The following is a 57,671-nucleotide window of genomic DNA, read 5'->3' on the forward strand; positions in this document are numbered from 1 at the left end:
CAGCGGATAGAGGAATTCGTGAATGGCGATTGGCTGATTGGTCGTGTAGCGCTTGTCGAAGTCATCGCGCTCGAGCATGCGTGCCACGGTGTATTGCGAAGTCAGACGTATGAAGTCAGCAGGCCCCATCTGATCCATCCAGGTGGAGTTGAACGCCACTTCGGTTTTGGCCGGATCAAGAATCTTGAAGACCTGAGTCTTGTAGGTCTCGGCATTCTCGAGAACCTGTTCACGAGTGAGCGGTGGACGTGTCGCGCTCTTGCCACTCGGATCACCGATCATCCCGGTGAAGTCACCGATAAGGAAGATCACCTGATGGCCCAGATCCTGGAACTGGCGCAGCTTATTAATAAGCACGGTGTGACCCAGGTGCAAATCCGGCGCGGTCGGATCGAAGCCTGCCTTAATACGTAGCGGCTGGCCACGTTTGAGCTTTTCGATCAGCTCGGACTCGACCAACAGTTCTTCTGCACCACGTTTGATCAGCGCTAGCTGCTCTTCAACCGACTTCATAACAGACCTGCAAGACTCGAATTCAAAGGGGACCAACCATACAAGATCGGGCGTCAAATACAAGTTTTGCCCGGCGCACGGACGCCAATCCACGGACAGAGCGTCCGCAGGCTTGCTTCAGAGATGATTTGGTTATATTTTATACAGTTATTTCGTCTTCATCATGTCATTCATCTTTTCCAATTCATTTTTTCAAAGTCAAAATTACTTATGACCAAAGAATCGTCTAAAGCGCCACCGCTTTACCCGAAGACCCACCTGCTCGCAGCAAGCGGTATCGCCGCCCTTCTGAGCCTGGCGCTTCTGGTATTTCCTTCCAGTGATGTTGAAGCCAAAAAGACGACCCTGAGTCTTGAACTGGAAAGCCCTGTAGAACAACTGACACAAGATCAAGACGCCGCCGACGTCGTCCAAGCCACAAATGAGCCGGCAGCCTCCCCTTTCGCGCAGATCGAAAACAGCGCCGAAAACACTCAGGAAGCCGCCCAGGCCGCCCCCGCGCCAGTCGTCGAAGAAAAGAAGGCGCCAGGCCACAGGGAAGTGATCGTTGCCAAAGGCGACACTCTCTCGACCTTGTTTGAGAAAGTCGGCCTTCCGGCCACTTCGGTGCATGAAGTGCTGGCCAGCGACAAGCAGGCCAAGCAGTTCAGCCAGCTCAAACATGGCCAGAAGCTCGAGTTCGAACTCGGCCCGAACGGCCAACTGACCAATTTACACAGCAAAGTCAGCGACACGGAAAGCATCAGCCTGACCAAGAACGGCAAGGGTTATACATTCAACCGCATTACCGCCAAGCCCACTGTTCGCACCGCCTACGTACATGGCGTGATCAACAGTTCGCTGTCGCAATCCGCAGCCCGTGCCGGTTTGTCCCATAGCCTGACCATGGATATGGCCAGCGTGTTTGGCTATGACGTCGACTTCGCCCAGGATATTCGCCAGGGTGACGAGTTCGATGTGATCTATGAACAGAAAGTCGTCAACGGTAAAGCCGTCGGTAACGGCCCGATTCTTTCCGCACGCTTCACCAACCGTGGCAAGACTTACACCGCTGTGCGCTACACCAACAAACAAGGCAACAGCAGCTACTACACGGCTGACGGCAACAGCATGCGCAAGGCGTTCATCCGTACTCCGGTAGACTTCGCCCGCATCAGCTCGAAATTCTCCATGGGCCGCAAGCACCCGATCCTGAACAAGATCCGCGCCCACAAGGGTGTCGATTACGCAGCACCGCGCGGCACACCGATCAAGGCTGCCGGCGACGGCCAGGTATTGTTGGCCGGTCGCCGGGGCGGTTACGGCAATACCGTGATTATCCAGCACGGCAGTACTTACCGTACGCTGTACGGCCACATGCAGGGCTTCGCCAAAGGCATCAAGACTGGCGGCAGCGTCAAGCAAGGTCAGGTGATCGGCTACATCGGCACCACCGGCCTCTCCACCGGCCCGCACCTGCACTACGAGTTCCAGGTCAATGGCGTGCACGTCGATCCACTGGGTCAGAAGGTAGCGATGGCCGATCCGATCTCCAAAGCTGAACGCTCACGCTTCCTTGCGCAAAGCCAACCGCTGATGGCGCGTATGGACCAAGAGAAAGCCACCCTGCTGGCTTCGAGCAAACGCTAAGCCATGGCGCTCTATATAGGTGTGATGTCCGGGACCAGCCTTGATGGCCTGGACATTGCGCTGATCGAGCAAGCCCCGGCGATCAAGCTGATCGCCACGCATTACATCCCCATGCCCGAATCCCTGCGCGCCGAGCTGCTTGGCTTGTGCGCCAGCGGTCCGGACGAGATTGCCCGCTCCGCCATTGCCCAGCAAAACTGGGTGAAGCTGGCCGCACAGGGCATTCACACCCTCCTCGACCAACAAAACCTCAAGCCCGACGACATTCGCGCGATTGGCAGCCACGGCCAGACCATTCGCCACGAACCGGCACGCGGGTTCACGGTGCAGATCGGCAACCCTGCGCTGCTCACCGAGCTGACCAGCATCACCGTGGTCAGCGATTTCCGCAGCCGCGACGTAGCCGCTGGCGGACAAGGCGCCCCATTGGTTCCGGCCTTTCACGAAGCCTTGTTTGAACAGCAGCCCGGTAACCGCGCGGTGCTGAACGTCGGCGGGTTCAGTAACCTCAGCCTGATCGAACCCGGCAAGCCTGTCGCGGGTTTTGACTGCGGCCCGGGGAATGTCCTGCTGGATGCCTGGATTCACCGGCAACGCGGCGACAACTTCGATCGCGATGGCCAATGGGCCGCCAGCGGCAAGGTTGAACCGGCTCTGTTGAATGAGCTGCTCAGTGATCCGTTCTTTGTAACTCAAGGCCCGAAGAGCACTGGCCGCGAAGTGTTCAATCTGCCATGGCTGATGCAGCATCTGTCACAGCTGCCATCCTTCGCAGCCGAAAACGTACAGGCCACACTGCTTGAGTTGACCGCCCTGACCATCGTCGAGTCATTGCAAAGCGCTCAATCGGATACCCGGGAGCTGCTGGTCTGCGGCGGCGGCGCACACAACGCCACGTTGATGAAACGGTTGGCCTGCCTGTTGCCGAACGCGAAAGTCAGCAGCACTGCCGCTTATGGTGTAGACCCGGACTGGGTTGAAGCCATGGCCTTTGCCTGGCTGGCTCATTGCTGCCTGGAAGGTATCGCGACCAACCGCCCAAGCGTCACCGGCGCCCGTGGCCTGCGAATTCTCGGCGCCATCTACCCCGCCTGAACCTTAACTCCAGACAGCAAAACGCCGCAGAGTCCTGAGACCCTGCGGCGCTTGTTGATGCGGTGAGTTGCGATCAGATCGAGAACGAAGAGCCGCAGCCACACGTGGTGGTGGCGTTCGGGTTTTTGATCACGAAACGCGAACCTTCCAGACCTTCCTGGTAATCCACCTCGGCACCTGCCAGGTACTGGAAGCTCATCGGATCGACCACCAGGCTGACGCCTTCGCGCTCGACAATGGTGTCGTCATCGGCCACTTCTTCATCGAAGGTGAAGCCGTACTGAAACCCTGAACAACCGCCGCCCGTAACGAATACGCGCAGCTTCAAGCGATCATTCCCCTCTTCATCGACCAGGCTCTTCACCTTGTGCGCAGCACCGTGGGTGAATTGCAAAGCCGTGGGGGTGAAGGATTCGACGCTCATGCTGACTATCTCCCGGCGTTACGCCGCCATAATGCGTGATGACGCGCATTATCCGCTTCTCCCAGAAAATCGGTCAACTATTGTTACGGTATATCAATCAACCCAATTGTCAGACCAGAATGCAAAAAGGCCCGTTCAACGGGCCTTTTTGCATTGCGGATAAAGCCTTACGGCAGCATGCCCGCATGGGAAAGGCCCAGGCGCTCATCCAGACCGAAGAGGATATTCAGGTTCTGCACAGCCTGACCCGACGCGCCTTTGACCAGGTTGTCGATGACCGACAACACCACCACCAGATCACCATCCTGCGGACGATGCACGGCGATACGACAAACGTTGGCACCACGCACGCTGCGGGTTTCCGGATGGCTGCCGGCTGGCATTACGTCGACGAACGGTTCGTTGGCATAACGCTTTTCGAACAGAGCCTGCAGATCCACCGAGCGGTCCACGACAGTCGCGTAGAGCGTCGAATGAATACCGCGAATCATCGGCGTCAGGTGCGGAACGAAGGTCAGACCAACATCCTTGCCCGCGGCACGACGCAGCCCCTGACGGATTTCCGGCAAGTGACGGTGACCTTTTACGGCGTAGGCCTTCATGCTTTCCGACGTCTCGGAGTACAGCGAACCTACCGAAGCGCCACGACCCGCACCGCTGACACCGGATTTGCAGTCAGCGATCAAACGTGTGGTATCGGCCAGACCGGCTTCGAGCAATGGCAGGAAACCCAATTGCGTCGCGGTCGGGTAGCAACCCGGTACAGCAATCAGGCGTGCCTGCTTGATCTGCTCGCGATTGACTTCCGGCAAGCCGTAGACCGCTTCCTCCAGCAGTTCCGGCGCACCATGCGGCTGGCCGTACCACTTGGCCCATTCATCGGCGTCTTGCAAACGGAAGTCTGCCGACAGGTCGATGACCTTGGTTCCGGCAGCCAGCAATTCACCCGCCAGGGCATGGGCGACACCGTGCGGCGTGGCGAAGAACACCACGTCGCAAGCCCCGAGGGTCTTGATGTCCGGAACGCTGAACGCCAGGCCGTCGTAATGGCCACGCAGGTTCGGGTACATGTCGGCCACGGCCAGGCCGGCCTCGGATCGGGAAGTGATCACCACCACTTCTGCCTGCGGATGCTGTGCCAACAGACGCAGCAGTTCGACACCGGTGTAACCCGTGCCGCCGACGATACCGACCTTGACCATAAACCTGCCCTCAACGAACCCACTGGAAAGCCGTCGATAATAGGGGCCGCGCGGCCCTGCGACAACCGTCAAGGTGACGTGCGGGCGCTCTACCCCCTACTATCTTCACTACCGTGAACCTGGGAATAACCAAAAATGCTTTATCTGTGGCTCAAAGCGCTTCACATCATCAGCATGGTCTGCTGGTTTGCCGGCCTGTTTTACCTGCCGCGCCTGTTCGTCTATCACGCGCAAAGCGAAGACACCGTCAGCAAGGAACGCTTCAGCATCATGGAGCGCAAGCTGTACCGAGGCATCATGGGGCCAGCGATGATCGCCACCCTGGTGTTCGGCATTTGGCTAATCAGCCTCAACCCGAGCGCCTATTTCGGCCAGGGCGCGTGGATGCACGCCAAGCTGACCCTGGTGGTGATCCTGATCGGCTACCACCACATGTGCGGCGCACAGGTAAAACGTTTTGCCCGTGGCGAAAACACCCGCAGCCATGTCTTTTATCGCTGGTTCAATGAAGTGCCGGTTCTGATATTGCTGGCTATCGTAATTCTGGTCGTCGTCCGGCCGTTTTAAATCCAACAGACACGCTCACCCGGGGTACTTCCAATGTCGCTGCCCGCTCTGCTCGAACAACGCTTGCGACTGCCGGTGGTGGCGGCACCGATGTTCCTGATCTCCAACCCTGAGCTGGTGCTCGCCTGCTGCCGTAATGGCGTGGTGGGCAGCTTCCCTGCGCTGAATCAGCGTGAGAGCAGTGGGTTCAAGGCCTGGCTGGAAGAAATCGAAGCAGGGTTGGCGACACTGGAAAACCCCGCGCCTTACGCGGTGAACCTGATCGTCCACCACAGCAATCCGCGATTGCAGGCGGACCTGGCGATCTGCATCGAACACAAAGTACCGATCGTGATCACCAGCCTCGGCGCCGTGAAGGAAGTGGTCGATGTCGTGCACAGCTACGGTGGCCTGGTGTTTCACGACGTGACGACCCGTCGCCACGCAGAAAAAGCCGCCGAAGCCGGTGTCGACGGTTTGATTGCCGTTGCCGCGGGGGCCGGTGGTCACGCCGGGACCTGGAGCCCGTTTTCGCTGATCGCCGAGATTCGCCAGTTTTTCGACAAGACCCTGCTGCTGGCTGGCTGCCTGAACCATGGCCACGAGATTCTTGCCGCGCAATTGCTCGGTGCGGATCTGGCCTACTTCGGTACGCGATTTATCGGCACCACCGAAAGTCATGCGCCTGACGCCTACAAGGAGATGCTCCTGACTGCCAGAGCCGCGGACATCGTCCATACTCCAGCGGTGTCTGGGGTTCCGGCAAGCTTCATGCGTCAGAGCCTGGAGGCCGCCGGTTTCGACATGGCGGCGCTGCAAAGCAAGGGCGAGGTGGACTTCGGCTCCAAGCTCAAGCCGTTGAACGATGAAGCCAAAGCCTGGAAAACCGTGTGGTCTGCGGGCCAGGGTGTCGGGGAGATCGAGGATCTGCCGAGTGTCGATCAACTGGTCGAACGTCTCGGCACCGAATACCGCAAGGCGCTGGAACTGGCGGCAGCACTGCCCAAGCTCTGGCCGCGCTGACAGGAAAGTTTGGCCAGCCCAACCCGGCCGGCCTTAAACTCCCTCTTGTTACACTTTCCATTACAACTCTCGCGACAAGGATGCCTCGGCCATGAGCGAAAACCGTTTCAAGATCGTCTTCGATGGTGCTTTGCTGCCCGGTGTTGATGCCACCACCGCCAAGCTCAATCTCGCCGAGCTGTTCAAAAGCGATGTCGCAGCCATCGAACGCCTGTTCAGTGGCCGGACGGTTGCGCTCAAACGCGAACTGTCACACGCCGACGCGCAAACTTATCTTCAGGCGCTGACGAAAACCGGCATCGATGCCCGAATCGAAGCCGAACCCTCGATCGAGCTGAACCTGTCCGACGTTCACGTCAGCCCACCGCCATCGGCAGAGCCCGATTCCCCCTACGCTCCGCCACGCGCCACGGTCGGCGAAGCGCTGCCGGAGTTCGCCACACTCAAGGCATTCAGTTTCAGTGGCCGCATCGGCCGACTGCGCTTTCTGGCCTGGACAATGGCTCTGACGCTGGTGACGTTGGGCATTGGCTCGGTGCTGGCCATTTTCGGCTTCGGCCTCATCAGCACCAACTCGACTGCCGGCCTGATTGTCGCGGGTCTGCTGGCCGTTATTCTGATCGTGATACTCGCGTTCATCAGCATTCAGTTCAGTGTGCAGCGCCTGCACGATATCGGCTGGTCTGGATGGCTCTGGCTGTTGAACCTTGTGCCGTTCGTGGGGGGCGCTTTCCCGTTCGTGATAATGATCGTGCCGGGTAACAACACTGCCAATCGATATGGCGCACCGCCGCCGCCCAACAGCAATGCAGTCAGGGTACTGGCTTCATTGTGGCTGGTGTTTATTGCGATCATGTTCGTTGGCGGGCTGACCGGAGGTCTCACGGCAATTCAGGATGAGTACGAAAGCGCCACTGATAGCGCCTATCAAAGCAGCTCCGTGACCACCGATGAAGTCGAAGCTGCGCCCGTCGAAGTCGACTCGGCAGCAGATTCAACCGACGATGCAGCCGAAGCGGCCCAGCCCCCTGTAGACTCTGCAAAAGAATGAACAGCGCTCCCCGCCCGTGACACCTGCGTCGCTGGCGCGGAGCTGTTGCGATGGAGAACTGCATGACCCGTTACGCTCTGATCACTGGCGCTTCCAGCGGCATCGGCCTGGCGATGGCCGAAGCGCTGGCCCGGCGCGGCCGCAGCCTGTTACTGGTGGCCCGACAGCGTGATCAGCTGGAAAGTATTGCGATTGAACTGACTCAACGTTTCGGCGTGGAAGTGTTGTTTCGTGCCTGTGACCTGGGAGAACCGTTGCGCCTGTCCGGATTTCTGCTGGAGCTGGAGGAAGGTGAGCGGCAAATCGATCTGCTGGTCAACTGCGCCGGCATCGGTACCTGTGGCCCATTCCTGGCCCAGGACTGGATGACTGAGCAGGATCTGATCGAAGTGAACATCCTGGCCCTCACTCGCCTGTGTCATGCCATCGGTAACAGCATGGCCTTGCAGGGCGGCGGGCAGATTCTGAACGTCGCCTCGGTTGCGGCGTTCCATCCCGGCCCCTGGATGAGCACTTATTACGCCAGCAAGGCTTATGTGCTGAATTTTTCCGAAGGCTTGCGCGTCGAACTGAAAAAATGCGCGGTCAAGGTGTCGGTGCTCTGCCCCGGCCCGACCCGCACGGCGTTTTTTCGCACCGCGCAACTGAACACCGACAAGCTGGGCGAGAGCAAATTGCTGATGAGCCCAGAGGAAGTCGCGCTCTACACCGTGCGCGCCCTGGAGAAAAATCGCGCCATTATCATCCCCGGTCGCCTGAATCGCTGGTTCGCCTTCCTGCCACGACTCGGCTCGCGCTGGCTGACCCGGACAATCGCGGGCATGGTCAATAAGGCGTACTGCCCGCGCTGACCAGCCTTCAAGGTAAAAAACTGGGCTCAGGCAGGGCCCATGCGTACACTCAAGCCAGCCAAACAACGGAGAAAACAGCTGTGGATACTCTGTTCACCAAGATCATCAACCGGGAAATCCCGGCGAAGATCATTTACGAGGACGACCAGGTACTGGCCTTCCACGACATCGCCCCACAGGCCCCCGTGCATTTCCTGGTGGTCCCGAAGAAACCGGTGCGCACCCTTAACGATCTCACCGAGGACGATAAGGCTCTGGCCGGGCATATTCTGTTCACCGCGCAGCGTCTGGCTCTGGAACTGGGCTGTGAAGAAGGTTTCCGGGTGGTCATGAACTGCAATGAATTGGGCGGGCAGACCGTTTATCACATTCATATGCACGTGCTGGGTCAGCGCCAGATGCACTGGCCTCCGGGCTGATTGCAAGCAGTACCGGTTTATGTGGCGAGGGCGCTTGCTCCTCGCCACAGATGACCCAGCGCAAACCCTCCCCGGCCGATTGGGTTAAACTGGCCGCCGAGATTCTTCCCGGAGGTCAGCATGACTACCCAACGTCACTACTCGCCAATTGACCGTCTTCTGCTGCAAGCCGATGCCGCAATGCGTACTTTGCTGCCCTTCAGCGGTCAGCCCTACCGTCCGTCGCCTGCCATCGTGCAGCCGGATGCGCAAATGAACGACGAGGACACCCGGCACGTCGCCGGTTTGATGCGCATCAACCATACCGGCGAAGTCTGTGCCCAGGCGCTGTATCAAGGTCAAGCCCTGACCGCCAAGTTGCCGCAAGTGCGCGCTGCCATGGAACATGCCGCCGAAGAAGAAATCGATCATCTGGTCTGGTGCGAACAGCGCATCCACCAGTTGGGCAGCCACACCAGCATTCTCAATCCGCTGTTCTACGGAATGTCGTTCGGGATTGGCGCGGTGGCCGGGTTGATCAGCGACAAAGTCAGCCTGGGTTTCGTTGCCGCCACCGAGCATCAGGTTTGCAAACACCTGAACGAACACCTTGAACAACTGCCCGCCGAGGACGAAAAATCCCGGGCGATCCTTGAGCAGATGCGCATTGATGAAGAACATCACGCCGAAAGTGCGCTGGATGCTGGAGGGTTCCGTTTTCCTGCGCCGGTGAAGTTCGGGATGAGTCTGCTGGCCAAGGTGATGACCAAGAGCACTTATCGGATCTGACGGTTGCGTTGTTTGATCGGGACTCTTCGCGGACAACAGCAATGAAAAAGGCGACTACCTTGCGGTAGTCGCCTTTTTTTGTACTCGGAACTCTCAGCTCGGCATGTTGCGCGCGTAGAAGATTTCAAGCATTTCGTGTTTTACACGCTCAGTCACCTGGGCACGCTGCTCAGAGGACAGGTTGCTGGTGGCGTCGCCGAACAGGTAGTTATCCAGTTCGAAGTTCTTCAACAGCATTTTGGTGTGGAACAGGTTTTCCTGGTACACGTTCACGTCGGTCATCTGGTACGCGTCGCGGGTGTCTTCGGAGAGATAGTTCTGGATCGAGTTGATCTCGTGGTCGATGAAGTGTTTCTTGCCTTCAACGTCACGGGTGAAGCCGCGCACGCGGTAATCCACAGTCACGATATCCGAATCGAACTGGTGAATCAGAAAATTGAGCGCCTTGAGCGGTGAAATGACGCCACAGGTCGACACGTCGATGTCCACACGGAACGTCGCGATACCGTCCACCGGATGGATTTCCGGGTAGGTGTGCACCGTGATGTGGCTCTTGTCGAGGTGGGCCAGGATGATTTCGGGCAACGGGCCCGGAGACTCTTCAATCTGACTGTCGGTGGGGGTTACCGGCTCTTCAGAGATCAGAATCGTGACGCTGGCGCCCTGGGGTTCATAGTCCTGACTGGCGATGTTCAGGATATTGGCACCAATGATATCGACAACTTCTGTGAGGATCTGCGTCAGGCGCTTGGCGTTGTACTCTTTATTGATGTACTCGACGTAAGCCTGCTGGTCTTGCGGGGTTTCCGCGTAGCAGATGTCATAGATGTTGAAGCTCAAGGTCTTTGTCAGGTTATTGAACCCGTGGAGCTTGAGTTTGCTTTTCACCGTTAAAAACTCTCTATGTATTGCGGGCTGGCCGCGTGATCAAGCATGCCCGTCAGATGCGAACGACGCACCTGCGTAGGACGGTTAACACCTCTTCGCGATGGCGATTTTGGTTGTCTGTTCAGGCAAGCGACCTGTCGGGTGACCGATCACTGCCCTGAAAAAAGTGGCGCATTATGCAGACGTCAGCTATGGATCACCAGAGTCTGCACCGCTTTTATGATAGTTGAATGTCGATTCAACCGAGCTCGATAATCTCGTAGTCGTGGGTAATCGCCACGCCAGCCGCGCCGAGCATGATCGAGGCCGAGCAGTACTTCTCGGCCGACAGCTCGATGGCGCGCTTGACCTGGGCTTCTTTCAGCCCGCGGCCCTTGACCACGAAGTGCATGTGGATCTTGGTAAACACCTTCGGATCTTCGGTCGCACGCTCGGCTTCGAGGAAGGCTTCGCAGCTTTCGACGGCCTGACGCGACTTCTTGAGGATGCTGACCACATCGAAATTGCTGCAACCGCCAACACCCAGCAGGAGCATTTCCATCGGCCGGACACCCAGGTTGCGACCGCCGGCATCGGGCGGACCGTCCATGACCACGACATGACCGCTGCCGGATTCACCGAGGAACATGGCTTCGCCTGCCCATTGGATGCGTGCCTTCATCGCCAAGACTCCACTGTATAAAAAAGGGTCGCCAGCTTAGCACAGGGCCCTTGATTGGCAGCGCTTCGCCTTCCTAGGACATAACCGTATGCGTCGTAGGTAAATTCTCGAATCTTGATGGAATGTGTCTGTTAAGCTGACGCCAATTCACTGGCGCTTAGCCAGCTTTGTAGCGAACAAAAAACCCAGGCTTCACCAGCCCCCCTACAAAAAACAAACACACCGTGCAGTCTTTTCGGGATACAACCATGGTTGCTATTACCCCCATATCCAAAATCAAGAACCTCGACAAACTGTTGATGCACTGCCAGCGCCGTCGCTATGCCGCCAAGAGCAACATCATTTGTGCCGGCGACCGCTCGGACACGTTGTTCTTCATCATCAAGGGTTCGGTGACCATCCTGATCGAGGATGACGACGGCCGTGAAATGATCATTGCCTACCTCAACTCCGGCGACTTCTTCGGTGAACTGGGTCTGTTCGAGCAAGCCGGGCTGGAACAGGAGCGCAGTGCCTGGGTTCGCGCCAAGGTCGAATGCGAAGTCGCGGAAATCAGCTACGCGAAATTCCGCGAGTTGTCTCAACAGGATCCAGACATTCTTTACGTGCTCAGCGGACAAATCGCACAACGCCTGCGCAATACCACGCGCAAGGTCGGCGACCTTGCATTCTTCGACGTGACCGGCCGCGTGGCGCGCTGCCTGCTGGAGCTGTGCAAGCAGCCAGACGCCATGACCCACCCGGATGGCATGCAGATCAAGGTGACCCGCCAGGAGATCGGCCGGATTGTCGGTTGTTCCCGTGAGATGGTCGGCCGCGTGCTCAAGGATCTGGAAGAACGCAACCTGGTCGACGTCAAAGGCAAGACCATGGTGGTCTTCGGTACGCGCTAGGCTCTGAAAACCGAAGCCTGGAACACTTAAGCCCCGAGCACTTCTGCCAGTATTTGGCGATACAACGCATCGAGCCGTTCCAGTGCATCAGGAGCGGCAAATTTTTCATGCAGGGCAATGTGGCTTTCTGCGCGAACCCGCTGTTCCAGACCGCAGGCATCGTTGAAACGATTGACCGCCGCGACCATTGACTCTCGCTCGTTATCGATCAGCATCGCCCCGTGCACCAGCCCGACCGGACGCTGACCGCCCTTGCTCTGCCGCCAGCGCTGAGCGGTACCGACCATCTTGCGACCATCGAGGTTGACGTTGAAACGGCCATCGCAGAACGCGCCTTCAATTTCGCCCAGGGACGACACACCGCCCAACTCGTCAAGCAGCTGGCAAATCGGGTCACAGAGTCGGCGATAGGCGGTTTCGATCCGGTTCTGGTCGCCCTCGCTACGCGGTGGCGCGTAGACCAGCGCGATGTTGAGGGTCGATGCCGATTGCGGCACCGGCTCGCCGCCGGTTTCGCGCAGCAGTACCGGCCAACCGGCAGCGGCTGATATCTCGCACGCTGCCTCGAAACCCGGCAAGCGATTCAAGCGGCGCGGCATGACCAATGCCTGGTCTGTGGGTTGCCAGAACAGCAAGCCGAACTCCGAATCACCGGTGCACACATGGGCCAACAGGTCCTGTTCGGCGAGCAGGCCGGCTTCGATGGTCAGAGAGGTTGGCTGGGACATGGACGACTCCGTAAGACATGAAGTCTTTGGGGGGCTTGATGACCTACTCGCGGGCAAACCCGCTCCCACAGGGGATCGGGTTGCCTGCGAAAATGTGTTCAGTCGAGCGTAGAGCCGCTCACTGGAACACCGCGCTCAGGAAAGAACAGGCGCTGCAGTTCAGTACCCGGGCTTTCGGCGCGCATGAACGCTTCGCCGACCAGGAACGCATACACGTCGCTGATTTCCATCAGCTCGACATCGGCGCGGTTAAGAATGCCACTCTCGGTGACCACCAGACGATTACGCGGAATACGCGGCAACAAGTCGAGGGTGGTTTCCAGGCTGACCTCGAAGGTGTGCAGGTTGCGGTTGTTCACGCCCACCAGCGGCGTGTCGAGGGTTTTCAAGGCCCGCTCCAGCTCGTCGCCATCGTGGACTTCCACCAGCACATCGAGGCCGACACTTTTGGCCACGGCCGCCAGCTCGGCCATTTTCACGTCATCCAGTGCGGAGACGATCAACAGCACGCAATCAGCGCCCAGGGCGCGGGACTCGATGATCTGGTACGGATCGATCATGAAGTCTTTGCGGATCACCGGCAGCTTGCACGCCGCCCGGGCTTGTTGCAGATACGCATCCGCACCCTGGAAGTAGTCGATGTCGGTGAGCACCGACAGGCAAGTAGCCCCGCCCTTCTCGTAACTCCTGGCAATGTCCGCAGGCACGAAGTTCTCGCGAATCACGCCCTTGCTTGGCGAAGCTTTCTTGATTTCAGCAATCACCGCCGGCTGTTTCTTCTTGGCCTGATCGATCAATGCCTTGGCGAAACCACGGGGTGCATCGGCCGCCTTGGCCAGGTTTTCCAGCTCTGCCAGGCTCACACGAGCGCTACGCTCGGCGACTTCCTGGACTTTGCGGGCCAGAATTTTTTCCAGAACCGTCGGTACACTCATCCCTCATTCTCCACTTTGAATACCGCGGTAAATGCACCCAACTCCTCAAGTTTTTCCCGAGCGAGGCCTGTGTGCAGCGCATCGTGCGCCAGGGCAACGCCTTCTTTCAAACTGCTGGCATGGTCGGCGGCGTACAGCGCGGCGCCGGCATTGAGCACGATCATCTCGGCGGCTTTCTGACCATTCTCGGTCTTGCGCTTGCCCAAGGCATCGCGAATCAGTTCCAGGGAAGCCGCCGGGCTTTCCACCGACAGACCGTGCAGGCTCTGGCTCTTCATGCCGAGGTCTTCGGGCTCGACCCAATACTCGGTGATCTGGTCATTCTTCAACTCCGCGACAAAGGTCGGGGCCGCCAGGCTGAACTCGTCCAGGCCATCCTTGGAGTGCACCACCAGCACGTGTTTGCTGCCCAGGCGCTGCAAGACTTCGGCCAATGGCCGGCACAACGCCTGACTGAACACACCCACCACCTGGTGTTTCACACCGGCCGGATTCGTAAGCGGGCCGAGCATGTTGAACAAGGTGCGCAAGCCCAGCTCGCGGCGCGGACCGGCGGCGTGCTTCATGGCGCTGTGATGAGTCTGGGCAAACATGAAACCGATACCGACGTTGTCGATGCAGCGTGCAACCTGAACCGGGGTCAGGTTCAGGTAGATACCGGCTGCTTCCAGCAAATCGGCGCTGCCGCTTTTGCCCGACACTGCACGGTTACCGTGCTTGGCCACGGTGCAACCAGCCGCTGCGACCACGAATGAGGAAGCAGTCGAGACGTTGAAGATATTGGCCCCGTCGCCGCCGGTGCCGACCACATCGACCACGCCGTCGAGGGTGTTGAGTTCGACCTTGTCCGCCAACTCGCGCATCGCCGTCACGGCGCCGACGATCTCGTCGATGCTTTCGCTCTTCATGCGCATAGCCATCATGAACGCGCCGATCTGCGCATCCGTGCATTGCCCAGTCATGATTTCGCGCATGACATCACGCATTTCATCGGTACTGAGGTCGAGGTGGCCGACGATACGGCTCAGGGCTGTCTTGATATCCATGGAAAGTCCTTAGCGCGTGCCGCCAGTTTGTTTGAGGAAGTTGGCGAACAGCTCGTGCCCCTGTTCGGTGAGGATAGACTCGGGGTGGAATTGCACACCCTCGATGTTCAGCGTCTTGTGACGCAGGCCCATGATCTCATCCACCGAGCCGTCTTCGAGCTGGGTCCAGGCAGTCAGCTCCAGGCAATCGGGCAGGGTTTCGCGCTTGACGATCAGCGAATGGTAGCGGGTGACCGTCAACGGGCGATTCAGACCTTCGAATACGCCCTTGTCCTCGTGAAATACCGGGCTGGTCTTTCCGTGCATGACCTGACGGGCACGGACCACATCGCCGCCAAACGCCTGGCCGATGGATTGGTGACCCAGGCAAACGCCGAGAATCGGCAGCTTGCCGGCGAAGTATTTGATCGCTTCGATGGAAATACCGGCTTCGGTCGGGGTGCAAGGACCGGGAGACACGACGATGCGCTCAGGCTTGAGGGCTTCGATTTCGGCAATGGTGAGTTCATCGTTGCGCACGACTTTGACCTCGGAGCCTAGCTCGCCGAGGTATTGCACAACGTTGTAAGTAAAAGAGTCGTAGTTATCGATCATCAGCAACATGGCGTTAAGAACCTCTTGAATTCACTGACTTTTAATACGGCCTTCGAATGATTTACCCGCAGTGCGCTGCGCTTTGACGGGTGCTGGAGTGGCGCCAGCAAAGCGGCATTTCGTACAGGTAAAGAAGGCAAAGCGGTACAGGTCCGGCCAGGCCGGCAGAAAAGATTCAGGCGCGCCAACGCCAACGGGCGTGTGCCTTGATGACTTGATCCAGGAGTTTGCTGACGATCAACACGGGAAAGGTCTCATTCATACGTCTGGGCACAGTAACGTAGCTGGGCAGAGCGTGCAATATGGCCGGAGCGACAGCTCGCGAAACAATCGAAGGGTTAGCGACAGATGGCAAAAAGCTGGAAGTTTTTTGGCGGTGTCGAGAGCGGCCGAAGCACAAGATCAAAAGATTAAAAGGGGAATGACAGGCATAAAAAAACGCGGCGCCCTCGCAGGCACCGCGTTTTCTATGTGGATCAGTTTTCCGGGGTTTGTTCGGCCAGGGCCACGGCGCGGAACATTGCGCGACGCTTGTTCAGGGTTTCTTCCCATTCCAGCGCCGGTACCGAGTCGGCGACGATGCCGCCACCGGCCTGCACATGCAGTTCACCGTTCTTGATCACGGCGGTGCGAATCGCAATCGCGGTGTCCATGTTGCCGTTCCAGGCGAAGTAACCGACCGCGCCGCCATAGACGCCCCGCTTGACCGGTTCCAGCTCGTCGATGATTTCCATCGCGCGAATCTTCGGTGCGCCGGACAAGGTGCCGGCCGGCAGGATCGCCCGCAGTGCGTCCATCGCTGTCAGCCCGGCCTTCAATTGGCCGGTGACGTTAGACACGATGTGCATCACGTTGGAATAACGCTCGATGACCATCTTCTCGGTGAGCTTCACCGAGCCGATTTCCGAGACGCGCCCAGTATCGTTGCGGCCCAGATCGATCAGCATCAAGTGCTCGGCGATTTCCTTGTCATCCGACAGCAGGTCTTTTTCCAGCGCCAGGTCCGCCTCTTCGTTGGCCCCGCGTGGGCGAGTGCCGGCAATCGGGCGCACGGTGATCAGGTTGTCTTCGACCCGCACCAGCACTTCCGGCGAACTGCCGACGACGTGGAAGTCGCCGAAGTTGAAGAAGTACATATACGGCGTCGGGTTGAAGCAACGCAGCGCCCGGTAAAGATCGATAGGCGCAGCCTTGAAGTCGATCGACATGCGCTGGGACGGCACGACCTGCATGCAGTCACCGGCCAGGATGTATTCCTTGATGGTGTCGACGGCTTTCTCGTAATCGTCCTGGGTGAAACTCGAACGGAACACCGGATCGGCCGATTGCTGCTTGCTGAAGTCCAGGCCACGGCGCGGTGTGATCGGCTGACGGAGTTGTTCCAGCAGCGCTTGCAGACGCGCCTGACCTTGTTCGAAGGCATCTTCCTGCGACGGATCGGCCAGGACAATCGCGTGCATCTTGCCGGCGAGGTTGTCGAACACCACCACCGCATCGGACACCATCAGCAGAATGTCCGGCACGCCCAGCGGATCCGGGTTCGGGCATTTGCCCAGACGCTTCTCCACATAACGCACGCAGTCGTAACCGAAGTAACCGACCAGACCGCCGTTGAAGCGCGGCAGACCGGCAATGGTCGGCACGTTGTAGCGTGCCTTGAAGGCTTCGACGAAGGCCAGTGGGTCTTCAACGTCGTGGCTTTCGATCTCGACACCGTCGTGGGTCACGCTGACGTGGTGATCGTGAACCCGCAATACGGTGCGGCACGGCAGGCCGATGATCGAGTAGCGGCCCCACTTCTCGCCGCCCTGCACCGACTCCAGCAGATAGGAGTTCGGCTCGTCGGCCAGTTTCAGGTAGATCGACAGCGGCGTGTCGAAGTCGGCCAGGGTTTCGCAGGCAAGCGGGATGCGGTTGTAGCCGGCAGCGGCCAAACGCAGGAATTCTTCGCGGATCATGAGGTGCCTCGTGGCTTGAGGGTCTAACGGTCAGGTATGCAAACGCGCCGGTACGCCGGCCAGGAACAAGTCAGGCGCGCCAACGCCAGCGGGCCAGGGCCTTGATGACTTTCATCCAGAGTTTGCGAGTGACCACCACGATGGCGTTTCCAGCAGGGGGTTGAACAGCGTCGGGCAACGTTATCTCAGCGGCCGGATCCAGGCAACCGGGAATTAGTTTGCGCAGATCATCGATCACCAGCGCCGGCGACTCTTCGGCAATCGGCCGACCGTGGTTATAACCGTAACTGAGGGCCACGCATTTGACCCCCGCCGCTTTCGCCGCCAGCACATCGCTACGCGAGTCGCCGACGAACAATGATTGCGACGCCGGAATGTTGGCCATTTTCATCACAAAAAACAGCGCAGCCGGATCAGGTTTCTGTTGTGGCAGGGTGTCGCCACCGATGATCCATTTGAAGTAACGGCCGATCTTCATCTGATCCAGCAACGGCGCGACGAAGCGCTCCGGCTTGTTGGTGATCAGCGCCATCGCCACGCCCTGCTTGTGCAGCCATTTCAGGGTGTCGCGCACACCGGGATAGACCACGGTCAGCTCATGCCCCTCACCGTAGGCTTCCATGAAAATCTGCAGTGCACCCTCGGCTTCGCCATCATCGACCGACGAATGATCGATGCCGCCGGCCAGTGCACGGCGCACCAGCACCGGCGCGCCGTTGCCGACCCACTCACGCACCGGTTCGATGCCGACCGGGTCACGCCCGAGCTTGAGCAGCATGTTATCCACAGCCGCTGCGAGGTCAGGGACCGAATCGACCAGCGTGCCATCCAGATCGAACATCACCAGCCGCGGCAGACGCCCCGGGAACAGCTGCTCAAAACCGCTCATGGGCGAGCCAGCGCCAGTTCGGAGCGCATTTTTTCAATCACTTCCTGGTAGTTCGGCGCATTGAAGATCGCCGAGCCGGCCACGAAAGTGTCGGCGCCCGCAGCGGCGATTTCGCGGATGTTGTTCACGTTCACCCCGCCGTCGATTTCCAGGCGAATGTCACGCCCGGAAGCATCGATCAGCGCCCGTGCCTCACGCAGCTTGTCGAGGGTGGCTGGAATGAACTTCTGCCCGCCGAAGCCCGGGTTGACGCTCATCAGCAGGATCATGTCGACCTTGTCCATCACGTACTTGAGCACGTCCAGCGGGGTCGCCGGGTTGAACACCAGGCCCGCCTTGCAGCCGCCTTCGCGGATCAGTTGCAGGGAACGGTCGACGTGCAGCGTGGCTTCCGGGTGGAAGGTGATGTAGGTCGCACCGGCCTCGATGAAGTCACCGACGATGCGGTCCACCGGGCTGACCATCAGGTGCGCGTCGATCGGCGCGGTCACGCCGTACTTGCGCAGCGCGGAGCAGACCATCGGGCCGATGGTCAGGTTCGGCACGTAGTGGTTGTCCATGACATCGAAGTGCACGAAGTCGGCGCCGGCGGCCAGGACGTTGTCCACTTCCTCGCCCAGGCGGGCGAAGTCGGCGGAGAGAATCGACGGAGCAATAACGAAGGGCTGCATGACGCACCTTTTCTGAGCAGAATCACGATGGCGCGCATTGTATACCTCATGCTTTGACGCGCGCACCGTGCTGCGATGATTGGGGCAAGTCCTAGTAGGCCGCTCGGTAGATCTTCTCGATATCGGTGGCGCTCAACTTGCGCGGATTGTTGCGCATCAGGCGTTCGGTGCCAGCGGCTTCCACGGCCATGGCCGGGATCGCCTCCTCGGGCACCCCGAAACTGCGCAGACCTCGCGGGATCTCCACGGCGGCGCACAGCTCGGTCATCGCCTCCACGGCTTTATCCGCCGCCTCACTGGCGCTCAGATGAGCGGTCTTCACCCCCATGGCCTCGGCAATATCCTGCATGCGTTCCACGCAGGCCATCTTGTTCCAGGTCATGACATACGGCAGCAGCAAGGCATTGCTGACACCATGGGCAATGTTGAAACGCCCACCCAGCGGATACGCCAACGCATGCACCGCACCGACCCCGGCATTGCCGAACGCCATGCCGGCCATCAGGCTGGCGGTGGCCATGTCTTCGCGGGCTTGCAGGTGGGCGGGATTGGCGTAAGCCTTGGGCAGCGCCTTGGTAATCAGCTTGATCGCGCCAATGGCCAAGGCATCGGTGATGGGCGAGGCGTTGAGCGACAGGTAGGACTCGATGGCGTGCACCAGCGCATCGACGCCACTGGCGGCAGTGACACTGCGCGGGCAGGTCAGGGTCATTTGCGGGCTGACCAGTGCCACGTCCGGCAACAGGTAATCGCTGATGATGCCCATCTTCAGCTGCGCGACCTTGTCGGAGAGGATGGCCACGTTGGTCACTTCCGAACCGGTGCCAGCGGTGGTCGGGATGGCGATCAGCGGCGGGCCTTTGCGCGGCACCTGATCGATGCCGAACAAATCCTCCAGCGCGCCGTGATAACCGGCATAGGCGGCAACACTCTTGGCGATATCGATGGCACTGCCGCCGCCGAGGCCGATCAACCCGTCATGCCCACCCTCACGATAAACCCGCATGCAATCTTCGACGATGGCGATTTCCGGGTCCGGCAACACCCGGTCGAAAATCTCATAACTGCGCTCGCCCAGCTGCGCCAGCGCCAGCTCCACCGTGCCGGACTTGACCAGCGCGGCATCGGTGACGATCAGCGGGTTGTCGATGTCCAGACGTGTGAGCTCGGCCGCCAGTTGCTCGATGGCACCTGCGCCGGTGATCAGTTTGTGAGCGATTTTGAAAGAGGAAAGACTCATGTGCGCAGCCTCTTATAGATAGGGGAGCTGGGCACAATAGTAGCTGGGGATTGGGGTTTGTCTGCTATTAAGTTGGTGAATGATCGAGGTGCTTCTGTCGATCGTTCCCACGCTCGCGCGGGAACGATCACAGTTGGCGTCAGGCTTGGGCGGTACGCAGTTTTTCGCTGCGCCCACGCAGCCATTCCAGGGTCAGCAACAGGATCACCGAGAATGCGATCAGCAGCGTCGCGGCAGCGGCGATTGTCGGGCTGAGGTTTTCGCGGATGCCGCTGAACATCTGCCGAGGCAAGGTCGCTTGTTCGGGACCGGCGAGGAACAGCGTCACCACCACTTCATCGAACGAGGTAGCGAAGGCAAACAGCGCACCGGAAATCACCCCCGGCGCAATCAACGGCAAGGTCACCCGGCGGAACGTCGTCAGCGGCGAAGCTCCCAGGCTGGCCGCGGCCCGCACCAGGTTCTGGTTGAACCCCTGCAAGGTCGCCGATACCGTGATGATCACGAACGGCACGCCCAGCACGGCGTGCACCACGATCAACGAGGTATAGCTGTTACCGAACCCCAGTGGCGCGAAGGTCAGGTAACTGGCCACACCAATGATCACCACCGGCACCACCATCGGCGAAATCACCAGCGCCATCACCAGCGCCTTGCCCGGGAAGTCGCCACGGGTCAGGCCGATCGCCGCCAGCGTACCGAAGATCATCGCCAGCACGGTCGCTGCCGGAGCCACGATCATGCTGTTCTTCAACGAACGCATCCATTCCGCCGAGGCAAAGAAGTCCTGATACCAGTGCAGCGAGAAGCCTTGCAGCGGGTAGACCAGAAAACTCCCTGAGTTGAACGACAGCGGAATGATCACCAGCACCGGCAAGATCAGGAACAACAAAATCAAGCCGCAGAGAATCCGCAAGCTGTAGAACCACACCCGTTCGATGGGCGACATATAAGGACTCAGCATTTCACTCTCCCCTTAGCTCAGGCGCAGTCGACTGGCGCCCACCAGCCAGCTGTAAATCAGATAAAGCACCACGGTCGCCAGCAGCAACAGTCCACCGAGCGCGGTCGCCATGCCCCAGTTGATGCTGGTGTTGGTGTAGAAGGCGACGAAGTAACTGACCATCTGATCGTTCGGGCTGCCCAGCAACGCCGGGGTGATGTAGTAGCCGATGGCTAGGATGAACACCAACAGGCAACCGGCGCCAACACCGGCATAGGTCTGCGGGAAGTACACCCGCCAGAAACTGGCGAACGGGTGGCAGCCCAGGGAAATCGCCGCACGCATGTAAGTCGGCGAGATACCTTTCATCACGCTGTAGATCGGCAGAATCATGAACGGCAGCAGGATGTGCACCATCGAGATGTAGACCCCGGTGCGGTTGAACACCAGCTCCAGCGGCTTATCGATGACGCCCATGGCCATCAGGCCGCTGTTGATCAAGCCGCCCGATTGCAGCAACACGATCCACGCCGCGACCCGAACCAGAATCGAGGTCCAGAACGGCAACAGCACCAGAATCATCAGCAGGTTGCTTTGGCGCGAGGGCAGGTTCGCCAGCAGGTAGGCCAGCGGATAAGCAAGCACCAGGCAGATCATGGTGATGATCAGGCCCATCCAGAACGTACGGGCAAAGATGTCGAGGTAGATCGCCTGATCGGGAGTGGCCCGGGCCAGTTCGCCGAGGTCGTCGATACGGTGATCGACGGCGGCCAGCAGGTAATAAGGCGTCACGCCACTGGTGTTGCGGCGCACCACCTGCCAATAGGCCGGATCGCCCCAGCGTTCGTCGAGTCCTTCCAGCGCTTCTTTATAAGAAGCAGGCTCCGTGGCGAACGGCAAGGCGCGCGCGGTTTTGGTCAGCAGGCTGCGGTAGCCGGCCAACTCCATGTTCAAGCGCTTGGACAAATCACCCAAGGTCTGATTCTTGCGGGCTTCGGCGAGGTCTTCGCTGGCGGCCTTGTACACAGGCTCTGCCGGCAGGCCTCGGCCATCCCAACTGGCGATGGCTGCCACAGTGCGCGGCATCACGCCGACCACTTCCGGGTTACCGACGCTTTTGTAGAGCAGCGCCACGATCGGCACCAGGAACACCAGCAACAGAAACAGCACCAACGGCGCGATCAAGGCTTGTGCTTTCCAGCGGTTGATTCGCTCGGCGTGCTTTAGCCGCTGCTTCAAGGTGGGGTCGGTGCCCGCGTTCACGGGAACGGCGATAGCCATGGCGTACTCCGGAAATCTTTGATCGTTACAGAGGGTGGCACTCCATAACTGGGAGGCCACCTCTGTTCTTGTTAGCTACACATCAGCCCCTGTAGGAGAGGCAAGCCCACAGTGTTGTGGTTACTTGGCAGCCCAGGAATTGAAGCGCTGCTCCAGTTGCTCGCCGTTGTCAGCCCAGAAGCTGACGTCGATCTGCACCTGGTTGGCGATGTTTTCCGGGGTGGTCGGCATGTCTTTCAGGACATCCTTGGACAGCAATGGCACTGCCTGGGTGTTGGCCGGGCCGTAGGCGATGTTTTCCGAGTAGGTCTTCTGCTGTTGCGGCTGTACCGAGAAGGCGATGAATTTCTTCGCAGCTTCGGCACGGGTCTTGTCCAGACCTTTTGGAATGGCCCATGCGTCGAAGTCGTAGATGCCGCCGTTCCACACCACTTTCAGGTTGCTTTCTTTTTGTACCGCGGCGATCCGGCCGTTGTAGGCCGAGCTCATGACCACGTCACCGGAGGCGAGGTATTGCGGCGGTTGTGCGCCGGCTTCCCACCACTGGATGCTTGGCTTGAGTTCATCGAGTTTCTTGAACGCGCGGTCCTGGCCATCTTTGCCGGCCAGCACTTTGTAGACGTCTTTCGGCGCAACGCCGTCAGCCATCAGTGCGAATTCCAGGGTGTACTTGGCGCCTTTGCGCAGGCCGCGCTTGCCCGGGAATTTCTTGGTGTCCCAGAAATCAGCCCAACTGGTCGGAGCGGTTTTCAGCTTGTCAGCGTTGTAGGCCAGCACGGTCGACCACACGAAGAAGCCCACGCCGCAAGGCTGGATAGCGCCTTTGACGTAGTCTTCAGACTTGCCGAACAGCTTCGGATCAAGCTGCTCGAACATGTCTTCGTCGCAACCACGGGACAGTTCCGGCGATTCAACTTCCACCAGGTCCCAGGACACGCTCTTGGTGTCAACCATGGCTTTGACCTTGGCCATTTCGCCGTTGTATTCGCCAGCGACGATTTTGCCGTGGCCCGCCGCTTCCCATGGTGCGTAGAAGGCTTTGACCTGCGCCGCCTTGTTCGCCCCGCCAAAGGACACCACGGTCAGGTCCGGGCCAGCCGCCATCGCGTGCGCCGCGCCGATCATGCCGACGACCAGGGCGGTGAATTTCAGGGATCTCAACATTTATTGTTCTCTCCACGTGCAGGGTTGGTGTTGGTGAAGCAGGGGGCGATCAATGCGCCTCTAGAAGTGGGTCGAGCGCGCGAACGTGTTCGACCTGCCAGCCAAGCGGTACCACGTCGCCGACAGCCAGCGCAGGATCGAGCTCGGCAATCGGTTGTTTCACGAAGAAGTCGGTCTTGCCGCAGACTTCCAGGCGAACCCGGACGTGGTCGCCCAGATAGATGAATTCCGCCACCCTTCCCGAGAAGCGGTTGACACAGGACTCGCTCGAGCCATTGAGGCTCACGCGCTCCGGACGAATCGACAGCGTGACGGGTTCGCCGGTCTTGCCGACGTTGACCGCCAGTGCTTCAACCTTTTCACCGCGACCAAGCTCGACCACGCAGCGATCACCGGTGTGGCTGTGCAAGCGGCCGTTGAGGCGGTTGTTCTCGCCGATGAAGTTGGCGACGAAAGTATTTTTCGGCTCTTCGTAGAGCGTGCGCGGTGGCGCGATCTGCTGGATCTCGCCCTGATGGAACACGGCGACACGGTCGGACATGGTCAGGGCTTCGCCCTGGTCGTGGGTCACATAGACCACGGTCACGCCGAGGCGCTGGTGCAGGTGTTTGATTTCCATCTGCATGTGTTCGCGCAGTTGTTTGTCCAGTGCGCCGAGGGGTTCGTCCATCAGCACCAGTTGCGGTTCGAACACCAGGGCACGGGCCAGGGCCACACGCTGCTGCTGACCGCCGGACAGTTGCGCCGGATAGCGCTGGGCGAAAGTATCGAGCTGAACCATGCTCAGCACACGCTTGACCCGGTCACTGACGTCGCTCTTGTTCAAGCCGCGCACGGTCAGCGGGAACGCCAGGTTCTCGGACACGGTCATGTGCGGAAACAACGCGTAGTTCTGGAACACCATGCCGATGTCGCGCTTGTGCGGTGGCACGTTGTTGATGGAACGCCCGGCCAGTTGAATCTCCCCGGCGGTCGGCGTTTCGAAGCCGGCGAGCATCATCAGACTGGTGGTTTTGCCGGAACCGGACGGCCCGAGCAAGGTAAGGAATTCGCCTTTGCGAATTTCCAGGTTGAGGTCTTTGACGATCAGGTTCTCGCCGTCGTAGCTCTTTTGCACTCCACGAAAGCTGACCAGAATATCGCTGGCCCCTGCACTTGAATCAACCTGGCTCATACCCACACCTTTGTTATTGATGACTGCTGTGGACTAAGCCTAGTGGACGCTGGGAGCCGCGCAAATCGGGGCGCAGGAGAGAATCGCCTCAGCCGGATGGAAGGTTGGGGGTAGGGATTGCCCTACAAGGATGGCGGGGATGGATATGTCGATTCTTGATGGCGACAGACGGTGAGCTGCAAGCCACAGGAACCGGTAAAAGCGGCTTTGCATGCATGTCGTAAATGGACATGCCTCTTCTTTCTGTAGGAGCGAGGCTTGCCCGCGAAGGCGATCTCACTGGCGCCAAAAGCTTCGCGGGCAAGCCTCGCTCCTACAAAATCCACAGTGAACCCTGGATCACAGGAGTTTGTGTTCCATCGCGTACTTCACCAGTTCAGCCAGGGAGGTGATGTTGAGTTTCTGCATCAGCCGCGCCTTGTGGGTACTGATGGTTTTGCTGCTCAAGGCCAGTTGCTGGGCGATGTCGTTGACGTTGGCGCCCTGGGCCAGGCGTTCGAATACCGAGAATTCACGCTCCGACAGCAGCGAATGCAGCGGCCGCGTGTCGGTCAGGCCGACTTCGAAAACCATGCGGTCGGCCAGGTCCGGATCGATGTAGCGCCCGCCCGCCGCGACCTTGCGAATCGCCGTCAGCAACAATGCCGGATCGCTGTCCTTGGTCGCGTAACCCGCAGCGCCGACCTTCAACGCCCGAGCGGCCATCTGCGCTTCGTCGTGCATCGACAGCACCAGAATCGCCGGCGGATTGCTCATGGCGCGAATCCGCGGGATCGCCTCCAGGCCGTTGACCCCGGGCATGGAGATGTCCAGCAACACCACTTCGCAGGGAACATGGCGCAAGGTATCGAGCAACTGCTCGCCATTGCTCGCCTCCCCGACCACCAGCAAGTCCTTGGCCAGGCCGATCAATTGCTTGATGCCTTCGCGAACGATGGTGTGGTCTTCGGCTACCAATACACGGATCACGTTCTTCTCCATTCTTCTTATGTCAGAACCAAGATCTATCGCGGGCTTGCCTGCAAAGGCGCCAGCTCAAACAACACAAAACCATCAGGCTTCATCCAGCGGCACTCGCACCGTCAGGGTCGTGCCCTCCCCCGGCTCACTCTCAAGCGACAATTGCCCGCCCATGATCAACACCCGCTCACGCATGCCGACCACACCGAAGGATGTCGGCCTGCCAGGCGCGGCGACAAATCCTACGCCATCATCGCTGACAGTCAGACAAAGCTCATCGCCCTCAAGGGCCAGCGTCAGTTCAACAGTATGCGCCTGGGCGTGGCGCATGACATTGGTCAGCGCTTCCTGAAGGATGCGGAACAGGCCGATGGCCTTGGCATCGCTGAGCACCGGCAAGTTATCCGGCACTTGTACCAGACACGGAATATGCGTGCGCGCCTCGAACCGTCGGGCCTGCCACTCGATGGCCGAGGCGATCCCGGCATCGAGAATCGGTGGCCGCAGCGCCGTGGCCACATCACGCACCAGTTGAAACAGCTGCGCGATCAAACGCTTCATGCTGTTCAAGCGCTCGTGCAGGCCAGGGTCGAGCTGCGCATAAGCCAGTTCGCACATGGACGTTTCCAGCTTCAACACGGTCAACATCTGCCCCAGCTCGTCGTGAACTTCCCGGGCAATCCGTGCCTTCTCCTCTTCCCGCACACTCTCCAGATGCGCAGACAACTCGCGCAACTGCTCACGGGAGCTGGCCAGCTCCAGCTCGATGCGCTTGCTCTCGGTGATGTCCCAGACGATCCCGTCCCAGACATAGGCGCCGTCTTCCAGTCGGCGGGTAATGGCCTTGATCTCAGCCCAGCGTTGTTCGCCCTGACGGGTCAGAATCCGTCCCTGCCACGACCAGTCGCTGTCGGTGTCCAGTGCATGGTCCTGGGTCTGGTGATAACTGGCCTTGTCATCCGGATGCACCAGGCTGCGCAGGCCTTTGTCACGATGGGCCAGGGTGGCGGGCGAGTAGCCCACCAGGCTCTCGCTGCCTTCACTGATGTAGGCAAAGTCGATCTGCCCGGTCACTGGCGCGCGCTCCAGACGAAAGACCAGCCCGGGGACGTTGGCGGCGATCCCCTGCAGCCGTGCTTCACTTTCCTGCAAGGCGGCCAGGGCGCGACGACGCTCGGTGACATCATTGAGGTAAACCACCAGGTATTCGCCCTCGCGAAAACGCAAGAAGCTCAACGAGACATCCGCCGGCAGAATACTGCCATCGGCCCGCACACAATTGGTTTCGAAACTTAGCGGCCCTTCCTCACTGGCCCGGGCGCGTTTCCACAGGCTCAGCCAGCGGTCCATGTGCAAACCGGGCTCGAAATCGATCAAGGGTCGATCAATGATCCCGCCCGCCGGATAGCCGAGCATGCTTTCGGCGGCACGGTTGGCGTAGCGCACATGGCTGTCCCAGTTGACCCAAAGGATGCCGACGGTGCTTTGATCGATGGAGAACTGCGTGAGGCGCAAGGCCTCTTCGCTAGCCTCGCGCAGGGCAATGTCTTCGCGCGCCGCCAGCAAACGTTGCTCCAGACTGTGTTGCTGACGACGCTGCCAGAACACAATGGCCATGCTGCTCAGCAATAACACCAGCAACAGCAGGCAGAGATTTTTCCAGAAAACCGGTGAATCGGACAGCCGCGGGTACTTGGGTTGCAGCCATTGATCGTGCAGTCGCTCGAGGTCTTTGGCCGGAATCGCGCGCAGCGCGTTTTCGACGATGCCGGCCAACTCCGGCCAGTCCCGACGCGTGGCCACTCGCAACAGTTGCGGGAAACCGATGTCGCCCACCACGGCCAGCCCGGCAAACTCGGGTTCGGCTGACAGACGCCCGAATTGCGCTTCATCGACCACCGCGTAACCGGCCTGCTGACTCAACAACAGTTGCAGCGCCTGGCGCTCCAGAGGCACGCCCTGCAGGTTCAAATGCGGATAGGTACTACGCAAGAAATCGGCGGTGACGCTGGGCATGCGCACGGCGACGCGGGTCTGACTGTCGAGTTTTTCCAGCTCCACCACCCCCGTACTCTTCTGGTCGCTGACCACCAGTTGCGGCACCCGCATGTACGGATCGGAAAATTGCCAGAGTCGTAAACTGGCGGGAGTCTGGGTCAGCCCCGGCGCGATATCGATATCGCCTTCGCGCGCGGCGGCTTCCAGTTGCGCAAGATCAGGATAATTACGCCAGCTCAGCTCGACCTTGAGCGACTTGGCCAGCCACTTCATCAACTCGATGTTGACCCCGGACAGGCGCTGCAAGCGGCGATCGTATTGAGCATAGGGCACTTGCAATACAACCCCGACCCGCAACTCTTCATGCTGCGCCAGCCATTGCTGTTGCGCCGAAGACAATGACACGACATGCGCCGGCGGCGCGGGAGCCGCCCAGCCCATCAAGGGAAACCACAAACAGCCGATAACCCACAGGCAGCGAAAATGCATCATCGAAGTCTCACACACTGACAAATACTGACCAACCCATTAGGCTGCCGGAATAACTTCTGGCCTGGAATATCCGATGCCCCCTGTCTACCGCCTGGCACTGCCAGCATTGTGCCTGTCGCTGATCCTGCCGTGCGCCTTTTCCGTCGAGGCGGCCGACCCGGCACCTGCCACTGCGGAAAAGCCCGCCGAAGAAAAACCGGTCGAACGCCAGCCGCTGCTTGAGCGTAGCCAGGAAGAATCGACGGCACTTGAGCGACAAATTCCTGCGCAGGAACAGCAACAACTGCAAGCCGGTACCGACAGCTTTCTCGCCTTGTGGAAACCAGCCAATACCGCCGAGCCCAAAGGCGCGGTGATTATCATCCCGGGTGCCGGTGAAACCGTTGACTGGCCGCAAGCAATCAGCCCATTGCGCCGCCAATTGCCGGACGCCGAGTGGAGCAGCCTGAGTATCACCTTGCCGGATCTGCAAAGCGAAGCCATTGCGCCACGTATCGTCGAAGTGGCACCAGTGCCCAAAGCGCCTGATGCCGGCAACAAAGACTCGACCACCGCGGCGCCCATCGAACAGGCCGCCGGCGGCGAAGCGGAGGTGGCCGACAAGGCTATCGCCGAAACCACCGAAGAACACGCCAAAGCCGACGCCGAGCGAATTTTCGCCCGCATCGACGCGGCCATCGCTTATGCCGAACAGCAAAGCGCTCGCAAAGTCGTCGTGCTGGGGCATGGCACCGGCGCTTACTGGGCCGCGCGCTATCTGAGCGAGAAGCAGCCATCGCAAGTCGAGAAGTTCGTGATGGTCGCCGCCCAGACGCCTGTTACGGCGAAGCCTGAGCTTGCCGAGTTGACGCCGACGATCAAGCTGCCGACTGCCGACATCTTCTATATGGACAAACCACTGGATCGCAACGCGGCACTGGAACGCTTGCAGGCCAATAAACGTTTGAAGACATCGGCGTTCAGCCAGGTCTCGCTCAAGGCACTGCCGGGCAATGCCAAGGCTGAGCAAGAGCAGTTGGTTCGCCGGGTGCGGGGATGGTTGAATCCGCAGCCTGCGGCGGACTGATGGATCGCGTCGCCCCATTCGCGGGCGACACAACTCTGCCCTGCTATCGAAAGTCCCGCCGTTCACGAATCAACGTGTAGGCGTTGTGCAATTCACGAGTCTTGTCCGTCGCCTCACGAACCTGCAACGCCGTCGCACCGCTGCCGGCAATCTTGTCCGGATGATGGCGACTGAGCAGGCGTCGATAGGCGCGTTTGATCTGTGCTGGCTCGCTGGTCGCCGACACGCCCAATAACCGCAAGGCGTCCTGATACGTAATCGCGCTGCTGACCAATGGTCGCTTCGGCTCGTAGTCACTCGCCAGTGCCTGTACCTGTTGCGGCGTCCAGCCCAACCATTTGCCCCACTGGGCAATCAGTTCGCGCTCGCTGCTACCGGCGCGGCCATCGGCCCAGACCATCCGCCAACAGGCACGCAACACGCCTTCCGCCGCATGGGGCTGAGCACTCAAGCGTCGCAGATAACCACGCAACCGATCGTGCCCCGACTTGCCGCGGTTGAACGCCGCTATCGCCCGACGTTGCGCCGACTCGGTCATCTCCAGCGCACGCATTTCCTGTCGCGCCTGCTGAATGTGGCCATCCACTACCCGCCCATCACTCTTGGCCAATCGGCCCAGCAACACGAACAGCAGTTCATCGTTGCGCAGCACCGAGCGGCCACCGAACTTTTCCCATAAATGTGCCCAGCTCTGCAGGTGCAAGCGCCGATCCAGCGCCTGTCCCAATAAAGCACCGAGCATGGCCCCCGGAATGCTGGCTATGGCAAAGCCCGCTCCGGCTCCAATCAGAGTCCCTGGCCACAACATGTCAGCGTCTCGCTTCTATCAAGGTTTCTACTTCAGCCAGGCGCTCGTGAGTGCCGACATCTACCCAATGTCCATTCAGGCGCTCGCCCGTCACTTGTCCATCGGCCATGGCTTTGCGCAACAATGGCGCAAGCTTGAAGGCCCCGGCCGAGCAACCGTCAAACAGCTGCGGGTGCAGCACGGCGATGCCGCTGTAGGTCAGGGTTGGGGTATCCGGCTGACCGTCCTGCACATGGCCATCGACCAGAGTGAAGTCCCCGCTCGGGTGATGCGCCGGGTTGTCCGCCAGGATCAAATGGGCGAGCCCGACGATGGGCTGGTGCAACACGCTGAAGTCGTAGTCGGTCCAGATGTCGCCGTTGACCACCACAAAAGCCTCATCACCCAACAAAGGCAACGCGCGGAAAATACCGCCACCGGTTTCCAGCGGTTCACCTTCCGGCGAATATTGAATGCTCACGCCATATTTCGAGCCATCCCCCAGATAATCTTCGATCTGCTGACCGAGCCAGGCATGGTTGATCACAATCTCGGTAAACCCCGCAGCCGCCAGCGCGTGCAGGTGATACTCGATCAAGGGTGCTCCGCCGGCACGAACCAGTGGTTTTGGCGTGGTCAGGGTCAGCGGACGCATGCGCTCGCCTTTACCCGCCGCCAGAATCATTGCCTTCATGCCTTCACTCCAGCACGCAGACTGGCCAGCAACACATCCAGCTCAGCCAGTTCAGGACGACGGGCAATGACCGCGTCTATATAAGCAAAGAAACGCGGCACATCGCCGAGATAGCGTGGCTTGCCGTCGCGATGGCAAATGCGGGCGAAGATGCCGATGACTTTCAAGTGACGCTGCACGCCCATCAGGTCGCTGGCGCGCAGAAAGTCTTCAAAGTCCGGCTGAACCGGGATGTCGAGCGCACCGGCTTGCTGCCAGTAATCTTCCAGCCAGCCGCGCACGCGTTCTTCAGGCCAGCTGAGGAAGGCGTCCTTGAACAGGCAAGTCACGTCATAGGTCACCGGCCCGTAGACCGCGTCCTGGAAATCCAGCACACCGGGATTCGGCTCGCTGATCATCAGGTTGCGCGGCATGTAGTCGCGATGCACCAGGACTTTAGGCTGAGCCAGAGCGCTGTCGATCAGCAGGTCGCTGACCTGCTGCCAGAGCACTTGCTGCGCCGCATCGAACTCGATACCCAGTTCGCGCTTCACGTACCACTCGGGGAACAGTTCGAGCTCGCGACGCAGCAACGCGACGTCATAACTCGGCAGCGGCGCCACCATCGGCAATTGCTGGAAAGCCAACAACGCTTGCAGGGCATCCTTGAACAAATCGTCGGCATTTTCGCTTTCGATCACGTCCAGATAAGTCTTGTTGCCCAAATCATTGAGCAAAAGGAAACCGCGCTCGAGGTCCTCGGCATAAATTTTCGGCACGTTTATGCCGGATTTCGCCAGCAGAAAAGCGATATCCACAAAGGGTTTGCAGTTTTCCTGGGGCGGTGGCGCGTCCATCACGACGAAACTTCTGCCCGCGCCTTCCCAGCGGAAATAGCGCCGAAAACTCGCGTCGCTACTGGCCGCGGTCAACGTGGCCGGGGGCACGGCGCCCCAACCTTGTTCTGCAAAGAGGATAGCCAACTGTTCATCGAGCCAAACTTTCAGGTGTTGCAAGCGTACATCTTGGTCAGGCATTGCAAGGGTCTCCGACGGCGCTAGCCGTCAAGCGGGTCATGCTTTATTATCCAGCATCTTTTTCAGACCATCGAGAGGCGTGCGGCCCACACCGCGGGCAGATGGCACGCAGGAAGCCCGGACTAATAAGATGGCATTGAAATCCCCCGCGTTTCGTAAAAAATTTCCGTTGTTGGTTACCGGCAGTCTGCTGGCCCTGCAACCCCTGGCCACGTCGTTCGTGGTCGCCGCGGAACAGTATGACTGCTCAGTCTCTGCTTCGGGTGCCTGGGACTGTGCGCCAAAGGCGCCGGCCGCTGCATTGCCGCCGCGCCCCGTGCATGAAGGCAGCGCAGTTTCCGCCACTGGAGAAACCCCGGCAGGCACCGCCTCCAGTGAAGACACCGGCGCCAAACCTGTGCTGGTTACCGAGTCCAAGGGCCGCGGCCTGAAGTCGCGTAGTGAAGACTACAGCCACCTCGACTGGGTTCCGCGCGAGAAGCTCACCGCAGCGCAATTGGCCGAAACCGGTCCTTACTGCTCTGGTTCCTATATCGAACCGATTCGTCCTGGCATGAATGACAAGACGAATAAAAGCGACGCTCCAACCTTTATCGGCGCCAAGGCCTCCCGCTATAAGCAGGAAGAGCAAGTCGCGACCCTGGCCGGTGACGTGGTCATGCGTCAGGGCAGCATGCAGGTCGAAGCCGACGAAGCGAACCTGTACCAGGCCGAAAGCCGTGGCGAACTGGCCGGCAACGTGCGCATTCGCGACAATGGCGCACTGATCGTGGGCGACCACGCCGACGTGCAGCTCGATACCGGTGAAGCCAAGGTCGACAACGCCGAATACGTGATGCACAAGTCGCGCATCCGCGGTAACGCGCTGTACGCCAAACGTGCCGAGAACGCGATCATCCGTCTCAAGGACGGTACGTACACCACGTGCGAACCGAACAGCAATGCCTGGCAGCTCAAGGGCAACAACATCACCTTGAACCCGGCCACCGGTTTCGGTACCGCGACCAACGTAACGCTGCGGGTCAAGGACATTCCGGTTCTGTACACGCCGTACATCTATTTCCCGATCGATGACCGTCGCCAGTCCGGCTTCCTGCCGCCGACCATCGGCACAGGCAGCGATACCGGCTTCATGCTGGTCACCCCGTACTACTTCAACCTGGCGCCAAACTACGACGCCACGTTGTACCCGCGCTACATGAGCAAGCGCGGCCTGTTGATGGAAGGCGAATTCCGTTACCTGACCAAGTCCAGCGAAGGTCAGTTCGGCGCCGCGTACCTCAACGACGAAGATACTGAGCGCAGCAAGCAGACCGACTACGAAAAAACCCGCTACATGTACAACTGGCAGCACAAGGGTGGCCTCGACTCGCGCGTCTTTACGCAGGTTGACTACACCAAGATCAGCGATCCGTATTACTTCCAGGATCTGCAGACTGACCAGATTGGCGTGAAAAGCGCTGACTACGTGAACCAGCAGGGCTCTGTCACCTATCGTGGCGACAGCTACACCGCTCGCTTGAACGCCCAGGCCTATCAGCTGGCGACCGTTTCGAACATCACGCCGTATGACCGTTTGCCGCAGATCACCTTCAATGGTCAGCTGCCTTATCATCCGGAAGGGCTGAATTTCGATTACGAGACAGAGGCCGTGCGGTTTGAGCGTGATTTGAAGAGCGGTGACTTCGTAAACCAAGACGGCACGGTTGCATCACGTCTTGATAACAACGTGACCGGCCTGGCACGTGCCAACGGCGACCGCTTGAATCTCAAACCGGCTGTCAGCCTGCCGTTGAACTGGACCTATGGCTTCCTGAAGCCTTCGCTCAAGTACCAATACACCCAGTACCAACTGGATCTGGACGGTACTGGCAAAAGCCAAATCGCGGCCCAGGATCAAGCCGCAGCTGCAGCCGGGACTGAAAACATCAACGGTCATTTCGGCAGCAACCAGAACCGTGGCGTGCCGATTGTCAGTATCGACAGCGGCCTGTATTTCGATCGCGACACCCAATGGTTTGGCAAGAATTATCGCCAGACCCTCGAGCCGCGCCTGTTCTACCTCTATGTACCTGAGGAAGACCAGAAGGATATTCCAGTATTCGACACCGGCGAATACACCTTCAACTATGCCTCGCTGTTCCGCGACAACCGCTTCTCCGGCTCCGACCGCGTCGGCGACGAGAACAAACTGTCGCTGGGCGTGACCAACCGCTGGATCGAAGACAATGGTTTCGAACGTCAACGCATCAGCGTCGGCCAGGCCTTGTACTTCAAGGACCGCGAAGTCCAGTTGCCAGGTATCGATGCAAAAACCCGCGCCGATGCTCAAGCCAACGTTTCGCCATATGCACTGGAATACGAATACCGCTGGAACCGCGACTGGCGTACAACGGCCGACTACAACTGGGACCCGGACAGCCGCAGCCCTCGCTCGGGCAGCGCGATGTTCCACTACCAGCCTGAAGACAACCCGAACAAGGTCATCAACGCCGGTTATCGCTATCGCAATGACCAGATCCGTTATGACCAGAACACCGGTAAATGGACGGTGGGCGGCGGTGACTACGGCACCCCGGGCACACCTGGCTACGTGAAGGACTACTACAAGATCAAACAGCACGACTTCTCGGTGATCTGGCCGATCGTGCCGCAATGGAACGCCATCAGCCGCTGGCAGTATGACTACAACCGCAACCGTACCCTGGAAGCCTTTGGTGGTTTCGAGTACGACAACTGCTGCTGGAAACTACGCCTGATCAACCGTTACTGGGTTTCCTATGACGAATTCAGTCAGGAAGCTCCACAAAACGAAAAAGGCGACCACGGCGTCTTCCTCCAAATTGTTCTGAAGGGACTCGGCGGCCTCACCGGCGCCAAAGTAGAGAGTTTCCTCGACAAAGGCATCCAAGGTTATCGTGAACGTGAAGACCAAGCTTTCTGATTGTCTGCGCCCGCTGATGCTGGGCGCGCTGTTCCTGGGTACCGCGGCCAACGCCGCGGTACAGTCCATCGATAAAGTGGTGGCCATCGTCGACAATGACGTGGTCATGCAGAGCCAACTGGACCGGCGCGTTCACGAAGTTCAGCAAACCATCGCCAAACGCGGTGCTGCCGTACCGCCTACCGGCGTACTGGATCAGCAAGTGCTTGAGCGCCTGATCGTCGAAAACCTGCAATTGCAGATCGGCGAGCGCTCCGGCATCCGCATTACCGATGAAGAACTGAACCAGGCTGTCGGCACCATTGCCCAGCGCAACAACATGTCGATCGAACAATTCCGCGCCGCTTTGGCTCGCGACGGCCTGTCTTATGACGATGCCCGTGACCAGATCCGCCGCGAAATGATCATCAGCCGTGTGCGTCAGCGCCGTGTGGCGGAGCGCATCCAGGTGTCCGAGCAGGAAGTGAAGAATTTCCTGGCATCCGATCTGGGCAAAATGCAGCTGTCCGAAGAGTTCCGCCTGGCCAACATCCTGATTCCTACGCCGGAAAGCGCCAACTCCGAGGCGATTCAGAATGCCGCCAAGCAAGCCGACGCGGTTTACCAGCAACTCAAGCAAGGCGCTGACTTCGGTCAGTTGGCAATCGCCAAATCCGCCAGCGAAACTGCACTGGAAGGCGGCGACATGGGATGGCGTAAAGCCGCTCAATTGCCACCTCCATTCGACCGCCTGCTGAGCACCATGGCCGTTGGCGACGTAACCCAGCCAATGCGCACCCCGGGCGGCTTCATTATCCTGAAGATCCTCGACAAGCGTGGTGGCGAAGCGCAGGTGCGTGACGAAGTTCATGTACGCCACATCCTGGTCAAACCAAGCCCGATTCGCGACGAAGAAAAAACCAAGGCCCTGGCTCAATCGCTCTACTCCCGTATCGAAGCGGGCGAAGATTTTGGCGAGCTGGCGAAAAGCTTCTCGGAAGACCCGGGTTCCGCCCTCAACGGCGGCGACCTGAACTGGATCGATCCGAACGCACTGGTGCCTGAATTCCGCGAAGTGATGGCCAAGACCCCGCAAGGTCAGCTGTCCAAGCCGTTCAAGACCCAATATGGCTGGCACGTCCTGGAAGTCCTTGGCCGCCGCGCCACCGACAGCACGACCCAGGCCCGCGAGCAGCAAGCGATGACCGTACTGCGTAACCGCAAATACGACGAAGAGCTGCAAACCTGGCTGCGTCAGATCCGTGACGAAGCGTACGTAGAAATCAAACTCCCTGGTGCAGACCAGGCAGCGCAGTGAAACCCAAGCGTTTCGCGCTGACCCCCGGCGAACCGGCCGGCATAGGTCCCGACCTGTGCCTGCTGCTCGCCTCGCAAGCCCAGCCACACCCCCTGATTGCCATTACCAGCCGCGACCTGCTCCTTGAGCGGGCCGCGCAGCTGGGCGTGGTTGTCGATCTGCTGGCGGTCACGCCGGACAGTTGGCCAGATGTTCCTGCACCGGCCAACAGCCTGTATGTGTGGGATACGCCACTCAACGCCAGGGTCACCGCCGGGCAACTGGACAAGGCCAATGCGGCTTTCGTCCTGGAAACCCTGACCCGCGCTGGCCAGGGCTGTCTGGATGGGCATTTCGCCGGCATGATCACCGCGCCGGTGCACAAAGGCGTGATCAACGAATCCGGGATCGCCTTTTCCGGGCACACGGAGTTTCTCGCTGACCTGACCCACACCGCGCAAGTAGTGATGATGCTCGCCACCCGCGGTTTGCGCGTGGCGCTGGTCACCACTCACCTGCCTCTTCGCGAGATTGCCGACGCGATCACGCCGGAGCGGCTGGAGCGGGTCACGCGGATCCTGCACACCGATCTGAAAGAAAAATTCGGCATCGCCCAGCCACGCATCCTGGTTTGCGGGCTCAACCCGCACGCCGGTGAAGGCGGTCATCTGGGCCATGAAGAAATCGACATCATCGAACCTACATTAGAGCGCCTGCGCGGCGAGGGCATGGACCTTCGCGGCCCCCTGCCCGCCGACACTCTGTTTACCCCCAAATATCTGGAGCACTGCGACGCGGTGCTGGCGATGTACCACGACCAGGGCTTGCCTGTGCTGAAATACAAAGGCTTCGGCGCGGCAGTCAACGTGACCCTCGGCTTGCCGATCATCCGCACATCGGTCGACCACGGCACCGCCCTGGACCTGGCCGGCAGCGGCAACATCGACACCGGCAGCCTACAAGTCGCCCTGGAAACCGCCTACCAGATGGCCGAGACCCGTTTATGACCGAGCATTACCAACACCGGGCGCGCAAGCGCTTCGGCCAGAACTTCCTGCACGATGCCGGCGTTATCGATCGCATCCTGCGCTCCATTCACGCCAAACCTGAAGACCGCCTGCTGGAAATCGGTCCGGGCCAGGGTGCATTGACCGCCGGCCTGCTCAACAGCGGCGCTCAACTGGACGTCGTAGAGCTGGACAAGGACCTGATCCCGATTCTCAATCAGCAGTTCGCCGGCAAGAGCAACTTCAACCTGCATCAGGGTGACGCGCTGAAGTTCGACTTCAACAGCCTGAACGCTGCGCCAAACAGCCTGCGAGTGGTCGGTAACCTGCCGTACAACATCTCGACGCCGCTGATCTTTCATCTGCTGAACAACGCCAACCTGATTCGCGACATGCACTTCATGCTGCAAAAGGAAGTGGTCGAACGTCTGGCGGCGGGTCCGGGTGGCGGTGACTGGGGTCGCCTGTCGATCATGGTTCAGTACCATTGCCGGGTCGAGCATCTGTTCAACGTCGGCCCGGGCGCGTTCAATCCTCCGCCGAAAGTCGACTCCGCGATCGTGCGCCTGGTGCCCCACGCGGTACTGCCGCACCCGGCCAAGGATCATCGCCTGTTGGAGCGCGTTGTGCGTGAAGCCTTCAACCAGCGCCGCAAGACCCTGCGCAACACACTGAAACTTTTGCTGAGCAATGCCGAAATCGAAGCCGCCGGCGTCGATGGCAGCTTGCGCCCCGAGCAGCTCGACCTGGCCGCCTTCGTACGCCTGGCCGACAAGCTCAGCGAACAAGCCCTACAAAAGCCTGCCACTGACTGACAGGCGATGAGCGCTATCGGGTAGGACGCCACTCTGGTTTACTACCCGATACTTGGCCTAGACTGAGTTCTATCAGCTACGCCCCGCGTTCCGCTTCGTTTCTAAGGCCTTTTGCATGTCCGATCCTCGTTACCAGGTCGACGTCAGCGTCGTCACCCGCTATCTGGCAGAACAATCGCAACCCGAGCAAGACCGCTTTGCCTTCGCCTACACCATCACCGTGCAAAACAATGGCCTGCTACCCGCCAGACTGCTTTCACGGCATTGGGTCATCACCGACGGTGACGGCCATGTCGAGGAGGTTCGCGGTGCGGGCGTCGTCGGCCAGCAGCCGTTGATCGAGGTGGGCAAGAGCCACACGTACAGCAGCGGCACCGTCATGACATCCAAGGTCGGCACGATGCAGGGCACCTACCAGATGCTCGCCGAAGACGGTAAGCACTTCGACGCCATCATCGCGCCGTTCCGTCTGGCGGTCCCAGGGGCATTGCACTGATGGCGACGTATGCCGTCGGTGATGTGCAAGGTTGCCTTGAACCGCTCAAATGCCTGCTCGAGCAAGTGGCCTTCGACCCTGCCCGAGATCGCCTGTGGCTGGTGGGTGATCTCGTCAACCGTGGCCCACAGTCGCTGGAAACCCTGCGCTTCCTCTATGGCATCCGCGAGTCGCTGGTATGCGTACTCGGCAACCATGACCTGCACTTGCTGGCCGTCGGGCAAAACATCGAGCGCCTGAAGAAAGCCGATACCTTGCGTGAGATCCTCGAAGCACCCGATAGCGCGGAGCTGCTGGAGTGGGTTCGCCAGCAAAAGCTCATGCACTACGATGAACAACGCGATATCGCCCTGGTCCATGCTGGTATCCCGCCGCAATGGTCGCTGCGCAAAGCCTTGAAGTGCGCCGCCGAAGTCGAAGAAGCCCTTCACGATGACAACCGCTTCGCGCCTTACCTTGACGGCATGTACGGCAACGAGCCGGTGAAATGGAATAGCGACCTCAAAGGCGCCGCCCGCCTGCGAGTCATCACCAACTATTTCACCCGGATGCGTTTTTGCACCAGCGACGGCAAACTCGACCTCAAGGGCAAGGAAGGCATCGACACCGCACCGCCGGGCTATGCACCGTGGTTCGCGCACAAGGAGCGTAAAACCAAAGGCCTGAAGATCATCTTCGGCCATTGGGCGGCGCTCGAAGGCCAGTGCAACGAACCGGGGCTCTTTGCCCTCGACAGCGGTTGCGTCTGGGGTGGTGCCATGACCCTGATGAATGTCGACACCTTCGAGCGCCTGCAATGCAAGTGTGACGCCCATGGCCACCTTCGACCGGCAGTCGCCACCTCTATTCCCGAACAAACGTCAGCCAGCGCCCCGCGCTAGACTGCGCTTTCAGCCGAGCCACAGGAGCCCGCCATGAGCGAATTCAAACGTATCCCCCCAGAACAGGCCCAGGCCCTGCGCGAACAAGGCGCGGTGGTGGTCGATGTCCGCGACCCGGCAACATTTGCCGCACTGCACATCACCGGTTCGAAGCATCTGGATAACCATTCTCTGCATGCTTTCATCCAGGGCGCCGATCTGGATGCACCGACGGTAGTGGTCTGCTATCACGGAAATTCCAGCCAGGGCGCAGCTGCTTATCTGATCAGCCAGGGCTTTTCCGACGTCTACAGCATGGACGGCGGTTTTGAGCTGTGGCGTACGACCTATCCTTCGGAAACGGCGCAAGGCACTTCCGAATAATTATTTTGTAATGCGCAAGCCCCGGCCCCCGTGGGCTCGCGCGATTACAGACGAACGGTCTGCCACAACTAATTACGTATCTTGCCTTTACCTCCCAAATTCCCAACTATCCTTAAGCGCAGGCCATCCAAAACAGGGGAGAGCCGGTACACCGGCGCACGGGTCATCGGGAGTAGCTTTCGGAGTAGTCAGCTCCGGAAGAGTTCTGGGGGGTAAACAGCAACTGCCTGTTCGGTTGCTGCCAGCATCGACTGAGTGATCCGGCGTCGGCTCCACGTATCGAGCGAGGTGACGTCATGAGTATCTTTAGCCACTTCCAACAACGCTTCGAGTCCACGCGCCAGGAAGAACTCTCGCTGCAAGAGTATCTTGAACTGTGCAAAAAGGACCGCAGCGCCTACGTTTCCGCGGCCGAGCGTCTATTGCTGGCCATCGGCGAACCGGAACTGCTCGACACCTCAACCAACTCGAGGCTGTCGCGCATCTTTTCCAACAAGGTGATCCGCCGCTATCCGGCCTTTGAAGACTTCCACGGGATGGAAGAATGCATCGACCAGATCGTGTCGTATTTCCGCCATGCCGCTCAGGGTCTGGAAGAAAAGAAACAGATCCTCTACCTGCTTGGCCCAGTCGGTGGCGGTAAGTCATCTTTGGCCGAAAAGCTCAAACAGCTGATCGAGAAAGTGCCCTTTTACGCAATCAAGGGCTCGCCGGTTTTCGAGTCGCCCCTGGGTCTGTTCAACGCCACTGAAGATGGCGCGATCCTCGAGGAAGACTTCGGCATTCCCCGGCGCTACCTCAACACCATCATGTCGCCATGGGCCACCAAGCGCCTGGCCGAATTCGGCGGCGACATCAGCCAGTTCCGCGTGGTGAAACTCTACCCGTCGATCCTCAACCAGATTGCAGTTGCGAAAACCGAGCCGGGCGATGAAAACAACCAGGACATCTCGGCACTGGTGGGCAAGGTCGATATTCGCAAACTGGAAGAGTTCCCGCAGAACGACGCCGATGCCTACAGCTATTCGGGTGCGCTGTGCCGGGCCAACCAGGGCCTGATGGAATTCGTCGAAATGTTCAAGGCACCGATCAAGGTGCTGCACCCATTGCTGACGGCCACTCAGGAAGGCAACTACAACAGCACCGAAGGCTTGGGGGCAATTCCGTTCACCGGGATTCTGCTGGCCCACTCCAACGAATCGGAATGGCACACTTTCCGGAACAACAAGAACAACGAAGCCTTCATCGACCGGATCTATATCGTCAAAGTGCCGTATTGCCTGCGCGTCAGCGACGAGGTGAAGATCTACGACAAGCTGCTGTTCAACAGCTCGCTGGCCAAGGCCCATTGCGCACCCGACACGCTGAAAATGCTCGCTCAGTTCACCGTGCTCTCGCGCCTTAAAGAGCCGGAAAACTCCAACATCTACTCCAAGATGCGCGTGTATGACGGCGAAAACCTCAAGGACACCGATCCGAAGGCCAAGTCGATCCAGGAATACCGCGATGCAGCAGGTGTCGACGAAGGCATGAACGGTCTGTCGACCCGCTTCGCCTTCAAGATCCTGTCGAAGGTCTTCAACTTCGATCCGCACGAAATCGCCGCCAACCCGGTGCATCTGCTCTACGTGCTGGAACAGCAGATCGAACAGGAACAATTCCAGGCCGAGACCCGCGAACGCTATCTGCGCTTCCTGAAAGAGTACCTGGCGCCGCGTTACATCGAGTTCATCGGCAAGGAGATCCAGACTGCCTATCTCGAGTCTTACAGCGAGTACGGCCAGAACATCTTCGATCGCTATGTGCTGTACGCCGACTTCTGGATTCAGGATCAGGAATACCGCGATCCGGAAACCGGCGAGATCCTCAACCGCGTAGCCCTGAACGAGGAACTGGAGAAAATCGAGAAACCGGCCGGCATCAGCAATCCGAAGGATTTCCGCAACGAAATCGTCAACTTCGTACTGCGCGCCCGTGCCAACAACAACGGCAAAAACCCAACCTGGCTCAGCTACGAAAAACTGCGGGTGGTCATCGAGAAGAAAATGTTCTCCAACACCGAGGACCTTCTGCCGGTCATCAGCTTCAACGCCAAGGCCAGCAAAGAGGACCAGCAGAAGCACAACGACTTCGTCACACGGATGGTCGAGCGGGGCTACACCGACAAACAGGTACGACTGCTGTCCGAGTGGTACTTGCGGGTCAGAAAATCACAGTAACCCGCTGCCGGTCAGACCGGTTGTCGTTAGCCAGAGGCCTGTGTACGCATTTTCTGTTACACAGACCTCTGGGAGGTGTTCGAAAGTCGGTAACGAGGTTCAGGCAGCATCCAGAAGCGCTTGGGGGAGCGTGAACATCCCTCGGCACAGGTCGATGCTGCATAACCGCTCGCCCCTTTCAGGACAGCTTCTAAGGAGCAGTCATGAGCTATGTGATCGACCGACGTCTCAATGGCAAGAACAAGAGCACGGTAAACCGTCAGCGGTTTCTGCGGCGCTACCGTGATCACATCAAAAAGGCCGTCGAAGAGGCGGTAGGCCGGCGTTCCATTACCGATATGGAACACGGCGAGCAAATCAGCATTCCCGGCCGCGACATCGACGAGCCGGTGCTTCACCATGGCCGGGGCGGCAAGCAGACCATCGTGCACCCGGGCAACAAGGAGTTCACCAGCGGCGAGCACATTGCCCGTCCGCCCGGAGGTGGCGGCGGCAGAGGCCCCGGTAAGGCCGGTAACTCGGGTGAAGGGATGGACGAGTTCGTCTTCCAGATCACCCAGGAAGAATTCCTCGAATTCATGTTCGAGGACCTTGAACTGCCTAACCTGGTCAAACGTCACCTGACCGGCACCGACACCTTCAAGACCGTACGCGCGGGCATCAGCAACGAGGGCAACCCGTCACGGATCAACATTATCCGTACGCTGCGCTCGGCCCATGCCCGGCGAATCGCCCTGTCCGGCAGCAGCCGGGCAAAACTGCGCGAAGTCAAAGAGGAGCTCGCCCGGCTTAGACGGGAGGAGCCGGACAACTTCGGCGACATCCAGGAACTCGAAGCGGAAATCGAGAAGCTCAGTGCGCGCATTCACCGAGTGCCATTTCTCGACACCTTTGACCTCAAGTACAACCTGTTGATCAAACAGCCGAACCCGAGCTCCAAAGCAGTGATGTTCTGCCTGATGGACGTGTCCGGCTCCATGACCCAGGCGACCAAGGACATCGCCAAGCGCTTCTTCATCCTGCTGTACCTGTTCCTCAAGCGGAACTACGACAAAATCGACGTTGTGTTCATCCGCCACCACACCAGTGCCCGCGAAGTGGATGAGGAGGAGTTTTTCTACTCCCGGGAAACCGGCGGTACCATCGTTTCCAGCGCCCTTAAACTGATGCAGGAGATCATGGCCGAGCGTTATCCGAGCAATGAGTGGAATATCTATGCCGCCCAGGCGTCCGACGGCGATAACTGGAACGACGACTCGCCGATCTGCCGCGACATTCTGATCAATCAGATCATGCCGTTCGTGCAGTACTACACTTATGTAGAGATTACCCCGCGCGAACACCAGGCCCTGTGGTTCGAGTACGAACGCATCGCCGAAGCCTTCTCTGACACTTTTGCCCAGCAGCAACTGGTCTCGGCCGGGGATATCTATCCGGTCTTCCGTGAACTCTTCCAGCGCAGGTTAGTGACATGACCGCCAAAGAGCAAAAGCGCCAACCCATTTCCACCGGCTCCGAATGGACGTTCGAGCTGATCCAGGCCTACGACCGCGAAATCAGTCGTCTCGCGGCCCGCTATGCGCTCGATACCTACCCCAACCAGATCGAAGTCATCACTGCCGAACAGATGATGGACGCCTACGCCTCTGTGGGCATGCCCCTGGGTTATCACCATTGGTCCTATGGCAAACACTTCCTAAGTACCGAAAAATCCTACAGCCGCGGCCAGATGGGGCTGGCCTACGAGATTGTGATCAACTCGGACCCTTGCATCGCCTATCTGATGGAAGAAAACACCATCTGCATGCAGGCCCTGGTGGTGGCTCACGCCTGCTATGGCCATAACAGCTTCTTCAAGGGCAATTACCTGTTCCGCACCTGGACCGACGCCAGCTCGATCATCGATTACCTGGTGTTCGCCAAGCAGTACATCATGCAGTGCGAAGAACGCCACGGTATCGACGCGGTAGAGGACTTGCTCGATTCCTGCCATGCGCTGATGAATTACGGGGTCGACCGTTACAAACGCCCTTATCCGATTTCCGCCGAAGAAGAACGCCGTCGGCAGAAGGATCGGGAAGAACATCTGCAAAAGCAGATCAACGATTTGTGGCGAACCATTCCAAAAGGCGCGGACAAATTCAGCGACAAGGACAACGCACGCTTCCCCGCCGAGCCTCAGGAAAACATCCTGTATTTCATCGAAAAACACGCCCCGCTGCTGGAGCCATGGCAACGTGAAATCGTGCGGATCGTGCGCAAGATCGCCCAGTATTTTTATCCACAGCGCCAGACACAGGTGATGAACGAAGGCTGGGCCACCTTCTGGCACTACACCTTGATGAACGACTTGTATGACGAAGGCCTGGTCACCGATGGCTTCATGATGGAGTTCCTGACGTCCCATACCAGCGTGGTGTTCCAGCCGGGCTTCGACAGCCCCTACTACAGCGGAATCAACCCCTACACCCTCGGTTTTGCCATGTATCGCGATATCCGGCGGATATGCGAACAGCCTACCGAAGAGGACTACCGCTGGTTCCCGGAAATCGCCGGCACAGACTGGCTGTCCAGCATCAAATTCGCCATGAGCAGCTTCAAGGACGAGAGCTTCATCCTGCAGTACCTGTCACCCAAGGTGATCCGCGACCTGAAGCTGTTCAGCATCCTCGATGACGACCAAAAGGATGATCTGCTGGTTCCGGCGATCCACGACGAAGAGGGCTATAGAACCATCCGCGAAACCCTGGCGGCGCAATACAACCTGGGCAATCGCGAACCCAACATCCAGATCTACAGCATCGACCGGCGCGGGGACCGCTCGCTGACCCTGCGTCACCAGCAGCACGACCGCAAGCCGCTCGGCGATTCCACCGAGGAAGTGCTCAAGCACCTGCATCGGCTCTGGGGCTTCGACATTCACCTGGAAACCCTGCAAGGGGATCAGGTGGTGAAAACCCACCATGTTCCACCCAGAAGCGAACACGGCGAGGGAGACTACGGCCGGCTAGACTTGGCTGTCATTCATCTTTGATCCTGTTTCGGCCTCCGGAAGTTCGACGCAAAGGTTATTCTGTCGGGCTAACGGAGGTTTTTTTATGCAGATTTATAAAGTCGGTGGTGCGGTACGCGATCGCCTGCTGGGCAGGCCTGTCACCGATATCGACTGGGTCGTGGTAGGCGCCACCACCGAAGAAATGCTCGCCAAGGGCTTTCGCCCGGTGGGTGCGGATTTTCCGGTATTTCTTCACCCCAAAAGCGGTGAGGAATACGCCCTCGCCCGCACCGAACGCAAAAGCGGGCGCGGTTACGGCGGCTTCACCTTTCACGCCAGCCCCGAAGTCACGCTCGAAGAAGACCTGATTCGTCGTGACCTGACGATCAACGCCATGGCCGAAGACGATCAGCAGAACCTGACCGACCCCTACCATGGCCAGCGGGATCTCGAGGCTCGCCTGCTTCGTCACGTTTCCCCCGCGTTCGCCGAAGATCCGCTCCGCGTTCTGCGCGTTGCCCGCTTCGCCGCGCGTTATGCAGGACTGGGCTTCACCGTCGCCCCCGAAACACTGGCGCTGATGAGGCAACTCAGCGAATCAGGTGAACTGGAGGCACTGACCGCGGAACGCAGCTGGAAAGAAATCGCCCGTGCGCTGATGGAAGACCAACCCCAGGTGTTCATCCAGGTGCTGCGTGAGTGCGGTGCGCTCAAAGTGCTGATGCCGGAAGTCGATGCGCTGTTCGGTGTACCGCAACCCGAGGCCCATCACCCGGAAATCGACACAGGCGTGCATACCCTGAGCGTGCTGGAGCAAGCGGCACAGCACAAACAGCCGCTGACCGTGCGCTGGGCCTGCCTGCTGCACGACTTGGGCAAAGGACTGACGCCCGAGGAGGAATGGCCCCGCCACATCGCCCACGAGCACAAAGGCCTGAAGCTGATCAAAGCGATCAACGAGCGCTTCAAGGCACCGAAGGATTGTCAGGAATTGGCACTGCTGGTGGGCGAGTATCACACCCATGGCCACCGGGCTCTGGAGCTGAAACCGTCGACCCTGCTGGAGTTGCTGCAGAGTTTCGACGTCTATCGTCGACCTCAGCGCTTTGAGGAGTTTATTGCGGCGTGCGAGATGGACGCTCAAGGGCGCAAAGGCCTGGAGCAGCGAAGTTATCCACAGGCGGATTATTTGCGCGGTGCCGCGACTGCAGCGCGAAGCGTGGCGGTTCAGCCGTTGCTGGAGAAGGGATTCAAGGGGCCGGAATTGGGCGAGGCGATCAAGCGCGAGCGGCTCAAGGCGCTGAAGGCCTACAAAGAAAAAGCATAAGCAAGGGCAAAAGATCGCAGCCTGCGGCAACTCCTACAGAGATCGGCGTAGAAGTTGCCGCAGGCTGCGATCTTTTGCTTTACAGCATATCGGAAGGGGTCAACTGCTCACCGCGCCACTCAAAAGCCACCGGCGCCAACACCTGATCGATCCGCGCCTCGCTCCACAAGGTCGCAAAGCTTTTGCCTACACCCGGATGCACTCTGTCCGGCGCAATCAGCGACAACGGCCACAGCACGAATGCGTTTTTCAGAATCTCTGCCCGCGGCAAGACCAAACCATCGAAATTGCCCACCAGATCGCCGAACAGCAGCACGTCGATATCCAGCGGCAAGCCCTTGCGGTCCGGCGCGTAACGGCCGTTATCCGCTTCGATGAATTTCAGCCGTCGATCCAGCTCCATCAACGGTAGATCGGTATAGGCCGAGACCACAAAGTTGAAAAACGGCCCGCTCTTGATCCCCACCGGCTGGCTTTCGAACACCGCCGAGCAGCGCATATCCACCAGGAAACCCGCCAGGGCGTCCAGGCCAGCCTGCAAATGGGATTCGCGCTCGATGTTGCTACCGAGCCCGAGGTACACCTGAGTCAGCGACATCCGCGCTCGATCTCCACACCCACGCCCTTGGCCGCCGGAACGGCACCTGGCTTGGTCAGCTTGAGGTGCATCCAGGTGATCTTGAACTCACTCATCAGCACTTCTGTCAGACGCTCGGCAAACGTCTCGACCAGCTGGAACTGCGCCTGCTTGGCAAAAACCTGGATGCGTGACGAAACGCTCGCGTAGTCGAGCGCCAGAGTCAGGTCATCACCAGCAGCGGCCGGACGATTGTCCCAGGCGAAGCTCAGATCAAGTCGCAGACACTGTCGGATGCCTCGTTCCCAGTCGTAGGCACCGATCACGGTGTCGACTTCCAGGCCCTCGATAAACACTCTGTCCAAGCACTTCTCTCCGCTGCACGACAAGGGCGCAATGCGCCGTTAGAATCAGGGCGTCCTCGCCCGGAATAGTTAGCATGTTTTGGTCACTGGCGATTTTCGCCTACCTGCTCGGCTCTCTGTCCTTCGCCATTTTGCTCAGCCGCCTGACCGGTAACCCCGATCCGCGAATGAGTGGCTCGGGCAATGCCGGTGCCACCAACATGTTGCGTCTGGCCGGCAAAAAACTCGCCATCCTGACCTTGCTCGGCGACCTCTGCAAAGGCCTGCTGCCAGTGCTGGTCGCAGGTGCAATGGGCCTTTCACTGCAGGAACAGGCCTGGATCGGCGTCTTCGCCGTCATCGGTCACCTGTTTCCACTGTACTTCCGCTTTCGCGGCGGCAAGGGTGTCGCCACCGCGGCCGGCATGCTGTTGGGGCTCTATCCACCCGCTGCGCTGCTGGCGGTCTGTGCCTGGCTGTTGACGTTCTACCTGACCCGCACCAGCTCACTCGCCGCCCTGATTGCCACACCCCTGACCCTGCCGCTGCTCGCCTGGCAAGAACCGGCGGCACTGCTGCCCATGAGCGCGCTCACGGGGCTGATCGTCTGGCGTCATCGCGGCAATCTACGCGACCTGTTTGCCGGGCGCGAACGGCATTTTTAAATACCGCACGTGAGCGCCACTCATCACAGCGCCGACAACTGCTCCATCGGCCAGCGCGCCTGCACGCTGATTGCCAGGCTTTCGTGCTGACCGGCCCGCAAGCGCTGGCAGCCGGCAAACGCAATCATCGCACCGTTGTCGGTGCAGAACTCCGGACGGGCATAAAACACATCGCCCCTCATGTCGCCGAGCATTTTTTCCAGTGACGTACGCAACGCCTTGTTGGCGCTGACGCCACCAGCGATCACCAGACGCTTCATGCCGGCCTGTTTCAGGGCACGCTTGCACTTGATGGTCAAAGTCTCCACCACGGCCTGCTGGAACGCCAGCGAGATGTCGCAACGGGCTTGCTCGCCGTCGTCCCCGGCGCTGACGCATTGCTGCCAGGTGTTCAAGGCGAAGGTTTTCAAACCGCTGAAGCTAAACGCCAGGCCCGGACGATCACACATCGGACGCGGGAAGACGAAACGTCCGTCAACGCCTTGCGCCGCCAGACGAGCGATCTCCGGACCGCCCGGGTAATTGAGGCCCATCATTTTTGCAGTTTTATCGAACGCTTCGCCGGCGGCATCGTCGAGGGTCTCGCCCAAGAGCGTGTACTGACCGATCCCGTCGACCTGAACCAGCTGCGTATGACCGCCCGAGACCAACAAAGCGACGAACGGGAACTCCGGTGGCTGCGGCTCCAGCATCGGCGCCAGCAAGTGACCTTCCATGTGGTGCACGCCCAGGGCCGGGATACCCCAGGCAAAAGCCAGCGCCTGCGCGCAGGAAGCCCCTACCAGCAGGGCTCCGACCAGGCCGGGACCGGCGGTATAAGCGATGGCGTCGATCTCGGTCGGCACGCAGTCGGCCTCCGCCAGCACCTGACGGATCAAGGGCAGCATGCGTTTGACGTGATCGCGCGAAGCCAGCTCCGGCACAACGCCGCCATAAGCGCGATGCAGGTCGATCTGACTGAACAGCGCATCGGCCAACAACCCGCGTTCACTGTCGTAAAGTGCGACACCGGTTTCGTCGCAAGAGGTTTCTAATCCCAGTACTAGCATGGGTTTGCGCCTTGTAGAGGCTGAATTCGAAGGCGCGCATAATAGTCGTCGCGTGATGCCCCGACCAGCGGTTTTCGATCAGAGGCTTTGCATTCCGAGCGATGAGGGGTTAACATCCGCAACCCTTAAAAACCGACGTCTTCAAGTGCTCTTTTGCCGCGAGGATGTTGACCCCGGTAATGAATGAAGGTAGCTCTGGATGCCAGCCGTCAAAGTTAAAGAGAACGAACCCTTCGACGTAGCTCTGCGTCGTTTCAAGCGCTCCTGCGAAAAAGCCGGTGTACTGGCTGAAGTTCGTAGCCGCGAATTTTACGAGAAGCCTACTTCTGAGCGTAAGCGCAAAGCAGCAGCCGCTGTTAAGCGTCACGCCAAGAAAGTACAGCGCGAACAGCGCCGCGCCGTTCGTCTGTACTAATACACAGACGATCGTAGCAAGCTTCTGCCAAGCCCGGCCCTCAGCCGGGCTAATGGCATTTGCGGACAACGCTTGATGCTTCACCGTCAAAGCCGCAGACGCGACCGAGACAAACCTGCTTCACAGCGTCAGACCTGGCTCTTTTGCCAGCGGTGCACGTCTTTTCTGACGAGCCTTTCAAGGCTACTGACGAGCACACCCACTGATTCCTCTCACGACGATCAGCCCAAGGCACCGTCTTGCGTGCCCGCTTATTGAGCTATCCGAGGCCATAGATTGGCCGTCGCCGGACTCAGCGAAACACTTTCGAATAGTCGAATGCTGATTGGTACTAACGTCAGTGGATTTTCGGCAGATACACTTCCCGACAGCGATTACGCAGACGACACCGGTCGAGCCGCACACCCTGCGCGCCTCAAACAACGACCTGCGTTCGGCCGCACTTCGTTTCGGGTCCATTTCAGCGCAGATGACGAGAACGCCATGGCCGGGCTAATTCCCCAGAGCTTCATTGACGACCTTCTGAACCGCACCGACATCGTCGACGTGGTCAGCTCGCGCCTGCAAATGAAAAAGGCCGGCAAGAACTACACCGCCTGCTGCCCGTTTCACAAAGAGAAAACCCCCTCCTTCAGCGTCAGCCCCGACAAACAGTTCTATTACTGCTTCGGTTGCGGCGCTGGCGGTAACGCCCTCGGCTTCATCATGGACCACGACAACCTGGACTTCCCCCAGGCAGTCGAAGAACTGGCCAAAGCCGCCGGCATGGAAATCCCCCGCGAAGAAAGCGGCCGACCGCACAAACCGCGGCAGCCCACCGATTCGCCGCTGTATCCGCTGCTCACCGCTGCCGCCGATTTTTACCGCCAGGCCCTGAAAAGCCATCCGGCGCGCAAAGCGGCCGTGGATTACTTGAAAGGTCGTGGATTGACCGGCGAAATTGCTCGGGATTTCGGCCTCGGATTCGCTCCGCCCGGCTGGGATAATCTGTTCAAGCATCTGAGCAGCGACACCCTGCAGCAAAAGGCCATGATCGATGCCGGCCTGCTGGTGGAGAACGCCGAAACCGGCAAGCGCTATGACCGCTTCCGCGATCGCGTGATGTTCCCGATCCGTGACAGTCGCGGGCGCATCATCGCCTTCGGCGGCCGGGTACTGGGCGACGACAAGCCGAAATACCTGAACTCACCGGAAACCCCGGTTTTCCATAAGGGCCAGGAACTCTATGGCCTTTACGAAGCGCGCAAGAACAACCGCAACCTCGACGAAATCATCGTCGTCGAAGGCTACATGGACGTCATCGCCCTCGCCCAGCAAGGCCTGCGCAATGCTGTGGCAACCCTGGGCACCGCCACCAGCGAAGAGCACTTGAAGCGACTGTTTCGCGTCGTACCCAACGTACTGTTCTGCTTCGACGGCGACCAGGCCGGCCGCAACGCTGCCTGGCGTGCACTGGAAGCGACGTTGCCGAGCCTGCAGGACGGACGGCGCGCACGCTTTCTATTCCTGCCCGAAGGCGAAGACCCGGACACGCTGGTCCGCTCCGAAGGCACTGACGCCTTCCGCGCGCGGATCAATCAGCACGCACAGCCATTGGCCGATTATTTTTTCCAACAGCTGACCGAGGAATCGGACCCGCGCTCGCTTGAAGGCAAGGCCCACATGGCTACCCTCGCCGCGCCACTGATCGACAAGGTTCCGGGCGCCAACCTACGCATTCTGATGCGCCAGCGCCTGACCGAAATTACCGGGCTCAGCGGCGAAGCCGTGAGTCAACTGGTGCTAAGCGCACCTCAGGAAGCACCACCGGCTTACGACCCAGGCATTGATTACGACGCCATGCCCGATTACAGCGACTACCATCAGCCGCAGGCACAAGAGATGTATGTGCCGCAGCAGGAGTGGACGCCGAAAAAACCCGGTGCGGGCGGCAAGAAATGGGACAAGAAACCGTGGGACAAGAACGGCAAACGTGGCGGCGATCGCGATCAACCACGCGCGCCACGAGTACCGGCTGCTGTAGAGCCACCCACCCTGGCCGCCTTGCGCACGTTGCTGCATCACCCGCAATTGGCCGAAAAAGTCGAGGATGCCGGGCACTTTGCGGCCGAAGACCACACTAACACGCAACTGCTGGTCGCCCTGCTCGAAGCCGTACAGAAGAATCCCAAGCTAAACTCATTTCAACTGATTGCGCGTTGGCACGGCACTGAACAGGGCCGACTGCTGAAAGCGCTGGCAGAAAAGGAATGGCTGATTGATGGAGATAACCTTGAACAACAGTTTTTCGACACCATTACTAGCTTGTCAGCCCGCCAACGCGAGCGAAATCTGGAACAACTTCTTCGAAAAGCGCGTCAAAGTGAGTTGAGTGCCGAAGAGAAAAATCAACTGCGCGACCTTTTAAGCCGCAATGTTTGCGCATCAAACCCGACCTCAACTGGCGCGTGAGGTCATAGCTCAGGTATAATCCTCGGCTTGTTTTTTGCCCGCCAAGACCTTCAGTGGATAGGGTGTTATGTCCGGAAAAGCGCAACAGCAGTCTCGTATCAAAGAGTTGATCACACTTGGTCGTGAGCAGGGCTACCTGACTTACGCGGAGGTCAACGACCACCTGCCGGAGGATATTTCAGATCCGGAACAGGTGGAAGACATCATCCGCATGATCAATGACATGGGGATCAACGTATTCGAGGTTGCGCCAGATAAGGATTCCCTTATGCTGGCCGACGCCGATACCGACGAAGCCGCGGCCGAAGAGGCAGCAGCAGCGTTGGCAGCGGTCGAGACCGACATTGGTCGCACCACCGACCCAGTGCGCATGTACATGCGTGAAATGGGTACGGTAGAGCTCCTCACACGTGAAGGCGAAATCGAAATCGCCAAGCGTATTGAAGAGGGCATCCGCGAAGTGATGGGCGCAATCGCGCACTTCCCTGGCACGGTTGACCATATTCTCTCCGAGTACACTCGCGTCACCACCGAAGGTGGCCGCCTGTCCGACGTCCTGAGCGGTTATATCGACCCGGACGACGGCATTGCGCCGCCTGCAGCCGAAGTGCCGCCGCCTGTCGACCCGAAAGCCGTGAAAGCGGACGACGACACCGACGACGATGACGCCGAAGCAAGCGATGACGAAGAAGAAGCCGAAAGCGGTCCGGATCCGGTCATCGCCGCACAGCGTTTTGGCGCTGTCGCCGATCAGATGGAAATCACCCGCAAGGCGCTGAAAAAGCACGGTCGCTACAACAAGGCTGCGATTGCCGAGCTGTTGGCCCTGGCTGAGCTGTTCATGCCGATCAAACTGGTGCCGAAGCAATTCGAAGGCCTGGTCGAGCGTGTTCGCAGCGCCCTGGATCGTCTGCGTCAGCAAGAGCGCGCGATCATGCAATTGTGCGTTCGTGATGCCCGCATGCCGCGTGCCGACTTCCTGCGCCAGTTCCCGGGCAATGAAGTCGACGAAAGCTGGAGCGATGCACTGGCCAAAGGCAAAAGCAAATACGCTGAAGCCATTGGTCGCCTACAACCGGACATCATTCGTTGCCAGCAGAAGCTGACCGCGCTGGAAACCGAAACCGGTTTGACGATCGCCGAGATCAAGGACATCAACCGTCGCATGTCGATCGGTGAGGCCAAGGCCCGCCGCGCGAAGAAAGAGATGGTCGAAGCGAACTTGCGTCTGGTGATCTCCATCGCCAAGAAGTACACCAACCGTGGCCTGCAGTTCCTCGATCTGATCCAGGAAGGCAACATTGGCTTGATGAAAGCGGTAGACAAGTTCGAATACCGCCGCGGCTACAAATTCTCGACTTATGCCACCTGGTGGATCCGTCAGGCGATCACTCGCTCGATCGCCGACCAGGCCCGCACCATCCGTATTCCGGTGCACATGATCGAGACGATCAACAAGCTCAACCGTATTTCCCGGCAGATGTTGCAGGAAATGGGTCGCGAACCGACCCCGGAAGAGCTGGGCGAACGCATGGAAATGCCTGAGGACAAGATCCGCAAGGTATTGAAGATCGCTAAAGAGCCGATCTCCATGGAAACCCCGATCGGTGATGACGAAGACTCCCATCTGGGTGACTTCATCGAAGACTCGACCATGCAGTCGCCAATCGATGTCGCCACCGTTGAGAGCCTTAAAGAAGCGACTCGCGAAGTCCTGTCCGGCCTCACTGCCCGTGAAGCCAAGGTTTTGCGCATGCGTTTCGGTATCGACATGAATACCGACCACACCCTCGAGGAGGTTGGTAAGCAGTTCGACGTGACCCGTGAACGGATTCGTCAGATCGAAGCCAAGGCGCTGCGCAAGCTGCGCCACCCGACGAGAAGCGAGCATTTGCGCTCCTTCCTCGACGAGTGATCACAGAACCCCCGGCCCAGGCCGGGGGTTTTGCTTTATGCAGATTAAATGCCCCGCACGTCCCACCCGCCGAATAGCCCGTCTACACTCGAAGCATTCCCCCAAAGCCATAACGAGACCGTTATGCCCAGATGGTCGACCGTGCTTTTTTTGCTGTCGCTGATGACCTGGACCGCAACGGCTGGCGCGCTGACTCTGACCGACGAAGAACGTAGCTGGCTGGCGGCTCACCCGGAATTGCGCCTGGGCGTCGATGCCTCCTGGCCGCCGTTTGAGTTTCGCGACGATCATGGGCGTTATCAGGGCCTGGCAGCGGACTATATCAACGTCATCCGGCAACGGCTGGCCATCAAACTCACGCCCATCGAACCGGTCAGCTGGACCGAAGTGCTGCAGCAGGCCAAACAAGGCAAGCTAGACATCTTGCCGGGCATCATGTCGACCCCCGAGCGCCAGACCTATCTGTCGTTCACCCGCCCCTACCTCGATTTTCCGATTGTCATTCTGGCCCACGTCGGAGGCCCCCAACCGCGCAAACTCAAAGATCTGTACGGACTGAAGATCGCCGTGGTGGAAAACTACGCCCCCCATGAACTGTTGCGCACCCAACATCCCGACCTGAATCTGGTGGCGATGCCCAATGTCAGTTCGGCATTGCAAGCGCTGGCTACTGACGAAGTGGACGCGGTCGTGGGCGATCTCGCCTCCAGTGTCTGGAGCCTGCGCCAGCTCAAGCTCGAAGGGCTCTACGTCAGCGGTGAGACGCCCTACCGCTATCAATTGGCGATGGCCGTCCCCCCGAACAATAAGCTGCTGGTCAGTATCCTGGACAAAGTCCTGGCAGACATGAGCCCGAGTGAAATCAGTGCCATCCAGGAACATTGGGTCGGTAACGTCCTGGACCATCGGACCTTCTGGTCCGACGTACTGATTTACGGCCTGCCAGGACTATTGGCACTGATGATCGTGCTGGCAGTGGTGATCCGGATCAATCGCCGACTGAGTTCGGAAATTGCCCGCAGGGTCGACCTGGAACAGGAGCTGCGCAGCAGCGAATACCATTACCGCGGGCTGGTGGAGAGTCTTTCAGCCATCGCCTGGGAAGCGCAGATCAGCGATTACACCTACAGTTACGTGTCGCCCCACGCCCAGGACCTCCTCGGTTATCCCCTGTCCCATTGGCTGATTCCGGGCTTCTGGCGCAACATCATCCACCCCGCGGACCTCACTCGGGCCCAGGCGTTCTGCGACCGTGAAGTGGCGGCCGGGCGCGATCACAGCGTCGATTACCGGGTCATCACCGCTGATGGCCGTTGCCTGTGGGTCCGCGATATCGTCAGCCTGATCGAACATGGCCGTGAACCGGTCCTGCGCGGGCTGATGATCGATATCAGCGAAGCCAAACGCACCGAAGAGGCGCTGCGCCTGTCGGAACAGAAGTTCGCCTCAGTGTTCCAGCAATGCCCGGATATTCTGGTGATCGCACGGCTTTCCGATGGCTGCCTGCTGGAAGTCAACGAAGCGTTCGAGGAACAGATCGGCCTCAAGGCCGAAGACGTCATAGGCCAGACGGCCACCGACCTGAACATCTGGGGCGTTCCTGGCGTGGGACCGGGTTTGCTGCAGCGATTGCAGGCCGGCAGTATCCGCAACCTGGAGATGCCCTTTCGCCGCAACAATGGCCAGGTGTTTACCGGCCTGATCTCTGCCGAGCCTTTCGACCTCGACACGACCCCGGCCCTGGTGGTCGTCGTACGAGACATCAGTCAGCTCAAGGAAACCCAGCAACAGCTGCAAACCTCCGAAGAGAAATTCGCCAAGGCCTTCCACGCCTCCCCCGACGGCTTGCTGCTGTCCCGGCAGAGCGACGGCTTGCTGCTGGAGGTCAACGAAGGTTTCAGCCGTATAACCGGGTTCAACAGTGCGATGTCGGTAGATCGGTCGGCGCTGGACCTGGGGATCTGGGTCAATCTCAACGAGCGCAAACAGATGCTCGAATTGCTGCACCGGGATGGTTTCGTCCGCGATTTCAGTTGCCACATCCGCCGCAAGGACGGGCAGATCCGGCTCTGCGAAGTTTCAAGCCGACCGCTGCCCATCGGCGATGAAGACTGCATGCTGACCATCGCCCGGGACATTACCGAGCGGCACCTGATGCAGGAAAAACTGCAACAGGCCGCCACCGTGTTCGAAAGCACCGCCGAGGGCGTCTTGATCACCGACACCCAACAGCACATCAGCGCGGTCAATCGGGCATTCACCGAAATCACCGGCTACAGCGAGACCGAAGCACTGGGCCACACCCCTCGCCTGCTCGCCTCGGGCCTGCACGACAGCGCCTTCTATGCTGCGATGTGGCATCAACTGACCGCCGAAGGTCATTGGCAAGGCGAGATTTCCAACCGGCGCAAGAACGGCGAGCTCTACCCGAGCTGGCTGACCATCAGCGCCGTGCGCAACCGGGACAAACTCATCACCCACTTTGTCGCGGTGTTCGCGGACATTTCCAGCCTCAAGCATGCGCAAGCCAAACTCGACTACCAGGCGCACCACGATCCGCTGACCGGCCTGCCGAATCGCACACTGTTCGAAAGCCGCCTGCTGACCGCGCTGAACAACCAGCAGGAAAACGGTGGCCAAGGCGCCGTGCTATTCCTGGACCTGGACCGTTTCAAACACATCAACGACAGCCTCGGTCACCCGGTCGGCGACCTGCTGCTCAAAGGCATCGCCGTACGCCTCAAGGAGCAGTTGCGCGATATCGATACCGTGGCGCGGCTGGGTGGCGACGAATTCATCATCCTGCTCCCCGGCCTGCAACAGGCCAGCGATGCCGACAACATTGCCACCAAGCTGCTCAATTGCTTCAGCGCCCCTTTCCAGGCCGGCGAGCACGAGTTTTTCATCAGCGCCAGCATCGGCACCAGCCTGTATCCCAAGGACGGCTGCGACGTTGCCACGCTGGTCAAGAACGCCGATGCCGCGATGTATCGCTCCAAGGCCAAGGGCCGTAACCGGGTTGAAAGCTACACCCGCGACCTCACCGCCCAGGCCAGCGAACGCGTGGCACTGGAGCATGAACTGCGACGCGCCATCGAGCGCAATGAGCTGTTTTTGTACTACCAACCCAAAATCAGCCTCAAGGATCATCGGCTGGTCGGTGCCGAAGCGCTGATTCGCTGGCATCACCCGACCTTTGGCGATGTGCCCCCCGAGCACTTCATTCCCCTGGCCGAAGAAAACGGCATGATCCTGCAAATCGGTGATTGGGTATTGGAGACTGCCTGCCAGCAGATGTACGAGTGGAATCAGGTCTATGAGTGCCTCGGCCCACTCTCGGTCAACCTGGCGGGCGCTCAATTACGCCAGCCGAACCTGCTCGGCCGGATCGAGCAATTGCTCAAGGACAACCGCCTCAAACCTGATTTTCTGCAACTGGAGATTACCGAAAACTTCATCATGAGCCAGGCCGAAGAAGCGCTGACGGTCCTGCACCAACTCAAACGCCTGGGCGTGCAGCTGGCGATCGACGATTTCGGCACCGGTTATTCGTCCCTGAGCTACCTCAAACGCCTGCCGCTGGACATCCTCAAGATCGACCAGTCCTTCGTCCGCGGCTTGCCGGACGACCCGCACGACGCGGCGATTGTCCGCGCAATCATCGCCCTGGGCCGCAGCATGCAATTCACCGTCATCGCCGAAGGCGTCGAAACCCATGCCCAGCAACAATTCCTCACCACCGAAGGCTGCGAACAGATCCAGGGCTACATCGTCAGCCTGCCACTTTCCCCCGACGAATTCGCCGCGACGTTTCTTCGTATAACCGTATCGGATTTTTCGGATAGCACAGCCGAGAAACCATCGCTATAATCCGCGGCCTACTGAGGGCCTATAGCTCAGTTGGTTAGAGCAGAGGACTCATAATCCTTTGGTCCACGGTTCAAGTCCGTGTGGGCCCACCAACTCCAAAGCCGCGCATTGCGCGGCTTTCGCGTTTCTGGCTGGTCCACCACAGATACAGTCCCAGGGTCCAAGGGTACAATTTAGGTACAGTGCTGGTTCGCCAGCCGCCAAGGCGCTTCAAGGAGGTGCCTTGGCCTACAGGTCATCCTCTGGATTGCGCAACAGCCGCAACTCACCGCGTGCAACCTCATCCGGCACCGCGAAGGAGTACCGTCCCAGAGCCGTCGCTGTTGCCGCTGACCGAAAACTGACCTTGCGGGGGTGCGGTAGCTGGCGATGAGACCCGTGCAGACGTCAAATTCCCCGGGGCCTCACATCAAAGACGGTTTGCATCTTAGTCACCGCTTGTAGAAAATCATCGTCTTTTTGC

At 59.4% G+C, this 57,671-nt stretch carries 51 protein-coding genes and 1 tRNA gene (1 of these 52 cut by a window edge); 27 read left to right on the forward strand and 25 right to left on the reverse strand.

The window, feature by feature from the left end; genetic code table 11:
* Positions 1-513: the 5' portion of a tyrosine--tRNA ligase gene (gene tyrS, locus LOY28_RS26755; protein ID WP_064620726.1), read on the reverse strand. 687 nt of this gene lie to the left of the window's left edge; only the first 513 of its 1,200 coding nucleotides appear in the window; it begins with the start codon at positions 511-513; its stop codon lies beyond the left edge, outside the window.
* Between the two features lie 210 nt (positions 514-723).
* On the opposite strand from tyrS, the gene LOY28_RS26760 reads away from it, so the two are divergent.
* Positions 724-2,142 (forward strand): peptidoglycan DD-metalloendopeptidase family protein, encoded by a 1,419-nt coding sequence (locus LOY28_RS26760; protein ID WP_018928882.1) that lies wholly within the window; start codon positions 724-726, stop codon positions 2,140-2,142.
* A 3-nt stretch (positions 2,143-2,145) separates the two neighbouring features.
* Positions 2,146-3,237, forward strand: coding sequence for an anhydro-N-acetylmuramic acid kinase (locus tag LOY28_RS26765; protein ID WP_258612742.1), 1,092 nt, complete (start codon positions 2,146-2,148; stop codon positions 3,235-3,237).
* 73 nt (positions 3,238-3,310) lie between these two features.
* On the opposite strand, the gene erpA is transcribed toward LOY28_RS26765, so the two are convergent.
* Positions 3,311-3,661, reverse strand: a complete 351-nt coding sequence (erpA, locus tag LOY28_RS26770) for an iron-sulfur cluster insertion protein ErpA (RefSeq protein WP_007906865.1) — start codon at positions 3,659-3,661, stop codon at positions 3,311-3,313.
* 167 nt (positions 3,662-3,828) lie between these two features.
* Positions 3,829-4,863 (reverse strand): N-acetyl-gamma-glutamyl-phosphate reductase, encoded by a 1,035-nt coding sequence (gene argC / locus LOY28_RS26775; RefSeq protein WP_007941665.1) that lies wholly within the window; start codon positions 4,861-4,863, stop codon positions 3,829-3,831.
* Between the two features lie 135 nt (positions 4,864-4,998).
* On the opposite strand from argC, the gene hemJ reads away from it, so the two are divergent.
* The 6 genes from hemJ to coq7 all read left to right on the forward strand — a co-directional run bounded on the left by hemJ (position 4,999) and on the right by coq7 (position 9,521).
* Positions 4,999-5,430: a protoporphyrinogen oxidase HemJ gene (hemJ, locus tag LOY28_RS26780; protein ID WP_018928879.1), complete on the forward strand. Its 432-nt coding sequence runs from the start codon at positions 4,999-5,001 to the stop codon at positions 5,428-5,430.
* Positions 5,431-5,463: 33 nt separating this feature from the next.
* Entirely contained in the window at positions 5,464-6,432 is a 969-nt protein-coding gene (locus tag LOY28_RS26785; RefSeq protein WP_258612743.1) for a nitronate monooxygenase family protein, read from the forward strand.
* Between the two features lie 91 nt (positions 6,433-6,523).
* Positions 6,524-7,483 (forward strand): DUF805 domain-containing protein, encoded by a 960-nt coding sequence (locus tag LOY28_RS26790; protein ID WP_018928877.1) that lies wholly within the window; start codon positions 6,524-6,526, stop codon positions 7,481-7,483.
* 62 nt (positions 7,484-7,545) lie between these two features.
* Entirely contained in the window at positions 7,546-8,334 is a 789-nt protein-coding gene (locus LOY28_RS26795) for an SDR family oxidoreductase (protein WP_018928876.1), read from the forward strand.
* Positions 8,335-8,414: 80 nt separating this feature from the next.
* Positions 8,415-8,753: a histidine triad nucleotide-binding protein gene (locus LOY28_RS26800; protein ID WP_007906873.1), complete on the forward strand. Its 339-nt coding sequence runs from the start codon at positions 8,415-8,417 to the stop codon at positions 8,751-8,753.
* A 120-nt stretch (positions 8,754-8,873) separates the two neighbouring features.
* Positions 8,874-9,521 carry a 2-polyprenyl-3-methyl-6-methoxy-1,4-benzoquinone monooxygenase gene (gene coq7, locus LOY28_RS26805; RefSeq protein ID WP_018928875.1) on the forward strand — a complete coding sequence of 216 codons (648 nt, stop codon included), beginning with the start codon at positions 8,874-8,876 and terminating at the stop codon, positions 9,519-9,521.
* 93 nt (positions 9,522-9,614) lie between these two features.
* Here the strand turns inward: coq7 and speD are convergent, their stop codons facing one another.
* Both speD and LOY28_RS26815 read right to left on the reverse strand, forming a co-directional pair.
* Positions 9,615-10,409, reverse strand: a complete 795-nt coding sequence (gene speD, locus LOY28_RS26810; protein WP_018928874.1) for an adenosylmethionine decarboxylase — start codon at positions 10,407-10,409, stop codon at positions 9,615-9,617.
* Between the two features lie 238 nt (positions 10,410-10,647).
* Positions 10,648-11,070, reverse strand: coding sequence for an OsmC family protein (locus LOY28_RS26815; RefSeq protein WP_007941657.1), 423 nt, complete (start codon positions 11,068-11,070; stop codon positions 10,648-10,650).
* 248 nt (positions 11,071-11,318) lie between these two features.
* Here LOY28_RS26815 and crp point away from each other — a divergent pair, with 248 nt between their 5' ends.
* The gene (crp, locus tag LOY28_RS26820; RefSeq protein ID WP_018928873.1) at positions 11,319-11,963 is read left to right on the forward strand and encodes a cAMP-activated global transcriptional regulator CRP; all 645 of its coding nucleotides are present in this window, start codon (positions 11,319-11,321) and stop codon (positions 11,961-11,963) included.
* 26 nt (positions 11,964-11,989) lie between these two features.
* Here crp and LOY28_RS26825 read toward each other — a convergent pair whose 3' ends face one another.
* The 14 genes from LOY28_RS26825 to LOY28_RS26890 all read right to left on the reverse strand — a co-directional run bounded on the left by LOY28_RS26825 (position 11,990) and on the right by LOY28_RS26890 (position 28,036).
* Positions 11,990-12,691, reverse strand: a complete 702-nt coding sequence (locus LOY28_RS26825) for a lipoyl protein ligase domain-containing protein (RefSeq protein WP_258612744.1) — start codon at positions 12,689-12,691, stop codon at positions 11,990-11,992.
* A 98-nt stretch (positions 12,692-12,789) separates the two neighbouring features.
* Positions 12,790-13,626, reverse strand: coding sequence for an indole-3-glycerol phosphate synthase TrpC (gene trpC, locus LOY28_RS26830; RefSeq protein WP_018928871.1), 837 nt, complete (start codon positions 13,624-13,626; stop codon positions 12,790-12,792).
* On the reverse strand, positions 13,623-14,672 hold the full coding sequence (trpD, locus tag LOY28_RS26835; protein WP_018928870.1) for an anthranilate phosphoribosyltransferase: 1,050 nt from the start codon (positions 14,670-14,672) through the stop codon (positions 13,623-13,625). The genes trpC and trpD overlap by 4 nt, the downstream gene beginning before the upstream one ends.
* 9 nt (positions 14,673-14,681) lie before the next feature.
* Entirely contained in the window at positions 14,682-15,275 is a 594-nt protein-coding gene (locus LOY28_RS26840; protein ID WP_018928869.1) for an aminodeoxychorismate/anthranilate synthase component II, read from the reverse strand.
* A gap of 467 nt (positions 15,276-15,742) precedes the next feature.
* Entirely contained in the window at positions 15,743-17,224 is a 1,482-nt protein-coding gene (trpE, locus tag LOY28_RS26845; RefSeq protein WP_018928867.1) for an anthranilate synthase component I, read from the reverse strand.
* A 70-nt stretch (positions 17,225-17,294) separates the two neighbouring features.
* Complete coding sequence (locus LOY28_RS26850; RefSeq protein ID WP_018928866.1) at positions 17,295-18,113, reverse strand: phosphoglycolate phosphatase; 819 nt, start codon at positions 18,111-18,113, stop codon at positions 17,295-17,297.
* Positions 18,110-18,784 carry a ribulose-phosphate 3-epimerase gene (gene rpe / locus LOY28_RS26855; RefSeq protein WP_007941649.1) on the reverse strand — a complete coding sequence of 225 codons (675 nt, stop codon included), beginning with the start codon at positions 18,782-18,784 and terminating at the stop codon, positions 18,110-18,112. The genes LOY28_RS26850 and rpe overlap by 4 nt, the downstream gene beginning before the upstream one ends.
* Before the next feature lie 91 nt (positions 18,785-18,875).
* Positions 18,876-20,024, reverse strand: coding sequence for an iron-containing alcohol dehydrogenase (locus LOY28_RS26860; RefSeq protein WP_019580746.1), 1,149 nt, complete (start codon positions 20,022-20,024; stop codon positions 18,876-18,878).
* Positions 20,025-20,163: 139 nt separating this feature from the next.
* On the reverse strand, positions 20,164-20,988 hold the full coding sequence (locus tag LOY28_RS26865; protein WP_018928864.1) for an ABC transporter permease: 825 nt from the start codon (positions 20,986-20,988) through the stop codon (positions 20,164-20,166).
* A 12-nt stretch (positions 20,989-21,000) separates the two neighbouring features.
* Complete coding sequence (locus tag LOY28_RS26870) at positions 21,001-22,248, reverse strand: ABC transporter permease (RefSeq protein ID WP_018928863.1); 1,248 nt, start codon at positions 22,246-22,248, stop codon at positions 21,001-21,003.
* Positions 22,249-22,368: 120 nt separating this feature from the next.
* Positions 22,369-23,412: an ABC transporter substrate-binding protein gene (locus LOY28_RS26875; protein ID WP_018928862.1), complete on the reverse strand. Its 1,044-nt coding sequence runs from the start codon at positions 23,410-23,412 to the stop codon at positions 22,369-22,371.
* Between the two features lie 49 nt (positions 23,413-23,461).
* Complete coding sequence (locus LOY28_RS26880) at positions 23,462-24,586, reverse strand: ABC transporter ATP-binding protein (RefSeq protein WP_018928861.1); 1,125 nt, start codon at positions 24,584-24,586, stop codon at positions 23,462-23,464.
* A 339-nt stretch (positions 24,587-24,925) separates the two neighbouring features.
* The gene (locus tag LOY28_RS26885; RefSeq protein ID WP_177325199.1) at positions 24,926-25,567 is read right to left on the reverse strand and encodes a response regulator transcription factor; all 642 of its coding nucleotides are present in this window, start codon (positions 25,565-25,567) and stop codon (positions 24,926-24,928) included.
* A gap of 72 nt (positions 25,568-25,639) precedes the next feature.
* Complete coding sequence (locus LOY28_RS26890) at positions 25,640-28,036, reverse strand: PAS domain S-box protein (protein WP_018928859.1); 2,397 nt, start codon at positions 28,034-28,036, stop codon at positions 25,640-25,642.
* A 73-nt stretch (positions 28,037-28,109) separates the two neighbouring features.
* On the opposite strand from LOY28_RS26890, the gene LOY28_RS26895 reads away from it, so the two are divergent.
* On the forward strand, positions 28,110-29,102 hold the full coding sequence (locus tag LOY28_RS26895) for an alpha/beta hydrolase family protein (RefSeq protein WP_018928858.1): 993 nt from the start codon (positions 28,110-28,112) through the stop codon (positions 29,100-29,102).
* Between the two features lie 43 nt (positions 29,103-29,145).
* Here the strand turns inward: LOY28_RS26895 and LOY28_RS26900 are convergent, their stop codons facing one another.
* Genes LOY28_RS26900 through LOY28_RS26910 form a run of 3 tightly spaced genes read right to left on the reverse strand, consistent with a single transcriptional unit; the run spans position 29,146 to position 31,599 of the window.
* Positions 29,146-29,910, reverse strand: coding sequence for a TerB family tellurite resistance protein (locus tag LOY28_RS26900; RefSeq protein WP_026286624.1), 765 nt, complete (start codon positions 29,908-29,910; stop codon positions 29,146-29,148).
* Position 29,911: 1 nt separating this feature from the next.
* Positions 29,912-30,583 (reverse strand): N-acetylmuramate alpha-1-phosphate uridylyltransferase MurU, encoded by a 672-nt coding sequence (gene murU / locus LOY28_RS26905; protein ID WP_018928856.1) that lies wholly within the window; start codon positions 30,581-30,583, stop codon positions 29,912-29,914.
* Complete coding sequence (locus LOY28_RS26910; protein WP_018928855.1) at positions 30,580-31,599, reverse strand: aminoglycoside phosphotransferase family protein; 1,020 nt, start codon at positions 31,597-31,599, stop codon at positions 30,580-30,582. Before LOY28_RS26910 ends, murU begins: the two co-directional genes overlap by 4 nt.
* Positions 31,600-31,729: 130 nt before the next feature.
* Between LOY28_RS26910 and LOY28_RS26915 the strand changes: the two genes are divergently transcribed.
* From LOY28_RS26915 to LOY28_RS26965, 11 genes are all read left to right on the forward strand, one after another.
* Positions 31,730-34,543: an LPS-assembly protein LptD gene (locus LOY28_RS26915; RefSeq protein WP_258612745.1), complete on the forward strand. Its 2,814-nt coding sequence runs from the start codon at positions 31,730-31,732 to the stop codon at positions 34,541-34,543.
* Positions 34,524-35,840: a peptidylprolyl isomerase SurA gene (gene surA, locus LOY28_RS26920; RefSeq protein WP_018928853.1), complete on the forward strand. Its 1,317-nt coding sequence runs from the start codon at positions 34,524-34,526 to the stop codon at positions 35,838-35,840. Before LOY28_RS26915 ends, surA begins: the two co-directional genes overlap by 20 nt.
* Positions 35,837-36,826, forward strand: a complete 990-nt coding sequence (gene pdxA / locus LOY28_RS26925; protein ID WP_018928852.1) for a 4-hydroxythreonine-4-phosphate dehydrogenase PdxA — start codon at positions 35,837-35,839, stop codon at positions 36,824-36,826. Before surA ends, pdxA begins: the two co-directional genes overlap by 4 nt.
* Positions 36,823-37,641, forward strand: a complete 819-nt coding sequence (rsmA, locus tag LOY28_RS26930; RefSeq protein ID WP_018928851.1) for a 16S rRNA (adenine(1518)-N(6)/adenine(1519)-N(6))-dimethyltransferase RsmA — start codon at positions 36,823-36,825, stop codon at positions 37,639-37,641. Before pdxA ends, rsmA begins: the two co-directional genes overlap by 4 nt.
* 115 nt (positions 37,642-37,756) lie before the next feature.
* Positions 37,757-38,137, forward strand: a complete 381-nt coding sequence (apaG, locus tag LOY28_RS26935) for a Co2+/Mg2+ efflux protein ApaG (protein WP_018928850.1) — start codon at positions 37,757-37,759, stop codon at positions 38,135-38,137.
* Positions 38,137-39,018: a symmetrical bis(5'-nucleosyl)-tetraphosphatase gene (locus tag LOY28_RS26940; RefSeq protein WP_018928849.1), complete on the forward strand. Its 882-nt coding sequence runs from the start codon at positions 38,137-38,139 to the stop codon at positions 39,016-39,018. Before apaG ends, LOY28_RS26940 begins: the two co-directional genes overlap by 1 nt.
* Positions 39,019-39,051: 33 nt before the next feature.
* Positions 39,052-39,381 (forward strand): thiosulfate sulfurtransferase GlpE, encoded by a 330-nt coding sequence (gene glpE / locus LOY28_RS26945; protein WP_018928848.1) that lies wholly within the window; start codon positions 39,052-39,054, stop codon positions 39,379-39,381.
* 296 nt (positions 39,382-39,677) lie between these two features.
* Entirely contained in the window at positions 39,678-41,600 is a 1,923-nt protein-coding gene (locus tag LOY28_RS26950; protein ID WP_007904259.1) for a PrkA family serine protein kinase, read from the forward strand.
* A gap of 203 nt (positions 41,601-41,803) precedes the next feature.
* Positions 41,804-43,075 (forward strand): YeaH/YhbH family protein, encoded by a 1,272-nt coding sequence (locus LOY28_RS26955; RefSeq protein ID WP_018928847.1) that lies wholly within the window; start codon positions 41,804-41,806, stop codon positions 43,073-43,075.
* Positions 43,072-44,634, forward strand: coding sequence for a SpoVR family protein (locus tag LOY28_RS26960; protein WP_018928846.1), 1,563 nt, complete (start codon positions 43,072-43,074; stop codon positions 44,632-44,634). Before LOY28_RS26955 ends, LOY28_RS26960 begins: the two co-directional genes overlap by 4 nt.
* Positions 44,635-44,698: 64 nt before the next feature.
* Positions 44,699-45,922, forward strand: a complete 1,224-nt coding sequence (locus LOY28_RS26965; protein WP_258612746.1) for a multifunctional CCA addition/repair protein — start codon at positions 44,699-44,701, stop codon at positions 45,920-45,922.
* A gap of 79 nt (positions 45,923-46,001) precedes the next feature.
* On the opposite strand, the gene folK is transcribed toward LOY28_RS26965, so the two are convergent.
* On the reverse strand, positions 46,002-46,520 hold the full coding sequence (folK, locus tag LOY28_RS26970) for a 2-amino-4-hydroxy-6-hydroxymethyldihydropteridine diphosphokinase (RefSeq protein ID WP_018928844.1): 519 nt from the start codon (positions 46,518-46,520) through the stop codon (positions 46,002-46,004).
* On the reverse strand, positions 46,511-46,864 hold the full coding sequence (gene folB, locus LOY28_RS26975) for a dihydroneopterin aldolase (RefSeq protein WP_258612747.1): 354 nt from the start codon (positions 46,862-46,864) through the stop codon (positions 46,511-46,513). Before folB ends, folK begins: the two co-directional genes overlap by 10 nt.
* A 74-nt stretch (positions 46,865-46,938) precedes the next feature.
* On the opposite strand from folB, the gene plsY reads away from it, so the two are divergent.
* Positions 46,939-47,508 (forward strand): glycerol-3-phosphate 1-O-acyltransferase PlsY, encoded by a 570-nt coding sequence (plsY, locus tag LOY28_RS26980; protein WP_019650331.1) that lies wholly within the window; start codon positions 46,939-46,941, stop codon positions 47,506-47,508.
* Between the two features lie 23 nt (positions 47,509-47,531).
* On the opposite strand, the gene tsaD is transcribed toward plsY, so the two are convergent.
* On the reverse strand, positions 47,532-48,557 hold the full coding sequence (tsaD, locus tag LOY28_RS26985) for a tRNA (adenosine(37)-N6)-threonylcarbamoyltransferase complex transferase subunit TsaD (RefSeq protein ID WP_018928841.1): 1,026 nt from the start codon (positions 48,555-48,557) through the stop codon (positions 47,532-47,534).
* A 199-nt stretch (positions 48,558-48,756) separates the two neighbouring features.
* Here tsaD and rpsU point away from each other — a divergent pair, with 199 nt between their 5' ends.
* The 5 genes from rpsU to LOY28_RS27010 all read left to right on the forward strand — a co-directional run bounded on the left by rpsU (position 48,757) and on the right by LOY28_RS27010 (position 57,300).
* Positions 48,757-48,972 (forward strand): 30S ribosomal protein S21, encoded by a 216-nt coding sequence (rpsU, locus tag LOY28_RS26990; protein ID WP_002551877.1) that lies wholly within the window; start codon positions 48,757-48,759, stop codon positions 48,970-48,972.
* A gap of 483 nt (positions 48,973-49,455) precedes the next feature.
* A complete protein-coding gene (gene dnaG, locus LOY28_RS26995; protein WP_258612748.1) occupies positions 49,456-51,423 on the forward strand; it encodes a DNA primase in 1,968 nt (655 codons plus the stop codon).
* 67 nt (positions 51,424-51,490) lie between these two features.
* On the forward strand, positions 51,491-53,338 hold the full coding sequence (rpoD, locus tag LOY28_RS27000; protein ID WP_007936542.1) for an RNA polymerase sigma factor RpoD: 1,848 nt from the start codon (positions 51,491-51,493) through the stop codon (positions 53,336-53,338).
* 123 nt (positions 53,339-53,461) lie between these two features.
* Positions 53,462-57,208 carry a bifunctional diguanylate cyclase/phosphodiesterase gene (locus LOY28_RS27005; RefSeq protein ID WP_018928838.1) on the forward strand — a complete coding sequence of 1,249 codons (3,747 nt, stop codon included), beginning with the start codon at positions 53,462-53,464 and terminating at the stop codon, positions 57,206-57,208.
* A 15-nt stretch (positions 57,209-57,223) separates the two neighbouring features.
* A tRNA-Ile gene (locus tag LOY28_RS27010) sits at positions 57,224-57,300 on the forward strand.
* The last annotated feature ends 371 nt before the right edge of the window (positions 57,301-57,671 follow it).

The sequence above is a fragment of the Pseudomonas sp. B21-017 genome, assembly GCF_024749245.1.
In the GTDB taxonomy this organism is placed as follows: domain Bacteria; phylum Pseudomonadota; class Gammaproteobacteria; order Pseudomonadales; family Pseudomonadaceae; genus Aquipseudomonas.

What these genes read in the sequence shown, in the direction of transcription:
- LOY28_RS26760 (WP_018928882.1), top strand. Translation starts at nt 724, where the DNA reads ATGACCAAAGAATCGTCTAAAGCGCCACCGCTTTACCCGAAGACCCAC.
- LOY28_RS26765 (WP_258612742.1), top strand. Translation starts at nt 2,146, where the DNA reads ATGGCGCTCTATATAGGTGTGATGTCCGGGACCAGCCTTGATGGCCTG.
- erpA (WP_007906865.1), bottom strand. Translation starts at nt 3,661, where the DNA reads ATGAGCGTCGAATCCTTCACCCCCACGGCTTTGCAATTCACCCACGGT.
- argC (WP_007941665.1), bottom strand. Translation starts at nt 4,863, where the DNA reads ATGGTCAAGGTCGGTATCGTCGGCGGCACGGGTTACACCGGTGTCGAA.
- hemJ (WP_018928879.1), top strand. Translation starts at nt 4,999, where the DNA reads ATGCTTTATCTGTGGCTCAAAGCGCTTCACATCATCAGCATGGTCTGC.
- LOY28_RS26785 (WP_258612743.1), top strand. Translation starts at nt 5,464, where the DNA reads ATGTCGCTGCCCGCTCTGCTCGAACAACGCTTGCGACTGCCGGTGGTG.
- LOY28_RS26790 (WP_018928877.1), top strand. Translation starts at nt 6,524, where the DNA reads ATGAGCGAAAACCGTTTCAAGATCGTCTTCGATGGTGCTTTGCTGCCC.
- LOY28_RS26795 (WP_018928876.1), top strand. Translation starts at nt 7,546, where the DNA reads ATGACCCGTTACGCTCTGATCACTGGCGCTTCCAGCGGCATCGGCCTG.
- coq7 (WP_018928875.1), top strand. Translation starts at nt 8,874, where the DNA reads ATGACTACCCAACGTCACTACTCGCCAATTGACCGTCTTCTGCTGCAA.
- LOY28_RS26815 (WP_007941657.1), bottom strand. Translation starts at nt 11,070, where the DNA reads ATGAAGGCACGCATCCAATGGGCAGGCGAAGCCATGTTCCTCGGTGAA.
- crp (WP_018928873.1), top strand. Translation starts at nt 11,319, where the DNA reads ATGGTTGCTATTACCCCCATATCCAAAATCAAGAACCTCGACAAACTG.
- LOY28_RS26825 (WP_258612744.1), bottom strand. Translation starts at nt 12,691, where the DNA reads ATGTCCCAGCCAACCTCTCTGACCATCGAAGCCGGCCTGCTCGCCGAA.
- trpC (WP_018928871.1), bottom strand. Translation starts at nt 13,626, where the DNA reads ATGAGTGTACCGACGGTTCTGGAAAAAATTCTGGCCCGCAAAGTCCAG.
- trpD (WP_018928870.1), bottom strand. Translation starts at nt 14,672, where the DNA reads ATGGATATCAAGACAGCCCTGAGCCGTATCGTCGGCCACCTCGACCTC.
- LOY28_RS26840 (WP_018928869.1), bottom strand. Translation starts at nt 15,275, where the DNA reads ATGTTGCTGATGATCGATAACTACGACTCTTTTACTTACAACGTTGTG.
- trpE (WP_018928867.1), bottom strand. Translation starts at nt 17,224, where the DNA reads ATGATCCGCGAAGAATTCCTGCGTTTGGCCGCTGCCGGCTACAACCGC.
- LOY28_RS26850 (WP_018928866.1), bottom strand. Translation starts at nt 18,113, where the DNA reads ATGAGCGGTTTTGAGCAGCTGTTCCCGGGGCGTCTGCCGCGGCTGGTG.
- rpe (WP_007941649.1), bottom strand. Translation starts at nt 18,784, where the DNA reads ATGCAGCCCTTCGTTATTGCTCCGTCGATTCTCTCCGCCGACTTCGCC.
- LOY28_RS26860 (WP_019580746.1), bottom strand. Translation starts at nt 20,024, where the DNA reads ATGAGTCTTTCCTCTTTCAAAATCGCTCACAAACTGATCACCGGCGCA.
- LOY28_RS26865 (WP_018928864.1), bottom strand. Translation starts at nt 20,988, where the DNA reads ATGCTGAGTCCTTATATGTCGCCCATCGAACGGGTGTGGTTCTACAGC.
- LOY28_RS26870 (WP_018928863.1), bottom strand. Translation starts at nt 22,248, where the DNA reads ATGGCTATCGCCGTTCCCGTGAACGCGGGCACCGACCCCACCTTGAAG.
- LOY28_RS26875 (WP_018928862.1), bottom strand. Translation starts at nt 23,412, where the DNA reads ATGTTGAGATCCCTGAAATTCACCGCCCTGGTCGTCGGCATGATCGGC.
- LOY28_RS26880 (WP_018928861.1), bottom strand. Translation starts at nt 24,586, where the DNA reads ATGAGCCAGGTTGATTCAAGTGCAGGGGCCAGCGATATTCTGGTCAGC.
- LOY28_RS26885 (WP_177325199.1), bottom strand. Translation starts at nt 25,567, where the DNA reads ATGGAGAAGAACGTGATCCGTGTATTGGTAGCCGAAGACCACACCATC.
- LOY28_RS26890 (WP_018928859.1), bottom strand. Translation starts at nt 28,036, where the DNA reads ATGATGCATTTTCGCTGCCTGTGGGTTATCGGCTGTTTGTGGTTTCCC.
- LOY28_RS26895 (WP_018928858.1), top strand. Translation starts at nt 28,110, where the DNA reads ATGCCCCCTGTCTACCGCCTGGCACTGCCAGCATTGTGCCTGTCGCTG.
- LOY28_RS26900 (WP_026286624.1), bottom strand. Translation starts at nt 29,910, where the DNA reads ATGTTGTGGCCAGGGACTCTGATTGGAGCCGGAGCGGGCTTTGCCATA.
- murU (WP_018928856.1), bottom strand. Translation starts at nt 30,583, where the DNA reads ATGAAGGCAATGATTCTGGCGGCGGGTAAAGGCGAGCGCATGCGTCCG.
- LOY28_RS26910 (WP_018928855.1), bottom strand. Translation starts at nt 31,599, where the DNA reads ATGCCTGACCAAGATGTACGCTTGCAACACCTGAAAGTTTGGCTCGAT.
- LOY28_RS26915 (WP_258612745.1), top strand. Translation starts at nt 31,730, where the DNA reads ATGGCATTGAAATCCCCCGCGTTTCGTAAAAAATTTCCGTTGTTGGTT.
- rsmA (WP_018928851.1), top strand. Translation starts at nt 36,823, where the DNA reads ATGACCGAGCATTACCAACACCGGGCGCGCAAGCGCTTCGGCCAGAAC.
- apaG (WP_018928850.1), top strand. Translation starts at nt 37,757, where the DNA reads ATGTCCGATCCTCGTTACCAGGTCGACGTCAGCGTCGTCACCCGCTAT.
- LOY28_RS26940 (WP_018928849.1), top strand. Translation starts at nt 38,137, where the DNA reads ATGGCGACGTATGCCGTCGGTGATGTGCAAGGTTGCCTTGAACCGCTC.
- glpE (WP_018928848.1), top strand. Translation starts at nt 39,052, where the DNA reads ATGAGCGAATTCAAACGTATCCCCCCAGAACAGGCCCAGGCCCTGCGC.
- LOY28_RS26950 (WP_007904259.1), top strand. Translation starts at nt 39,678, where the DNA reads ATGAGTATCTTTAGCCACTTCCAACAACGCTTCGAGTCCACGCGCCAG.
- LOY28_RS26955 (WP_018928847.1), top strand. Translation starts at nt 41,804, where the DNA reads ATGAGCTATGTGATCGACCGACGTCTCAATGGCAAGAACAAGAGCACG.
- LOY28_RS26960 (WP_018928846.1), top strand. Translation starts at nt 43,072, where the DNA reads ATGACCGCCAAAGAGCAAAAGCGCCAACCCATTTCCACCGGCTCCGAA.
- LOY28_RS26965 (WP_258612746.1), top strand. Translation starts at nt 44,699, where the DNA reads ATGCAGATTTATAAAGTCGGTGGTGCGGTACGCGATCGCCTGCTGGGC.
- folK (WP_018928844.1), bottom strand. Translation starts at nt 46,520, where the DNA reads ATGTCGCTGACTCAGGTGTACCTCGGGCTCGGTAGCAACATCGAGCGC.
- plsY (WP_019650331.1), top strand. Translation starts at nt 46,939, where the DNA reads ATGTTTTGGTCACTGGCGATTTTCGCCTACCTGCTCGGCTCTCTGTCC.
- tsaD (WP_018928841.1), bottom strand. Translation starts at nt 48,557, where the DNA reads ATGCTAGTACTGGGATTAGAAACCTCTTGCGACGAAACCGGTGTCGCA.
- rpsU (WP_002551877.1), top strand. Translation starts at nt 48,757, where the DNA reads ATGCCAGCCGTCAAAGTTAAAGAGAACGAACCCTTCGACGTAGCTCTG.
- dnaG (WP_258612748.1), top strand. Translation starts at nt 49,456, where the DNA reads ATGGCCGGGCTAATTCCCCAGAGCTTCATTGACGACCTTCTGAACCGC.
- rpoD (WP_007936542.1), top strand. Translation starts at nt 51,491, where the DNA reads ATGTCCGGAAAAGCGCAACAGCAGTCTCGTATCAAAGAGTTGATCACA.
- LOY28_RS27005 (WP_018928838.1), top strand. Translation starts at nt 53,462, where the DNA reads ATGCCCAGATGGTCGACCGTGCTTTTTTTGCTGTCGCTGATGACCTGG.